Here is a 41,715-nt window from a genome sequence, read left to right as displayed (position 1 = left end):
TGGCGCGATCCACCGAGGTGTGCACCTCGGAAGAACAATAGATCCGCAGCGGTTTTTGCGCGAACAACCCCTCTTGGTTGCCGCGCCAGTTCAGCGCTTTTTCCCGCATGGTGAGGACGGCCGCCAGCGTGGCCGACGAGGCACTGTCCTGAATGACGCCCTGAAATTCTGCGGGTAAATCCAGCGCCTGACGCAGCCAGTCCATCATCCGGGTTTCCATCTCGGTCGCCGCCGGAGAGGTCTGCCACAGCATACATTGCGGCGCGATGGCCGAGGTGAGGAATTCCGCCAGCACCGAGGGCGCGGCGGCATTTGAGGAGAAATAGGCAAAGAAACGCGGGTGTTGCCAATGGGTGATCCCCGGCATCACGATCTCTTCAAAATCGGCAAAGATGGCCTCCATGCCCTCGCCGCCTTCGGGCGGGGTGGCGGGCAGCGCGTTCAGCACATCACCGGGTTCGGTGCGGGCGCGCACTGGCTTGTCTTTGACGGTCAGGTGATAGTCCTGCGCCCAATCCGCGATGCGACGGCCCCAGGTGCCAAATTCATCCCATTTCATCTGTTCTTCCCTTGTCGCAATAATATACCCAGTCGCAATAAATCCGGACAGCGCCCTCACCCCGAGAGAGGCTGCCCGCTGCGCTGCTATGGCGCAATGATTGGCTGCGCTGTCAACTCACTTGGCTTTGTTTCGACCCCTTCAAAGCTGGAGCCTTCCTCGAACCAGCTGCGCGGCGCGGGCGCCCCCCAAAGGGTCTGGCGCTGTGGGTCCGTAAGGGACCATTTGATCGCTTCCAGATCCGGGTCGACGGTTTGATAGTCCGAGCAATAGATCTCGATCCGGTGGCCGTCGGGGTCACGCACATAGAGGAAAAACGCGTTTGAAATACCGTGGCGACCGGGGCCACGCTCGATATTGCCGACATAGCCCGAGGTGGACATCAGATCGAGCAGGTCGATGATATTGAGCGGCGTTGGCACCCAAAAGGCCGAGTGATGCAGCCGGGGGCCGGTGCCATTGGTAAAGGCCATGTCATGCACGCCGCCCTTGCGGTGCATCCAGGCGGCCCAGACCTTGCCGCTTTCGTCGTCCTCGGTGTATTCGGTCACCCGAAAACCGATCTCGTTGTAAAAGGCAACCGAGGCATCGACATCGGCGCTGAACAGGTTGAAATGATCAATACGCAGCGGCTTTACCCCATTATAGAGCCTGTATTTCTGATGAATGGGCTCCAGCCGGTCCATCTTGACGTAGAACTCCAGCGGCACACCCCAGGGGTCGCGGGTGCGCAGAGTGCGTCCCATATGCGGCCGCTCCACCCAGTCCACCGGCAGGCCTTTGGCGGCGAAAAATTCGGCGGCCTTGTCCAGATCAGGTTCATCAAACAGCTTGAACCCCAGCACGCCCACCTCCGCCCTGTCGGCCTGAACCAGCACAATACAGTGATGGCCACGCTCTTCCATGGCGCGCAGATAGACGCGGCCCTCATCCTCTTGGGTGACCTGCAGGCCAAGCATCTCGACGTAGAATTTGCGCGAGGCGGCCAGATCCGTGACGCGGTATTCCACATGCGACAGCCGGAGGATATTGAAAGGCGGATAGAGTACGGGTGCGGGAACGGGCATGAGGGCCTCCTGTTTGCAACGGGCTCCGGTCCAGCCGGACCAGGGGGGTTTTAGGGCTCTGGCTGCTGCCAGAAACGGGGCACAAGGCGCTGCGACAAAAGCGTGGTGTCAGGCGCCGAGGCGCATGATCTTATGCGCGCCGGTGGCAAAGCCGATGTGCTTTTGCTCCATATAGAATTCAAAGGACCAATCGCCGCCATCGCGGCCAATGCCAGAGGCTTTGACGCCGCCAAAGGGGGTTGGCAGGTGGCGCACATTTTCCGAATTCACCCAGATCATGCCGGCCTCAAGCTGGTCCGAGAAGCGCAGCGCGCGGGTCACATCATTGGTCCAGACATAGCCGGTGAGGCCGTATTGCGTGTCATTGGCCATCTGCAGCGCCTCTTCTTCGGTTGAAAACGGGATCGAGGTCAGGACCGGGCCAAAGATCTCTTCTTGCGCGATACGCATCTGGTTGGTTGCATCCGTAAACAGCGTTGGGCGCACGAAATAGCCCGCGTCGCCCAGCGTCACACCGCCAGCCGCCACCGTGGCGCCGTCCTCGCGGGCGATATCGAAATAGCTGGTCACCTTGTCAAAATGCTCTTTGGCGATCAGCGGGCCGATCTCGCTTGCGGGGTCGAGCGGGTGGCCGACCTTGATGTTGTTGACGCGTGCGACCAGCTTGGCCTCGAATTCGGCGCGAATGCTGTCCTGGATCAACAGGCGGGAGGAGGAGGTGCAGCGTTCGCCCTTGATCGAATAGATCATGAAGATGACCGCATCCAGCGCCCGGTCCAGATCGGCGTCCTCAAAGACCACGACGGGGTTCTTGCCGCCCAGTTCCAGATGCATCCGCTTTAGGGTGTCGGCGCCCTGTTTGGTGATCAGACTGCCGGTGCGGCTCTCGCCGACAAAGGCGATGGCCTTGATCGCGGGGTGTTCGGTCAGGCGTTTACCGGCCTCTTCGCCAAAGCCGTTCACCAGGTTCCACACGCCCGCAGGCAGGCCTGCCTCATGGGCGATCTCGGCCAAAATCCGGGCGGTGAGCGGGCTGAACTCGGCCGGTTTATGCACCACGGTACAGCCCGCGGCCAGCGCCGGTGCGATCTTCCAGGTCGACAGCATGAACGGCGTGTTCCAGGGGGTGATGACGCCAACCGGGCCAATCGGCCCCCGGGTTGTGATGTTCATCAGGGTTGGCGACTGCAGGTGCTTGCCATCGCGCGCCGCCGTGACCTGATCGGCAAAGTAACGGAAATTCTCGGCGCCCGCAAAGCCGCCTTGGACATAAAGCGCAGGGTCTGGCCGGTGTCCCAGCATTCGCAAAAGGCGATCTCTTCGGCGCGGGCCTCAATCCCTTCGGCGATTTTTATCAGGATCTTTTTACGCGCGGCGGCGGCCATATCGCGCCAGGCCGGACAGGCAGCTTTGGCGGCCTCAGCTGCGGCATCGACATCCGCCGCCCCGCCCTGCGCCACCGGACAGATGACGCTTTTGTCCACCGGTGAGCAGGTCTCAAACGTGGCACCAGAGGCGGCGGGCAGGCTTTTGCCGTTGATCAGGTTCTGGTGCCGCTTTTGCGAAAACGCGCCAGATACTGGTCCAGTTTTTCGATATTGCTGTTCAGGATAGACACTATTTTTCCTCCAGATGATCACGGATGGTGCCGCATTTTGGCGAAAGCTCCGGGTCGATGTTGCGCATCTCAAACGACAGCGCGAGCGAGCGTTTTGCCATGCAGGGGGCCAGATAGGCACGGGCCGCGTCAAAAATCGCTGGGGTGCAGCCTGGCGGGTCGCAAGATCACGCCCCTCCCGCAGCCGCACCGAGATATCGATATAGCCGTGCTGAGCGTCGCCATCGGCAATCGAGACATGCGTGGCCGCAAAGGCCCGCACGCGAATGCCGGCCATGGGAAAAACACCGGTTTCAATCGCAGCCAGGCGCAGGCAGCTGCACAGATCCGCGATATCAACCGCGTCTTCCAGGTTGGCAGAGTAGTCCAGCATGACGTGAGGCATGGAGTGGTTTCCTCGGAAGGGGTGGTAAGTGAAATATTGTTAACATGTTTATCATCTTGCGGGGGTGCTGTCAAATAGAGCAAGAGACCTGCGGGCAATTGCCTTTCGTGATGAATTGATGTGATAAATGCTCATGACACCCAGATTGCCCTCAACCTCCCGCTCGCTGCCAATTGCTCTGCTCCGTGCCCGTGAGCGCGTTATGGAGCCGATCCGAAACCTGTTGAGCGACAGTGACCTCACCGAGCAGCAATGGCGTGTTTTGCGGGTGGTGCAGGAAAGCGGAGCGATTGACCCGACGCAGATTTCCGATCAGGCCTGTCTTTTGCTGCCCAGCCTGACGCGCAGAATGCAAAAGCTGGATGAAAAGGGTCTTATCAGCCGCACCCGTGATCAGGTCGACCGGCGGCGTCAGGTGATCCGTATCACCGCAGCCGGTGAAAAAATAATCGACGCCAATATGGCGGCCAGCCTCGCCATCGTGACCCGCACGCGGGAAAAAATGGGCGAGGAGCGCTAGGAGGCGCTGCTGGATCTGTTGAACGAGCTGGATGGTATCGAGATTTAAGGCGCTTTAGCTCACGCCTGCGTAATCCCTGCCTGCTTAATCTGTGGCGGCGCGGCGCAAGAACACCTGAACATCGGCTACATTTGTCCCAGTGCCCCCCGTCAGCAACAAGGCATCGGCGGCTTTGAGGGCGGCGTAGCTGTCATTGTTGGCAAGCAGGGCTGCGCCATCCGCTCCGGCCGCGGCAATGGCGGCCCAGGTGCCCGGTGTGCCACACCGCCTGCGGCCTCCGTTGGGCCATCGCGCCCATCGGTGCCTCCCGACAAAAACAGCCAGTTGCCAGTCAGCTCTTGGGCGCCGCGCTGGGCCAGACGCAGGGCCATCTCCTGATTGCGCCCGCCGCGCCCGTCGCCCACAAGGCGCACGGTGGTCTCGCCGCCAAATATCAGCGCAATATCGCGGTCTTTAGGGGCCGCCTGTGCCGCCCGCAGGATCTCGTCGACCGCCTCGGAGACATCGCCGGTCAAATGGTCGCTGACCAGCTGCGCCTGCCATCCCAAAGGCTGCGCCGCCTGCATCATGGCCGCAAGGCTGTGGCGATTAGAGCCGATCAGATTGTTTTGCGCCTCGGGCAGCGGGATGACTGCGGGCTCTGTTGTCAGATGGGTTTTGACCGCCTCTGGCAGGCGGTCCCAGATTCCGGCCCGTTTCACTGTGGCACAGGCGGCGGCGCGATCTCCCAGCGGGCTCACCGTTGGCCCCGACGCAATGGCGCGCAGATCATCGCCAATGACATCCGACAGAATATAGCTCGTCACGGGCGCAGGTGCTGCGTGCCGCAACAGCCCGCCGCCTTTCAGCTCGGACAGCTGCTGGCGCACAAGGTTCATCTCGGTGATCTCCAGCCCCGAGGCCAGCAGCGCCTGATTGACCGCGGCTTTGTCCGCCAGAGTCAGCCCGGCGGCCGGGGCCACCATCAGGGCAGAGCCGCCGCCAGAGACCAGCACGATGACGCGGTCCTGCGCCGTTGTTTGCGACAAAAAGCGCAGCACGCTGGCCCCGGCCTCGGCGCTGGCCTGATCCGGCACCGGGTGTGAGCCGGCCAGGACCTGCGCGCCGGGAACATCCCGCTGGTTCTCGGGGTTGGTCACCACCATGGCCTGGCGCGGCTCGGGGATATGGGACAGCGCCTCTTGCATCATCGGCACTGCCGCCTTGCCAAGGGCCAGAATGTAGCTTTGGCCACCAGCGGCCAGTGGCGGCAGGGGCGAGGCCTGCAGGGCCTGGCGCAGAGCCAATGCCGGGTTCGCGCGGGTCACGGCGGCGTCAAACAGGGTTCTGGCGTCTTGGGCAAGAGAGGTCATGTAGGCTCCGTAGAATGGGGTTTCGCGGATCTGATCTCGCCGTGTTACCGCTAAACTTGCCGCCCGTTTTGCCCAAAGGTGCCGCCGGGGTCAACCACCGTCGCCCGCACCGTCGCCCGTGCTGCCGGGGCGCTGGCGGCTTTTGTGGCGCGGGCCATCCGCGGTGAGCGAGTGCAGCGACAGCGTATGATCCATATTGCGCATCCGGTGCCGCAGCATCTGCCGGGTCAGCCGTGCCAGATCCGCCTGCAGCTCGGGCCGCTGGGCGACATCCTCCAGCTCGCCCGCTCCGTGGTGATCAAACAGCAGCGGCGGCAGATCGGCGGCAAATTCCACCAGCGTAAACCGGTGGTCACGCAGAATGGCTAGGCTCGACTCAGCGATCGAGGTGCCAAGGCTGCGTTGCCACAGGGTGGCGGCTTCGGGGTCACCAAAGTCCAGCTCGGAGAAGGAATACTGCCGCCAGTCGGCTGGGGTTTCGCCGCGCAGCAAAGGCAGCAACGAGGCGCCATCAATGGCATTGGGGATCTCTTGCCCCACCCAGTCCAGAATGGTGGGAGTGAGGTCGATGGATTCGGTTATGTCCTGCCGCCGACTGCCCGCCTGGGCGGCATTGCCGGGCATGCGGATAATCAGCGGTGTTTTGGAAAGCGGCATCAAAGACCGTGAATTTCCCCCAGCTGTGGCGGTCTCCCAGCATCTCGCCATGATCCGCGCTGAGCACCACCAGAGTATTTTCGTCCTGACCGCTGTCTTTCAGGAACTGCAGCACCTGGCCGATATGGGCATCAACCTCGCTGGCCAATCCCAGATAAAGCGCCCGCAGGATCTGGATGTTCTCGTCCGTTGGCTCAAGATCCGCAAACCCCAGAACCGTTGAGGCCGCAGTGTAGGCCTGGGTGGTGGGCGTAAAAAACGGGTGCAGCGCGCATTCATCCGCCACCGATCCGCGCCGCTGCGGCAGCGGCAGGCTGGCAGGGTCCACCAGGGTATTGTAGGGCGCGGGTGCGACCAGCGCGGGGTGGGGGCGAATATAGGTCAGATGCGCAAACCAGCTTTGATCGCTGTAGGCGGGCATGGTGGCCAGAAACCGGTCTGTCAAAAAGGCGGTATCGCTGTCTTCGGCCCGGTAGAGCGCGGGATCATTCAGCCGTGGCGCGCCCCCTGTCGCAGAGGTGGGCCTGTGCAGATCCCAGTAATTGTCAAATGTGTAGCCCTTGCGCCGCAGGTCGGCGCGCCAGGGGTAGGACATCTCCAGCCGCATCTCGAGCATTTCGCGAAACTCCGCCATGTGCTGCTCATAGGTGCGGATGGCCGGATCATTGGGGTGGTGCACGCGGGGATCGCGCGCTGTGTCTGTATAGCCGAACAACATGGGCTCATAGCCGGCCTTGCGCATCTCGCCGGGCAGGGTTGGCGTGTCATGGCGCAGCGGCGTGCCATTGCGCACCGAGCGGTGGTTCATCGCATATTGCCCGGTCAGGATCGAGGCGCGCGACGGCCCGCAGGGGTTCACCACCGTGTAGTTCTGCTCGAAGGTCACCGCCTCGGCCATCAGAGCCCGCAGGTTTGGCAGCGCCACATGCGCCGCCAGCGCCCCTGTTAGGCAGTCGGCGCGCAGCTGGTCAATCAGAATGAACAGCACATTCTGTTTCTCCTGCTTATTCGCAGGCTCTGGGGCTGGCGCAGTGGGGCTCATGGCTCAGGTCCTCTGGCAGGGGTGGTGGTCAGTCTTTGCCAGATAATCCGTCGCATTGTGATTTGGGAAGGGTTTTTCTGTTTCTTTTGGGTGAGAGTTGACCGTTTTGGTGGGGTTTTGTGGGTTATGGCTTGCGAATTGGCGGCTCTGATGGCAGTTTCTTTGGGTCTTGTTGCCGAAATAAGGATTCTGCCTGATGGCCGCCGCCAGTACTCTCTCCCACCGCGAAATGGGGCTTTTGCAGGCGCTGCGGCACTTGGGTGGCTCCGGGCGCAGCGCGGAGTTGGCAACAATGCTGGACGTCTCGGAAGAAACCGTGCGCCGCACCATCAAGGCCCTGGCCACGGCGGGCGCGCTGGAACGGGTACACGGCGGCGCCTATCTTGTGGGGGCAGGCAATGACGCCTCGGGCCCCAGTTTTTTTCGCCGCATGGGCGAGAACCCGCAGGAGAAAAAGCGCATAGCCGAAGCCGTTCTTCCCAGGATCACTGATGGCATGACGGTGTTTCTGGATGTGGGCTCTACCACCTCCTTTGTGGCCGAGGCGCTGCGCCGGCGTCACAATCTGACGGTGGTGACCAATTCCATTGGGGTGGCGCAGCTTCTGTCCAATCACAATGGCAATCGGCTGCACCTGCTCGGCGGTGAGATGCGCGGCGATGATCGCGGCACCTTTGGGCCGGTGAGCGAACAACAGGCGGCACGCTTTGCCTTTGATGTCGCGATTTTGTCAGCGGATGAGCTGTCGGCAAAACACGGGCTGTTGTTTCACAATGCCAGCGAGGCCGAACTGGCCTCTGTGGTGGCCGCGGCGGCAGAGAAGATCTTTGTGGTGACCACCGCGTCAAAATTCTCCGAGACAGCACCCCATTGCGGCCCGGCGCCGCAACTGTTGCATGGGCTGGTTAGTGAACGGGAGCCGGGAAAGAAACTGGCGCGGGCGCTGCAGGGCTGGGGCGTGACGTTTGAGCTGGCACTGGCGACGGAGCAGTCGCCCACAAAAGCACCGGGACACGCCGCTGGAGAGGCGTCAGGCGGGAAGCCCTGAGATGGCGCTGCAGACCAGAGCGCAGGCGCTGCAATGCCCCTGCGGATGCCGAAGAATGAGCACAAACGGAGCCCTCAGATGGCGATTTTGACCTTCCTTAACAGCCTTGCCGGCGCCACCATGTTTTTGCTGTTTGCCGTGCGGATGGTGCGCACGGGCATCGAGCGCAGCTATGGGGCTTCGTTCCAGCGGCTGTTGACCGGCACCGGCAACCGGGTGCAGGCGGGCGGCGTTGGCGTCGGGCTGGCGCTGGTTTTGCAAAGCTCAGCTGCGGTGACGCTGCTGGTCACCGGCTTTGCCTCCGGAGGCTACCTCGGCTTTCCCACCGGGCTGGCCATTGTGCTGGGCGGCGACCTTGGCTCGGCGCTGATCATTCAGATCCTGTCGTTCGAGCTGGACTGGCTGGTGCCGGCGCTTTTGGCCGTGGGGGGCTATCTGTTTGTCAAAACCGATGGCAAGAAGGCGCGCCAGACCGGGCGTATCCTGTTGGGGGTCGCCTTTATCCTGATTTCGCTGCGCTTTTTGCGCGAGGCAATGGATCCTATTCGCGACAGCGCCTTTTTGCCCGCAGTGGCCGGCTATCTGGCGCGGGACTATATCACCGCCTTTCTGGTTGGCGGCGCGCTGGCCTTTGTGATGCATTCCTCGGTGGCGGCCATCCTGATGTGCGTTACCCTGGTCGAGATCGGAGCCATCCCCTTTGCCGCTGGCCTGTCGCTGGTGCTGGGGGCCAATTTCGGCTCTGGCTTCATTCCCGTCTGGCTGAGCCGCGGTATGAGCCAAAGCGCGCGGCGCATTCCCTATGCCAATCTGGCTCTGCGCGGCAGTTGTGCGGTGCTTTGTCTCTTTGCGGTGAATTCCGTGCTCGGGGCGGGTTTTCTGGGGGCCTCGCAGGGCGGGCAGATGCTGGTCTATGCGCATCTGGCCTTTAACGGCTCTTTGCTGCTGCTGGCGCTGCCGATCTGCGCCCGGATTGAGCCTGTCATGCGGCGATTGATGCCAGAACCTGCCGCACCAGAGGCAGGCCTCACAGGCCGACCTGTGAGCGCGCTGGAGCCTGGAACCTATGGGCCACCTGCCCAGGTTCTGGCCAATCTCAAGCGCGAATTGCTGCGGATGACAGATCTCGTGGAAACCATGTTCCGCCCGCTGGCGGATCTATATAAATCCGGCGACAAAGAGCAGATCAAAGCGCTGCAGGCGCTGGACCCTGAGGTCGATGCCTGCCTCTCTGGCATCCGCAGCTATGTCGCGGATATCCCGGATGCGGATTTCAGCCATGCCGAGCTGAAGCAGGCCCGCGAGATGGTGGAATATGCCATCCGGCTCGAGTCAGCCGGGGATGTGGCAGCCCGCAGACTGGCGGTGCTGGCAGGGGGTCTCAACAAAAAAAAACTGCGGGTCTCCTCCGAAGGCTGGGGAGAGATCCTGCGGATGCATGAGGCGATCATGGCCAACCTGCGTCTGGCCTCAAACGTGCTGATCTCTAGCGATCTGGAAAGCGCACGTCTGCTGAACCTGGAAAAAACCGAGCTGAAACGGATGGAGCGGGACAGTCGCAAGCGCCACCTGAAGCGGCTGCAGCGCGGCGAGGACTATAGTTTTGATACCTCGGATATTCACCTGGAAACCCTGCGGGCGCTGCGGGAGTTCAACAGCCATGTGGCGGCGGTGTCTTATCCGGTGCTGTATCAGAATGGCCAGTTGCTCGAGACCCGCCTGATCGAAGAGATGACCGCCTCGCAGACCGGAACCTGAGAGCGGTTTGCAGGGTGCCATGACACTGTGGTTGATCACACCGAACTGGCTGATCACGATACAAATGACCCTAATATGGGCGATGTGGCCTATTTTGAAACCGCTGCCCGAAAAAGGTGCATAGCCCATGACGCCCTTTGTTGTGTCCATCATCCTGTCAGCCGCGATACTGCACGCCGTCTGGAATGCGATTGTAAAAACGGCTGCGGATCGCACCACTATGCTGGGGCTGGTGGCGCTGGGCCATGTGATCCCCGGTGCTGTCATGGTGGTGTTGCTGCCGCTGCCAGAGCTGGAAAGCCTGTTCTATGTGGCGCTGTCGACTGTGATCCATTTTGGCTATTTCTACATGCTGGGGCAGGCCTATAAACATGGCGACCTCAGCGTGGTCTACCCGATTGCCCGTGGCATTGTGCCGGCGCTGGTGGCGCTATGGGCGATGATTTTTGCCGGTGAAGTCCTGCCGCTGCAGGCCTGGGGCGGTATTGCTCTGATTGGTCTGGGCATTCAGCTCAGCAGTTGGCAGGCGCTGAGATCAGGCGTCGGGCGCGCGGCGCTGTTTTATGCGCTGGGCACCGGTTTTTGCATCTCGTTATACTCGCTGGTTGACGGCCTGGGCGTGCGATTGTCTGGCAATACCCTCAGCTATTGGGCCTGGGGGGCCTTTGGGCATGTGTTCCTGGCGGGTTTCATCGGGCTGCGCAGGCGTCGGACACTTGCACAGATATCTTTGCGCAGCTGGTGTATCGGCATCTGTGGCGGGTTTGTTTCGATGACGGCCTACGGGCTGGTGCTTTATGCCAAAAACTTTGCCCCGCTGGGGGCTGTGTCGGCGCTGCGCGAAACCTCGGTGATTTTTGCGGCCCTGATTGGCTTTTTTGTCCTGAAAGAGGGCAACTGGATTCGCCGCCTTGGCGCGGCTGTGCTGATGGCCATTGGTGTGGGGCTGATTGGAATGTCTGTTTGACAGGCATATTGCCCGGCTCGGCCCCCTCGCGCCTGCCAGCATCGTTGACGCACGCGGCTGAGACGCGCAAACTACTGTTACAACACCGTCTTACATTGCCCATGTTTTTGGGGAATCGAGCGGCGTTGTTCGGAAACTGGAACCATGGTCCGGCTAAGCTGCGGCATTTTGGCCTTATCGGTTTTTGAAACTGTCACTGTTTGTTGGGCGCAATGCCCCGCACTCTTTTGAAGACCAAAAACAATAATAAACGAAATCAACAACCCACTAGGGAGTAATTTGAATATGACTACCAAATCTAGCGTCACTCGCCGGACCCTGCTGAAAAGCGCCGGTGCGGCTGCTCTTGCAGCGCCGCTCTATTCCAAAAGCGCGCTGGCGTCGTCAGGTGAAGTAAACATCCTGATGTGGTCGGACTACCTGCCACCTTCCTTCATTGAGGGCTTTGAGGCCAAGACAGGCATCAAGGTGAACTACACCGGTATTGGGTCGAACGAGGAAATCATCAACAAGATGAAGGCCACCAAGGGTCAGGGCTTTGACATTGTCTCGCCCACCAACAACCGGTCGCTGCAGTGGGGGCCGCTGGAGCTGCTGAAGCCTTTCGACATGAGCAAGGTCAACATTGACGCGGTGAACCCTGCGATGGCCAAAATCGGCACAGACGCATGGAACTTTGAAGGCGCCGGCGTGCATTGGCTGCCACATATCTGGGGCACCGAGGGCATTGCTTATCGCACCGACAAATGGCTGCCTGCGGGTGATGCGCCGTCTTATGGCGATGTCTGGGCCGAAGAAAACGCTGGCAAAACAATGGGCCGTGCTCATTCGATGATGCTGGGTGCGGGCCTTTATATGGAAGCCTCGGGCGAGATGGATCCTGGCTCTGTCTGGGCCGCCTACAGCAGCGAAGATAAAATGCGCGAAGTCTGGGGCAAGATCACCGACTGGTGCATGGCGCGCAAATCCCGCATCAAACTGATCTGGAATGATGCGGATACCCAGAAAAACGGACTGCTGAACGAAGGCGTTGTGGTTGGTCAAACCTGGGACGGGCCCCCTCTGGCGCTGAAAGCTGCTGGTGAGCCCGTGCATTATCAAGCCCCAGTTGAGGGTGCGACGGCCTGGGTTGACGGTATGTCCATGCCGGTTGGCGCCAAGAACGAAGAGCAGGTCTATGCCTTTATCGACTATGCCTTTGGTCAGGAAGCCGCAGGCGTGGCGATCGACAGCCATGGCTATAACTCGCCGGTTCTGGGCGCGGACACCTATTCGGGTGACGTCTACAAAAAGAACTTTGCCGAAGCCTATCCTGGCGACAGCCTGGCTAACCTGAACCCATGGCCTGCCGAAGCCCCCTGGTATGCCGAAGTGCGCACAGAGTTCGTCAACAAGTTCAAAAGCGCCTGATCCGCTATTGACCAAAACTGGCTCCCGGACAGTCCGGGGGCCAGCCGCGCGCCTTTGTGGCGTATGAAACCAACCTGAACAAACAGAGCAGCCAAATTGAGCTGGGGCAGAGTCTCCGGACAAGAGAGCTGCGAGCTGGGGAGAGACCACATGAGTGCTGGGGTCGGCGTAGATCTTGAGAAACTCTGGATCCGCTTTGGAGATTTTGTCGCCGTGCGCGACGCAAATGTGCATATCAACGGAGGCGATTTCTTTTCCTTCCTCGGCCCCTCAGGCTGCGGCAAGACGACGATTTTGCGCGCTGTTTCGGGGTTTCTTGAGCCCAGCGAAGGTCAGGTTCTGATCGGCGGCAACAATATGAAGGGCATCGGGCCCAACAAACGTCCCACGGCCCTGATCTTTCAGAACCTGGCGCTGTTTCCTTTGATGAAAGTTTGGGAAAACATCACCTTCTCAATGGAAGTCAAGGGCGCCTCGGCCAAAGAGCGCCGCAAACGTGCCGATGAGCTGCTCGATATGATTGCGCTGCCGGATCAGGGCGACAAGCTGCCGTGGGAACTCTCCGGCGGTCAGCGTCAGCGGGTCGCCATTGCGCGGGCGCTCTGTGCTGAACCGGATGTTTTGCTGCTGGATGAGCCGCTTTCGGCGCTGGATCTGAAGCTGCGGCAGCACATGCGCACCGAGCTGCGCGAAATTCAAAAACGGGTTGGCATCACCTTTATCTACATCACCCATGACCAGGGTGAGGCGCTGACCATGTCGGACAATATCGCCGTGATGCGCGCCGGTGTGATCGACCAGATTGGCGACGGCAAGACCATCTACAACGACCCTGCCACCGCCTTTGCGGCCTCCTTTGTTGGCGAGAACAACGTCTTTCGCGGCACCGTGAAACAGGTGCAGAGTGACACAGCACTGATCTCGACAAACCGCTCGGGCGATCTGCTGGCGCGGGTGTCCAGCGCCAATCAGGGCAAGATGAAAGCTGGCGATGACGCGATGATGTTCATCCGTCCCGAGGCCTTTGCCCTGGCGCCCGTCGGCGCCCAGGGCGACCATTTTGTCACCGCAACTGTCACCAATGAGGAATTTGAGGGCAATGCTTTCAACATCTTCATGGAAGGCGAGGGCGGCAAGGAAATGAAGGTCTCGTTGCCTAACCTTGGCCAGTCCTTTGACAGCCACAAGGGCCAGCCGATGACCCTGCAATATGATGTCCAGAACGCTGTGGCCATGCCCGCAGGCGATCTGGCCACCGAATAGGGAGGCTGGCAATGCCCCGTTTCCTAAAAGAATTCTTTGACCGCAATGGCCTGGGTCTTGGCTCTGTGATGCTGGGTCTGGTGCTGTTCTGGACCATTGGCCTGATCATCCTGCCGCAGCTGTCGATGCTGGACTTTTCGTTCCGTCCGAACCTGCCGCCGCCCGAAATTGGCGGGCCAAAAGACCTCTATACGATGGAGAACTACAAATATCTGGTCTTTGGCCCCGAAGGCGGCAGCCAGGATTATAATGCGGTCGATCTGAAGGTGTTTTACCGCACCCTGGTGGCGGCGATCTTTGTCACCATCTTTAACCTGATCCTGTGCTACCCGATTGCCTATTATCTGGCGCAGACCAAGGGCAACCACATCCGCATTTTTGCGCTGATGCTGATCATTCCCTATTGGATCAACGAGATCCTGCGGGCCTTTGCGCTGCGCATCATCTTTGGCGAAACAGGCGTGCTGAACAACCTGCTGGTGGCCGCCGGGATCTTTGACACCCCCTTTGACTTTGTGCGCAACGATATCGCGCTCTATGCTGCTCTGGGCTATGCCTATATCCTGTTGATGATCTTTCCGATCTACAACGTGATCGAAAGCCTGGATCGCAACCAGATCGAGGCGGCGCGTGACATGGGCGCCAGCTGGCCGATGATCCACCGTCGGGTGGTTATTCCCTATGCCAAACCTGGCATCAGCTCGGGCTGTACCATGGTGTTCATGCTCTCGGCCGGGGCGCTTGCGGCGCCGCAAATCCTGGGCGGGCCATCGTCGCTCTGGTTCACGCAGCTGATCTATCAGCAATTCAACGACAACTCTGACTGGCCCCAGGGCGCGGCCTATGCCGTGGTGCTGCTGGTCACCTGTATCCTCTTGGTGCTTGCGCTGATGCGTCTCTTCAAGGTGAACATGGGGGATATCGGCAAATGAAGAACCTCTCTCTTATGCGCCTCAGCATCTGGGCCTATCTGGCGATTTTCTTTGCCTATCTGCTTGGGCCGCTGGTGATCATGTCGATCGCCGCATTCAACTCACCCGAGTTTCCGCGCGCAACCCCCTGGGAGTGCCTGACGTTTGAGTGGTTCTCGGCTCTGTTTCAGGACGAGCGGATCCTCAATGGCATCAAGAACTCCATTCTGGTCGGATTTGGCACCGTGGTGCTTTCGGTGGCCATGGGGCTGGCTGGCGCTTTGATGCTGACCCAGCTCGGGCCAAAACTGCGGGCGACCTACTACACCATCATCATCGCGCCCATTCTGGTGCCCGGTGTGGTGATTGGTATCTCGACGCTGGTGTTCTGGGACCGGATCAACCGTATGCTGGGGCTGGATGCCGACAGCTTTTTGTCCAACGGGTTGTTCCTGACGGTGATCGGCCAGTCCACCTTTATCGCCAGCTATTGCATGCTGGTGCTGGTGGCACGTCTGCAGCGCTATGACACAGCCCTGACCGAGGCAGCGCTGGATCTTGGCGCCACCCATGCGCAGGCCTTCCGCAAGGTTCTGTTGCCCTTCATGAAGCCCGCCATTGCAAGTGCTGCAGTGCTGGCCTTTCTGGCGAGCTTTGAGAACTACAACACCACCACCTTTACCTTTGGCGAATATCCAACGCTGACCATCGAGCTGGCACAAAAGGTCCGCTATGGCATCACTCCGGCGATCTCGGCGCTGGCCTTTATCAGTGTGTTGCTGACGGTCTTTGCCGCCCTGTTCAACGAGGCCAATATCCGCCGCAAAGAACTGGTGGCCTTGGCGCGCAAGCAAGCCACGGTGGAAGAGCTGAGCCGTGGCAGCTTTAAGATGCCGGGTTTCCTCAGCTCCAATTGGGCGGCGGTGGCGCTGGTGATTGTGGCCTGTGCGACCGTGGTCGTGGTGGGGACTGCGACGGTCTATAGCCCGCAGCAGTGTATCGCCGATGTGCAGGAGCAAAAGCGCCTGGAGACCGAGCTGCGCATTCAGGAGTTGCAGCGCCAGCGTGAGCTGCGTCGCCAGCAGCAAGAGGCTGAACAGGGCAGTACTGCACCGGCTCAGTCCAAACCTGCGGGCAACAATTCCGGCTTTGGCGGTGTCTTTGCCCCAAGCACCCTGTCGGGTGAGGACAGTAGCAGTGCTGTGGAACCAGAGGCCAAGGCTTCCGGTTTTGGCGGCGCTTTTGCCCCCAGTGCCCTGAGCGGCGAAGAGACCAGTGAGGGGTCCGGCAACTGACCCTTCAGCTGCCATGTTGCTTTGAAAACAAACCCCGCCCGGCTGTACCGTCGGGCGGGGTTTAGTGTTCTTAGATCCGCGCTGGGATGGTCAGGCGTTGTTCGGCAACGGTTTGCTGAACAACGCGCCCGGCGCATCCGGTGCCACGGCGGCACCCGACAGCCGCGCCATATGCCAGCCAAGCGCCTGATTGCTGCTCACCACCGGTTTGCCAAGGCGCTGTTCCAGATCCTCGATAATGTCCAGAGTGCGCAGATTGGTGCAGCTGAGGAAAACCGCCTCGACATGGGCATTGCCGCCAACCTCAAGGGCCGCGGCATGGATCGACGCGGGGTCGATGCGGGCGACATTTTCCTCGCGCTCTTCTCCAAAGGACACCATGGTGGGCACCCGGATGCCGGCGCGCTCAAAGGTCTGGCGCATGGGGCCTGCAACAGAGTCTATATAGGGCGAAACCAGCCCGATAGAGGCGACATCAAGGGCAGCAAAGCCCATGAGTGTTGCCGTCAGAGGTTGCGCCACATGGCGGGTTTGTACCGCGCCGCTGACCAGCTCTGCCACCCGCTGCGGGCCTATCAAGGTGGTGCCCGAGGTGCAGCCATAGGCGACGGCATCGAACCTGGCGGCTTGCGGCAAAAGGGCGGCGGCTGCGGGCAGGTGGCGCTCCATCTGCGCAATGGTATCCGGTGTCAGCTCTGCCCCCGAGGGCAGCCGACTGACGTAGAGCGCCACATCCCGCGCCACAAACAGGCGGCGAAAATCCTGCTCGATGGTCTCATCAACCTGCAGGGTGATCAGGCCAAGCGTGGCGCTTGATCAAATAGGGCCGGTGAGGCGATAGGGAAAATTGCGCATGCCAGAGGCTCCTGCAGGGGGGGCGGTTGTGACAAGAGTTTTGCCGACACAGCCCCTCTCCGCAAGCGGCAAGACGGATCGGCCTCGACTTGCTACGATCCTGCACTTGAGATCCTGCGCTGCCGGCCCCCCGGCGCTCTTTCGCCCAGCTTTTGCCGCGGTTGAGTCGAATCGTTAACGTTATTGCGTGCAACAGTTAAGGGATTGAAATTGAATTTTCCGGATGACTCATCAGGAGGTTTTCCGGCTGAAAGCCTTCATATGAAGGACTGGGTCTGAATGGCTGTTTTGGACAATGCAATTTGGTTGACCGGGGTCAATAGCAGTGCCGAAAGCGGCACCACGACTGTTTCGGAAGGGGGCAATAGCACCACCGTCACCGGAACCTTTACGGCGGCGTCCTGGGATGCCACGCAATCAGGCCAGAATGTCTCAGAGTTTGGGGCCTTTGAGGTGAGCGAGCCCATCACGGCCCTCTATGAATTTTCCAACCCCGTGCGGGATCTCAGTTTTGATCTGCAGCACGTCAACTCCTCCGGCACCACCCATGATGACAAATTCACCCTGCGCATTCTGGATGCCTCAGGGGCGCTGATCCCGGCGGATGAGGTGATTGCGGCACTGACAGGCGTGACGCATCAAAGTGTGACCACCAATGCAGACGGCACCGTCTCTATTGAGGGCGACGGCAGCGCCGCCAATGATATTCGCGTTGCTCTGGATGGGCCGATCTCGTCGCTGCAGGTCACATATGACAATGGCGAGGACGCAGCCCTGTCTGGCGGCGGCGGCATCTCTGACCTTAGCTTTAGCATTCCTGTGGCGCCCGACTACATCGTTGAAGGCACCGATGGCGATGATCTGATCGACGCAGATTACATTGGTGATCCCGAAGGCGACCGGGTGGACAACGCAGACGCGGCGGATGGTTCGCAAGATGACTTTATCGACGCCGGGGATGGGGACGACACCGTTCTGGCGGGTGAAGGCCACGACTCCATCGATGCGGGCTACGGCAATGACTATGTCGAGGGCGGCACGGGCGACGACACCCTGCGGGGTGGCTGGGGCGATGACACGCTGATGGGCGGCGATGGCGACGACCGGCTCGAAGGGCTCTATGGCAACGACCTGATCTATGCCGGCGCTGGAGATGACCATGTCTTTGGCCGCGATCAGGATGATCTGATCTATGGCGAAGAGGGCAATGACACGCTGATCGGCAGCCAGGGCACCGACACTGTCTGGGGCGGCGATGGCAATGACACCCTGGCGGGCAGTCAGGGCAATGACGAGATGCACGGCGGCGACGGCAATGATCTGGTCTTTATCGGGGGGAACGAAGACTCGGACCGGATCTTCCTGGATGAGGGCAAAGATACCCTGGATGGCGGCTCGGCCGACTCCTCGTTTTACGGCGAGGGCGGCGGCGGCAATGACCGCATGTACGCAGGCCTTGGTGACGACACGATGTTTGGCGGCACCGGCAATGATCGCATGCATGGCGGCGAAGGCAACAATTCCCTTGTCGGAGAGGCTGGTGACGACAGCATCCGGGGCGAAGAGGGCGACGATACGCTGATCGGCGGCGAGGGGGCGGATACGCTCTCGGGCGAAGACGACCGCGACGTGATCCACGGCGGCGCGGGGGATGTTGTCGACGGCGGCGAGGGCGGCGACGATTGTGATGTGCTTGATCTGCGCGGCCAGGGTCAGACCAATGTTACCTATGACGCCGACAACGCCGAGGCCGGGACGGTCGATTTTATTGGCACGGACGGCAAGGTCACAGGCACGCTCACCTTCACCAATATTGAGAAGGTCATCGAGGAGGATGTGGTGCCCTGTTTCACCCCCGGCACGATGATCCTGACAAACGCGGGCGAAGTGGCGGTGGAAGAGATCAAGGTTGGCGACCGTATTCAGACCTTGGATCATGGCACTCAGGTGGTGCGCTGGATTGGCACCCGCCATCTTGATGTTATCGACCTGCAGGCGCGCCCGGCTTTTTATCCGGTTCGAATTCTGGCGGGCGCTCTGGGGCCGGATTTGCCGCGCTGTGATCTGCTGGTCTCTCCGCAGCACCGGATGCTGGTGAGCGGCGGCTATGCGGAAATGCTGTTTGGCGCGTCAGAGGTGCTGGTGGCTGCGATCTATCTGGTGAACGACCGGACTGTGCAGCGGGTCCAGCCCACAGGCATGACAGGCATCACCTATATTCATCTGATGTTTGACCGCCACGAGATCATCTGTGCCAATGGCGCCTGGACCGAAAGCTTCCAACCCGGCGACCTCACCCTTGCGGGCATGGGTGAGGCGCCGCGTGCCGAGCTGCTGGCCCTGTTCCCCGAAGCTGAGCTGCTGGGCGAGAGTTTTGCCGCAGCACGGCCCTCGCTGAAATCGTTTGAGGCTGAAATCCTGCGGGATTTTGCGGATCTTTCTGGCCTGATGTAACGCCCTGTTGGCAGGATCTGAGCAGAAGATGATCAGGAGATGAGCAGGCTATGCGCAGGAAACGGGTCGCATTGCAGCCGCGTTTTTGTCTAGGGTGCGGTGTATTCTTGCAAGGACCCTGTGATGGCTGCGGCACCCTCCCCTTCGACCTCCATTGATCTCACGGCTGCCCTGTTACTGGCGGCACCGGCCCTGGTCTGGGGTGGGTCGTTTTTCTTTGCCGAGCTGGCCTTGCGCGCCCTGCCACCGCTGAGCGTGACCCTGTTTCGCGTCGCACTGGCGCTGCCGGTGCTCTATCTGGTGGTGCGCGCCAAAGGGATTGCGCTGCCCAGGGGCCTCAGGATCTGGGCGGCGTATTTTGGCATGGGGGCGCTGAACAACGCCATTCCTTTCTCATTGATCTTTTGGGGCCAGACCCAGATCGAAAGCGGACTTGCCTCGATCCTCAATGGCACCACGGCGATGTTTGGCGCGGTGGTGGCAGGTGTGTTGCTGAAGGATGAGCCGCTGACGCGGCAAAAACTGGTGGGCGCGCTGCTGGGGTTTTTGGGCGTCGCCATCATTATGGGACCGGCCGCGCTGAGCAGCCTTGATCCGCGCAATCTGGCACAGCTGGCGGCTCTGGCGGCGGCCTTTTCCTATGCGCTGGCTAGCGTCTGGGGCAAAACCTTTCTGGCATCGCAGCCGCCCATTATGAACGCGCTGGGGATGCTGGTGGGCAGTACGGTTTTGATGCTGCCAGTGGCGCTCTATAGCGACGGCATGCCGCGCTTTGATTTGCCGCTCGCAACCTTGAGCGCGCTGCTGGCGCTGGCGGTGCTGTCCACGGCGCTGGCTTATCTTATGTATTTCGAGATCCTGCGCCGCGCCGGCTCTGCCAACCTGATTCTGGTCACCCTGCTGATCCCGCCGGTGGCGGTCAGCCTTGGTGCCGGGTTTCTTGGTGAGCAACTGGGCCGGGAGGCCTTGTTTGGCTTTCTGGTGATCGGCTTTGGCCTTTTGGTCACCGATGGCCGGGTGTTTAGGGGGGATGCTTGACCGTTTTCGGTCGTTGCCACCCCCCCCTGACTGAGGGCCCCCTGGCTTAGGCGCAGCACAAGATCTGCGTGCTCTAGCCGGTCGCGTTGACCGCATCCGGGTGCGCCCTGGCAAAGGCGGGATGGGCGGCGCAGGTTTCCTCGATGGCCACAAGACGCGGCATATCCGAGAAATCAGCCCCCCAGCGCCGGGCATTATAGAGCTGCGGCATCAGGCAAATATCGGCCAGCCCAGCTGTGGCGCCAGTACAGAACGGGGTCGGCTCATAGGCCGCCAGCAGGGCGTCAAAAGCCTGCAGCCCCGGGCGGATGAAATGCAGCATCCAGTCGCCGGGCATGCCCTCAGCACCTCCGGAAAGCTGGGTTGCGTGTTTTGCCACCTGCAGATTGCAGACCGGATGCAGGTCTACCGCAATGGACTGCGCCAGCGCCTGTGCCTGCGCGCGCGCCGCCGGATCCTTTGGCAACAGCCCAAGGTCGCGGGTCTGGTCAAGGTAGTCCAGAATGGCCAGCGATTGCGTCAGCCGCAGCCCGTCGGTCTCCAGCACCGGCACAAAGCCCTGCGGATTGCGCGCCAGATGGGCGGGGCTTTTGTGTTCGCCTTTGACCAGATCGACCGTGACCATGCGATACTCAATACCGGCAAGATTGAGGGCAATGCGCAAACGGTAGCTGGCGGAGGAGCGCCAGTAGTCAAATAGGACAGTGCCGGACATCACGGGGTCTCATTTTTGTTGAGCGCGGCTGCTGGCAGCGCCTGTTTCAGCACCGCGCGGTCGCCAATGTGGTTGGCCAGCACCAGCACCAGCCGCGCATTGAAGGCGTCGCTGTCGGCTTTGTCGCGGCCCTCGTGGGCGGTCAGAAGATCCGCATAGAAATCATCAGCACCGTTGATATTCGGCGCCAAAACCAGGGCATCAGGCGTCAGGGTCTTGGACATCAGGCTCACTCCTTGCCAACAGCGCGGCGAATGGCGGCGCGGAACTGGTTGTCGTCATATGTGGGGCGACGGGCGGCGACATGCTGATCCGGGCGGATCAGGTAGACGCCGCTGGCGTTGTCGCCCAGATAGCGGTCCTTCAGGGCCAGGGTTCTGTCATCCTTGATCGACAGCGCCAGGCGTTCGACGGTGATGCCTGCCTCCTCGATCACATCCGGAGCCTCGGCATCAATGGTCAGCAGGATGAAGCGACTGCCCAGTTTTGGCAGCAGGTAGTCATCTCCCAATGGCGCATCCGGACAAGACGAGCCAGGCCGGGTGCGGCCGGGCCCGTCCTGCAGCGCATCTGCCGAATTCAGCGGCGAGCCATCATAGGTGCAGGGCACCGACAGGCGGCCAGAGTTGACCAGCGGGCGGGCAAATTCGTGCTGCTCGCTCAGATCCAGAACGGCGTCGCGCAGCAGGCGGCTCATCTCGGACTTTGGCGTGATGAAATCGGTAGAGCGGCTGGAGTTGAGGATGTTTTCCTCAGCGCCCTGCACCCGCTCTGTGTCATAGCTGTCCAGCAGGCTCTCAGGCGCGCTGCCCTCTATCACCAGTTTCAGCTTCCAGCACAGATTGTCAGTGTCCTGCACGCCGGAATTGGCACCACGGGCCCCAAACGGCGAGACCTGATGCGCGGCGTCGCCAGCAAAAAGCACACGCCCATGGCGGAATTTCTCCATGCGGCGGCACTGGAAGGTATAGATCGACACCCACTCCAGCTCAAACTCAACATCGTCGCCCAGCATGGCCTTGAGGCGCGGGATAACGTTTTCAGGACGTTTCTCGCGCTCTTTGTCGATATCCCAGCCCAGCTGCAGATCAATGCGCCAGACCCCATCGGGCTGCTTGTGCAGCAGGGCAGACTGGCCCTTGTTGAAGGGTGGGTCAAACCAGAACCAGCGCTCGGTCGGGAAATCCGCCTCCATCACCACATCGGCAATCAGGAAATTGTCTTCAAACACGCGGCCAACAAAATCGAGCCCCAACATCCGGCGGGTGGGAGAGCCTGCCCCGTCGCAGGCGACCAGCCAGTCCGCCTCAAGGTTATACGAGCCCTCGGGCGTGTCGATCTCCAGGGTGACGTGATCGGGGTGGGTGCCAATGGCCGAAACCTTGTTGCGGCCCCGGATCTCGATCGGCGCCCCCTGTTCCTGCAACGCGCGCACCCGGTTCACCAGATATTCTTCGAAATAGTACTGCTGCAGATTGATAAAGGCCGGGCGCTGATGCCCCTCTTCTGGCTGCAGGTTGAAATCATAGACCTGGCGGTCGTCAAAGAACACCTTGCCCTTGTTCCATAGCACCCCCTTGTCGACCATGGGCTGACCACAGCCAAGCCGGTCGAGGATTTCCAGCGGGCGTTTGGCAAAACAGATGGCGCGGGAGCCAAAGCTCACCTTGTCGTTCTCATCGAGGATCACCACCTCGACGCCGTCCTGTGCCAGCTCGATCCCGGCGGCCAGACCAATGGGACCGGCGCCAATCACCACCGGCTTGCGGCGCACGGGACTGATGGCGTCCTGATCCGCGTGATGCGCATAGGGGTACATCGGGACTTCAAAGATCTTGTTCATCTGGTCTCCTCCCAAAGGGGGTGCCAAATCGGGTTTTCTGATCGGCACAGCTTCTCTGCTTCCCGGCAAGTCAGGCCTGCCGGGAGGATGGTATGATCGTCTCACATGTTGGTGCGGGGCGGCACGATCTGGATCAAGGCGCCCTACGATTGGCCGTCTGGTTGGGCAGAAGCAGGCTTTGCCCTTCAAACCGGGCACCAGCTGCTCGCGCCTGCCCCCTCTCACAGAGAGGAGGTGAGACGGGCCTTATCCCTGCAATGCGGCCCACATTTCCAGATCGCGCTCGGCTGTCCAGATGCGGGGCGTGTCGATGCCGCGGGCCTCATCAAAGGCGCGTGCCACGTTAAAGGGCAGGCAGTGCTCGTAGATGGCATAGTCTTTGAACTTGGGATCGCACTCGGCGCGCACCGCGTCCCAGGCCTCTTTCAGGGTGCCATTACGGGCGGCAACCCGCGCGGCGGGGCGATAGGTGCTTTCAACAAAATCGCGGGTGTTTTCAATGGCGTCATTGACCATTTCCTTGCCAATCAGCGCATCCCCGCGACCAGGCGCAATGGCGTCGACGTCAAAGGATTTGATGGCGACCAGTGTCTCGCCCCAATCGGCGAAATGACCGTCGCCGCAATAGCAGGCCGAGTGGTACTCGACAATGTCGCCGGTGAACATGACGTTTTCATCCGGCACATGAATGACGATGTCACCCGCGGTATGGGCGCGGCCCAGATGCATCAGATCAACGCGGCGGTTGCCAAGATAGACGGTCATGTCTTCGCTAAAGGTGGTGGTGGGATAGGTGAGGCCGGGGATGCTCTCGTGGCCTTAAAACAGGCGGGGAAAGCGCTGGAATTCGCTGTCCCAGTCTTCCTGGCCGCGCTCCACAACCATGGCCCGGGCCGTGTCGCCCATGATCACCTGACCGGCGCCAAAGGCCGAGGCGCCCAGCACGCGCACCGCGTGATAGTGGGGCCGCGCAACATGGCTGATCGGCTTATCTGTGACGGAACGCACGCATTCGATCACCTTGTTGGCAAGACGCGGTGTGGCCTGGGCCTCGATGATCATGACGCTCTCGTCGCCGATGAGGACGCCAGAGTTGGGATCGCCCTCGGCGGTGAAGGCATAGATGTCCTTGCCGATCTCGTCGAAAGTGATTTTCTTTTCGCTCATGTCCCCTTGGGACGCAAATGCCTTGGCCATGTCTCTATCCTTTTGTCCGGGGTCAGGGGCGAAGAGCTCCGCCGCTGACAATCTGTCTGTAAGGCTGCGCCGTCAGTTCGCTGCGGGCCAGGTCTTGGCGGGCAGGATCTTGCCGGAGCAGTCGCCAAAGCCGATGGTGAAGCCATCGCCACGGGCATTGCCACGCAGGGTCAGGGTGTCGCCATCCTCGATAAAGCCACGGCTCTCACCCGTGTCGAGCGTAAAGGGCTCACGCCCCGCCCAGCTCAGCTCCATGAGCGAGCCAAACTCAGAGCGGTCCGCGCCGGAAATGGTGCCCGAGCCCAACAAATCACCAGTGTTCATCTCGCAGCCGCCAATCGCATGGTGACACAGCTGTTCAGCAGCCGAGTAATACATCCGGCTGTAGTTGGTCTTTGACAGCGAGGTCGCGGTTGCAGCGCCTTCGGGCTGCATCAGCACTTCCAGCTCGATATTGTACAACCCGTCCTTGGTGCCATCGAGATAGGGCAGCAGCGCGCGCTCGCGCGCAGGCGTCGGGGCGCGAAAACCTTCCAGTGCGGCGGCGGTGACGATCCAGGGAGAGATCGAGGTGCCAAAGGCCTTGCCCTGAAACGGTCCCAACGGCTGGTATTCCCAGCCCTGAATGTCGCGGGCGGACCAGTCATTGAGCAGCACATAGCCAAAGATCATGGCGTCGGCTTCATCAACCGTGATGGGCTGACCAAACTCGGATCCGGTGCCAACGATGGCGCCCATTTCCAGCTCGATATCCAGCCGCTTGCTGGGGCCAAACGAGGGGGTGTTGGCGTCGGGCGCCTTGGTCTGGCCATTGGGGCGGTGGATTTCGGTGCCGGACACCACCACCGAGGAGGCACGACCATTATAGCCAATAGGGATATGCAGCCAGTTGGCGGGCAGATCGGGTGATCCGCGCAGAATTGCGCCCATGTTTTTGGCGTGCTGCATACCGGCATAAAAGTCGGTGTATTCCGCAACCGCCAGCGGCATGTGCAGCTCGGCATCCGCCTGCGGTGTCAGCAGCGCCTCAACCTTGGCCTGCTCGGCAGCCCCTTCGCTCAGCAACGCCGTAAGACGTGCGCGCAGCGCGGCCCAGACGGCAGGGCCTTCTTCCATCATCTCGTTCCAAAAGGGCATTTCAAACAGCGGATAGTCCACCAGCTGCAACAGGCCTGCTTCTTCGGCGGCCTGGCAATCCAGGATCATATCGCCAATCGCCACCCCACAGCGCGGATCGCTGTCGGCAGTGGAGAACACCCCATAGGGCAGGTTGTTCAGCGGAAAAGGCTGCGCGGCGTCATTTGCCGAGGCAACCCAGGATTTCAGAAGCGGCATAGAGCCTCCAGAGTGTTGCGAGATCCGCAGACCTCATTTCATCTTGCCGGAAATACCTCCGGGGTGAATGGGCCCATCTGGGCCCAGAGGGGGCAGCGCCCCCTGCCTAAACTCATTCAGGCCTTTAGCTCATTCAGGCCAGATCGCTCATGTGGGCCAGACCTGTTGTATCCTACGTCTATTTCATACCCGGCGTGCCGTCGAATTTCTTTTCCATGTCAGACCAGCAGTCGATGTAGTCGTCCTGCAAAGGCGCTTCCTTGGCGGCAAAGGCGGTCAGGTGCTGCGGAAAGCGTGTCTCAAACATAAAGGACATGGTATTTTCCAGCTTTTCGGGCCCGAGGTTGGAATTTGACGCCCCCTCAAAGGCGTTCTTGTCCGGGCCATGCGGGATCATCATGTTATGCAGAGACATACCACCGGGCACAAAACCCTTGGGTTTGGCGTCGTACTGACCGTAGATATTGCCCATCATCTCAGACATGATGTTCTTGTGATACCAGGGCGGCCGAAAGGTGTTTTCCGCCACCATCCAGCGATCGCGGAACAGCACAAAGTCGATATTGGCGGTGCCAGGCACCCCAGACGGCGCCGTCAGCACGGTAAAGATCGACGGATCCGGGTGGTCAAACAGAATAGCCCCTACCGGGCAGTAGGTCTTCAGGTCGTATTTATAGGGCGCGTAGTTGCCGTGCCAGGCAACCACATCCAGTGGTGAGTGATCAATCTGGGTCTCATGGAACTGGCCGCACCATTTCACGGTGACAGTTGACGGCACTTCGCGGTCCTCATAGGCGGCCACTGGTGCCTTAAAGTCACGCGGGTTGGCCATGCAGTTGGCGCCAATCGGGCCACGGCCCGGCAGCTCAAACTTTTGACCGTAGTTTTCGCAGACAAAACCACGGCAGGGGCCTTCCAGCACCTCAACCCGGTAAACCAGACCCCGCGGGATGATGGCGATCTCCTGTGGTTCCAGATCAATGATGCCCAGCTCGGTTGCAAAGCGCAGGCGACCCTCCTGCGGCACCACCAGCAGCTCGCTGTCGGCTGAAAAGAAATAGGCGTCCTGCATGCTTTCAGTCACCAGATAGACATGGCTGGCCATGCCGGCCTGGGTGTTCACATCCCCTGCAGTGGTCATGGTCTTCATACCCGTGAGCCAGGTGAGTGCTTCGCCGGAATGCGCCACCGGGTCCCAGCGATACTGGCCAAGGCTGGCCACATCGGGGTCAACATGCGGTGCGGATTTCCAATAGGGCAGGTCGATCTTGGTGTAGCGATGCGAATGCTTCACCGAAGGCCGGATGCGGTAGCACCAGGTACGCTCAGGCGGATCTGCGGTAAAGGCGGTGCCAGACAGCTGCTCACCATAGAGGCCGTAGTTGCATTTTTGCGGGCTGTTCATGCCCTGGGGCATGGCACCGGGCAGGGCCTCCGATTCAAAGTCATTGCCAAAGCCTGGCATATAGCCCTCATGCGGCCCGGCTAGAGAGGGGGCCTGGATCATCTCGTGGGGATCTGCAACTTTGTTCATGTGGCACGCTCCTTTTCTGCTTGCGGAATTAATAGTTGTTTTTGTAACTAACAAGCAAAAGGAGCACGCCATGACTGAAAAAGATGAGTTTTCGCTGCAGGATTTTCTGCCTTTTTTACTTAACCGTGCGGCCGAGGAGTCTTCGCTGGCGTTTCAAACCCACTATAAAAATCGCATGGTATGCTGCGCAATGAGTGGCGGGTGCTGTTTCATTTGGGGATTTTTGGCCAGATGACGGCAAAGGAGATTGGCGACCGGGCCAAGATCCACAAGACCAAGATCAGCCGGGCTGTTGCCAAACTGGCGGAGCGCCGATTCGTCTCCCGCAGTCGTGATGAAAAGGACCGGCGGGCGGAACATTTGCGGCTTACCCCGGCGGGCGAAGCGGCCTATCGTGACCTCAGAGCCCAGGCGCAGAGCTATGATGCGGAACTTGCAGAGCGTTTTACTGCTGAAGAGGTGGCTCTGCTGCGCCGTATGCTGCGGCACCTGGCGGGCATAGAAGAGCCTCAGGCTGCAAACGGCGGCCAGGGTTAGGGCTAGGGCTGGGTCGGCCTCGCGTGTTAGAGGAAGGGATGGGCGGACATGGATTTCCTGGATAAAAGAGCGGCCTCGCTGACGCATTGGTTGGTCAAACAGGGGCTGCGCAGCAGTGGCCGTCAGGACCTGCTCAACACCTTTTGCGAAAAACTGGTGGAGATGGGGGTGCCGCTGTGGCGGTTCCATCTGGCGCAGCGGGCCTTTCACCCCAAATTTGGCGGTATTGGCTACAACTGGACCCGTTCAGACGGCATTTCGCATGAGCACTATGAACGCCGTGAAGCTCCGCTTGATGCCTGGCTCAAAAGCCCCTTTTATCAGATGCTGGAACAGGATCTGGATGAGTTCCACTCTGATTTAACGGGGGAAAACCTCGTGCTGTTTCCGCTGCTGAAAGAGCTGAAAGACCAGGGTGCGTCCCAGTATTTTGCCCTCACGCTGCGCTTCACCGAGGATGACACTCCAACGGATCCCAATGCGCCGCCAGAGGGGGTGTTGGCCTCCTGGACCTCGGATAGTCCCGAGGGGTTCTCGCAGGAAGACAAGGAGCTTATTCAGGCGCTCTACCCGGTGCTGGGGCTTGCGCTAAAGTCGATGTCAAACCGTCAGATGGCCAGTGATCTGTTGCAGACCTATCTGGGACGTGATCCCGGTCAGCGGGTGCTGTCGGGAGAGTTCCAGCGCGGCTCTTCCAGCGAGATCAACGCGGTGATTGGCCTGTTTGATCTCAAAGGATTCACCAGCCTCGCCGGAGAGCTGCCGGGACCGGAGCTCATTGAGATGCTCAACGACTATTTTGGCATTGCGGTGGCGGCCGCCCAGGGGCGCGGCGGCAATATTCTCAAATTCCTTGGTGATGGCATGTTGATCATGTTCAATCTTGGCTCGATCGAAAAGGACGCCACTGCAGCGCTGGATGCGGCCGCAGATATGTGCCGCAACATTGGGCTGCGCAACGAAGAACGTATTGCTCTGGGGCTGCCGGTCACCGACTGGACGCTGGCGCTGCATGCGGGGCATATTCTGTATGGCAATATTGGCGCGGCAAACCGGCTCGATTTCACCGTGATTGGCCCGGCTGTGAACCAGACGGCGCGCATTGCGGATATGCATCGCTCTGTCGGGCAAAACCTGATTTTCTCGCAGGTTATGAAGGACGCTGTGGGCGGCGATGATCATGACATTGTCTCCCTCGGGCGCTACATGCTGCGGGGGGTCGCAGCGCCGATGGAGCTGTTTACGATCTACCGATCCCATGGCGTTGTGTCGTCAGAGCTGCAGCCCTACTCGTACGACGCCGCAAGATAGAGCGCCAAACAGAAAAACGCCCAGCGCCTGACACAGGGCTGGGCGGTTTTTGCTGTGACAGTCTGACAGTCAGGAGGTCTGGTCAGGCAGGTGGTTTCTCAGATGTCGATCTCGACGCCGGGCAGGTTCACCGCTTTCATCATATCGCGCAGCTCCTGACGGGCCGCGATGTTCGAGATGTTGAGCTGTTTGATGCCAATGTCCTTCAGATCCAAAAGCGTCAGGCCACGGGGAAACAGCTCACGGAAAATCACCCGCTCGGAAAAGCCGGGCCCGACGCGAAAGCCAATGCGTTTGGACAGCATATTGATGGCGCGTTCCATCTTTTCCTTGTTGACCATGCGCTGGGTGCCGACACGGTTGCGGATCACGATCCAGTCGATGGGTTTCAGACCCGCCTGGGCGCGCAACTGGCGGGCATTCCAGACCATCTCGGAATAGACCGAGGGGCCGGTGATCTTTTCGCCCTTCTGGTCCGTATGGGCCAAAAGGTCAAAATCAACAAAGCTGTCATTCAGGGGCGTGATGAGCGTGTCAGCCAGCGAATGCGCCACCTGGCTCAACCGGGTGTGCGATCCGGGGCAGTCGATCAGGATAAAGTCATTGTCAGGCTCAAGGCTGGAAACCGCAGCAGAGAGACGATGATCATAGATGTTCTCGCCCGGCTGCAGGGTTTCGGCATCGATCTCAGGCAGCTCGTGCAGCTCGACGCTGGGCAGATCAAGCGCCGCCTTCTGCATAAAGTCCTTGCGGTTTTCCAGATAACGCCCCAGCGAGCGCTGCCGCAGGTCCAGGTCAAGTGCTGCCACCTTATGGCCAAGGCGGGCCAGCGTGGTGGCGACATGCATCGAGACGGTGGATTTGCCGGCACCGCCCTTTTCGTTGCCGACGACTATGATATGCGCCATCTTTTGGTCCCTTTGGTTCGCAGCGCTGCACGCGCCTTCTGTTGTCGCGACTATAGAGTCGGGGCGAATCAATGGGAAGCGTACAAATCACCCTATTGGCCTGTGTTAGGCCCTGAATCAGATCGATTGCTTCGCAGTTTGGACCAGGGTTTTGATATGGAGTTTTGCAGCGGGGTTTTGCGATGGGGCTTTACGGCGGGGCTTTATGACGGGGCCTGGGGGCAGGGCGTGCGCTCACTGCTGCCGTCTCTCCTGTTTGCCCTCACCCTTCGCAGTGCGAGGGGCTGACAAAAAAGCCGCCCCAAAATGGAGCGGCTTTTCGAAACGCAAAAGGCAGGGTTCTTAGAAGCCCAGGCCTTCGTATTTCTTTTTGAACTTGGAGACGCGGCCGCCGGCATCCATCAGACGGGTGTTACCACCGGTCCAGGCAGGGTGCACTGTGGGGTCGATGTCCAGCGACATCTGGTCGCCTTCTTTGCCCCAGGTGGAGCGCATCTTCAGAACGGTGCCATCGGTCATTTTGACGTCGATGAAGTGGTAATCGGGGTGAATATCTTTTTTCATGATACCGCTCCTCAGGCTTTTTTGGCTTTGTAGGTTGCATCTTCGCGGATACGTGCGGACTTACCGCGCAGGGCGCGCAGGTAGTACAGCTTGGCGCGACGCACGCGGCCACGACGTACAACGGTGATGCTGTCGATATTGGTCGAATGCAGTGGGAACACACGTTCCACGCCTTCACCAAAGGAAATCTTGCGGACCGTGAAGGAACCGGCAATGCCTGAGCCGTTTTTACGGCTGATGCAAACGCCTTCGTAGTTCTGTACCCGCGAACGCGAGCCTTCGGTCACTTTGTAGCCGACACGGATGGTGTCACCGGCTTTGAAATCGGGGATGTCTTTCCCCAGGGCGGCAACTTGTTCCGCCTCCAGCTGTGCGATCAGGTTCATCGCTGTCTCCTAAATTGCTCGCGGTTTTTCCACGAAGTATTTGCGCGTCCTCAGAGCTCTTGGTCTTCACCGGGTCCCGCATGGTGCAGCCCGCCAGAGGTAAAGTCGTCCGTTCATTAATGTGTCGGTATGGGCCGCACTGCGATGGCCGAAGAAGGCCGGGCAGGTATGAGCGGTCCAATAACCAACGCCCCGGATCCGCAAAAGCGAATCCAGGTAGCCGGTCTGTAGGGTATATGCGGGCCCGGATCAATAGCCCGCAGGCCTCAGAGGCCTTTGTTTATTGCTTTTGCAGCAGGGCACCATAGAAATTGATGCCGACTTCCAGGTTCTCGATCGACAGCCGCTCATTGGTGCTGTGGAACCGCGCCAGATCCGAGCCTTCGATTTTGAACGGATTGATGCGGTAGGCGTTTTTGGCGGCCTTGCCGTAGTGCCGTGCATCGGTGGCGGCGATGGTCAGCCCGGGCACCGTGGCCAGGGGCCCGGGCATCCAGGATCGAGGATTTGATATCGCTATAGCCCGTCGCGTCCGAGGAGGACACCGGCGAGGCCGGGTTGGCGAGGCTCTCGTCATAGCGAATTTCGATTTCCGCATCATCAATGGTGCGGCGCACATGGGCCACGATATCGGCCACAGTATCGCGCGGATGGATGCGGAAATTGATCTTGGCAGAGGCCTCAGCAGCCAGCACATTGTCGTTGCTCGACCCTGTCAGCATTGTCGGCGCAGTGGTGCTGCGCAGCATGGCATCTGTGGTGGGAGAGCCGGAAAGGATGTTTTCCAGCAGCGGCCTGAACAGCCAGCGATTGGCGAAAACCACCCGTTGCTCAAAGGAAAAATGCCGCCCCAAGGTGTCAAAAAACTCTTCTGACAGGCCGCTGAGGCCTCCGGGCACCGGGGTGTCCTGCAACCGGCCACCCGCCTTGGCGATACGGCCCACGGCCGTCACACGCGGTGGCATCGAAGAATGCCCGCCTGCGGATTTGGCCACCAGTTCCAGGGTCACATAGCCTTTTTCCGACAGGTTGATGCTGGCGACGGGTTGATCCAGGCCGGGGATGACTTTGTCGAGCACAAAAGAGCCTTCATCCAGCATCCAGTCCAGCTCGATCCCCAGTTGGTTGAGGTGCACCGCAACCGCCATGGCGCCCAGCCCGCCAACCTCTTCATCACCGCCAAAGCTGAAATAGACGGTGCGCTTTGGGGTAAAGCCATCTTTGATCATCTTTTCGGCGGCTGTCAGCATGGCGATAACAGCGCCCTTGTCATCCAGGGTGCCACGCCCCCAGACAAATTCATCGTCGATTACACCAGAGTATGGCTCATGCTCCCACAAATCATGCGAGCCGGGCGCAATGGGCACAACGTCGTTGTAATGGCCGGCCAACAGGATCGGGGACAGATTAGGGTCGCTGCCTTGCCACATGTAAAGCGGGGTTTTGCGGGCCAGAACCTCGCGGCTCATAGTGCTGTGGACCAGTGGGTATCGGGTCTCAATAAAAGTCAGAAACGCAGCAAAATCCGGGTGTTTCAAATCAGTGGAATCAGTGCGAAATGTTACCGCGTCCGACAGATCCTTTGTGGCCTGTTCGATATCGGCCCCCAGATCATAGATCTCGCCACTGGCGACAGGAGCCTCTGGCGTATAGCGCAGCGTGTTGAACAGCAGCACGGCCAGCAGGACCACAATGACCAGAACAAGTCCTGCCAGCAGGCGTAGTAATACTCGAGCCATCACGTCTCTCCCCGGTCTGCGCAGCCGCAGCTATACTGTCAAATGATTGCAGACATGATGCATAGAAGGGGGGGCTGTGTCGTGGTTGACTAAGCGTCACTTCTTTTTGCGCTTGGGTTTTGCGGCCGGTCTGCTGGCCTCATAGGCCTGCCACAGATCCGGGCGGCGCGCCTTGGTGATCTCTTCCGACATCTCCTGACGCCACTCTGCCACCTTGCCGTGATGGCCCGACATCAGCACATCGGGGATTGTGCGGCCGCGCCATTCCGCCGGACGGGTATACTGCGGATGCTCCAGCAGGCCGGAAGAAAAGCTCTCTTCCTCGGTTGAGGCCTGATTGCCCAGCACACCGGGGATCAAGCGCACGGTGGCATCGATCAGGGCCTGTGCAGCCAGCTCGCCGCCGGTCATGACAAAATCGCCCAGCGAGACCTCTTGGATGTTGTAATGCTCCAGCACCCGCTCATCGACGCCCTCAAAGCGACCACAGAGCAGGGTTATGCCATCGCAGCGCGCCAGATCCTGCATCATCGCCTGATCCATGCGACGCCCGCGTGGGCTGAGGTAAATCAGCGGCCAGTTGCCGCCCTGCGGCGCCGTGGTGTCCTGCATCGCCTGATCTATGGCTGTGCCCAAAACATCGGCGCGCAGAACCATGCCGGCGCCGCCGCCTGCCGGGGTGTCATCGACATTGCGATGCTTGCCCACACCAAACTCGCGCAGATCCACGGTTTCCAGCTGCCAGAGCCCCTCTTGCAAGGCTTTGCCCGTGAGGCTTTCGCCCAAAACGCCGGGAAAGGCTGTCGGGAACAGGGTCAGGATCTTTGCCTTCCAGACCCCGGCCAGTTCGGGCGTGGGCGTCATCAGCTCACGCGGCTTAAAAGAGGCGCGGATGGCCTTGCGGCCGTGGGATTTGCTTGGAGGAGTTTTGCTGGGCGGTGTTTTGCTGGGGGTGCTCATGGACTGTTTCCAGAAAATTTCTGTTGAGGGCGCAACAGCGCAGGGCACTGCGGGGGCTAGAACAAGCCTTCAGGCGGGTCGGCGACAATACGGCGCTGCTCCAGATCCACCGTGGGCACCACATCCAGAGTAAAGGGCAGGAACACGGTGCCTTTGAGGCCTTCGCCCTGCAGTTCCAACAGATCGCTGGCGCCATGGTTCTGCACCGACTTTACCACACCCAGCAAGGCACCGCCGGTGTCATAGACCTGCACCCCGATCAGGTCGGCATGGTAATACTCGTCGCTGGGCAGCGAGGGCAGCCGGTCGCGCGAGGTGAACAGGCGCAAACCCTTCAGGGCATCGGCCTGTTCCTTGGTCTCGATGCCGTCGATATGACCGCTATAGCCGCCTTTGACCGCACGGTTCAGGGTCAGGCTGTAGCTTTGGCTGCCGTCTTCATTGGTGAGCGGGGAGTAGGCCTCGATCTCTTCGGGCTGGGCGCAAAAACTCTTGAGGCGGACTTCACCGCGTATGCCATAAGATCCGGCAATTGCTCCGACACAGATCAGATCATTCTCAGGGGGCGTCTGGGTGGGCACTCATGGGTTCACTCTCCGGCACAGAACCCGGCGCGCATCCATTGGCCGCCAGATAATGCGCATAGGTCCTTTTGATGGCTGCGCTCAAACAGAATGCCCGAGATAAGGCGATCCCAACAAAAAATACAAGACGGATCAAGCCCCCCATGTACCTAGCGTGTCTCTATCTTCAGGCTGTCCTGGCGATTTTCCCAGCCCTTGCGCTCCAGCTCGGGACTGTCCGAGAGCTCTTCGGGATGACCAATGCAGAAATAGCCGACCAAATGCCAGCCGGCAGGCACCTGCAAATCCCGGTTCAACTGCGCCGGGTCCAGCACCGAGACCCAGCCAAGACCCAGCCCCTCGGCCCGTAAGGCCAGCCAGAACAGGGTGACAGCAGAGACGACGGAGTAGCGCCGCATCTCGGGCATGGTGGCCGCGCCAAGCCCGTGGCCCTGGGCGGTTTCGTCATCGCAATAGATCGCCAGCTGCACCGGGGCGTCGCGCATGCCCGACAGCTTTAGGCCTGCGTAGAGACTGGCCTGCGCGCCAGAATACCCGGCCAGGGCCTCGGCATTGGCTTTTTCAAAATTCTTCAGGGCGGCCGCGCGGGCAGCATCGCTGGTGATGCGCAACAGGCGCCAGGGTTCGCTTAACCCCACCGAGGGGGCCAGCCGGATGGCCGTGAGGCAGCGCGCGAGCACTGCCTCATCAACCGGATCCCTGCGGAAGCGGCGCACATCGCGTCGCTGCCGCATGAGTTGGTTAAGCTGGGCGCGGAACGCGTCGGGAAAAGCGCCAGTACAGGCCTCTCCCTCGGGCCCCGTGAGGGGCAGGTCCCGCGACCCCATGCTCTTATTCCGCGTCGGCAGGTGCCGCAGCCTTGGCTGCTTTTTCTTCAGCGCGTGCCACGGCTTTTTTACCGGGAGTACCCTTTTTAGGGTTGGAGCGGTCGGTCTTTTCACGGACGCCTGCTGCTTCGAGCATACGGGCGATACGGTCGGTGACCTGTGCGCCCTGGCCGAGCCAGTACTGAACGCGCTCCATGTCCATTTTCACGCGCTCTTCGCTGTCTTTGGGCAGCAGCGGGTTGTAGGTGCCGAGCTTTTCAACAAAACGGCCGTCACGTGGCATGCGGCTGTCAGCAGCCACAATGCGGTAGAAGGGGCGTTTTTTCGAGCCGCCACGGGCCAGACGAAGTTTGATAGCCATGAGTGTAGTCTCCTTTGATGGCGTTTACAGGGATATCCCTGTTATTCCTGGTGTTTCTTATGGTGTCTGATGACTTCCTGAATGATGAAATTCAGGAAAGCCTTGGCAAAATCGGGGTCCAGGTTGGCCCGTTTCGCCAAATCTTCGAGCCGTGCGATCTGCGCGCCTTCCCGGGTTGGATCCGAGGGCGGCAGGTCATGTTCAGCTTTCAGCTGACCAACGGCCTGTGTGTGTTTAAAGCGCTCGCCTAAGGTATAGACGAGGATGGCGTCGAGCCGGTCGATGCTCTCGCGGTGACCCATCAGGATCTCTGCGGCGCGGGCCACATCGTCGAGGCCGTCCTTGGGTGGGTTTACGGTGTCAGTCAAGGGCCCATCCTTTTGGTTTGAACAGCGGATCAGCGTAGTGGCTGATTTCCATCTCGATGCCATGCGCGATCTGGCTGCCCCGCAGCGCCGCAGGCGAGGGGTGCCGGTAGACCGCGTCATTGCCATCAATGGTGGCAGCCTCGTGGTCCTTGGTGGCGCCAAGGCGTTCGGCCAGACGGATCGAATCAAGGTTCTTTGGGTCGAGATAGCTGACAGCCGTCTCCCAACCCGCGGTGTCATAGAAATAGCTGCGGGCAGCATTGGTGGCTTCCAGCGCGTAGCCCCGGCCTGCCGCGTCGGGCCAGATGATCCAGGCGATCTCACGCTCGGGCCAGCCTGCGGGCATCCAGCCGCCGGCCATGCCGTAGGTCTCATCCGTCACCTTGTCGTGGATCATCCACATGCCAAAGCCGTGGATCTGCCAGTGGCCGATTTCGGCCGCATAAAGCATCCAGGCCTCATAGGTGTTCAGCGGACCACCCATGAACCGCGCCCGGTACGAGGAGAACGTCGCCTCAAAATCGGGATAGTCCTTGGCTTCGGGGCCGCGCAGGATCAGGCGCTTGGTCTCGATGACAGGAATGCTCCGGCTCATGCTGAAACCTCCAGTTTCGGATGGCGCCAGATCTGGCAGGGCTTGCCCAACAGGTCCGAGTCGCGCTCAAAATGCGCCCCAAGCCGTGCGGCCAGTGCCAGCGAACGGGCGTTTTCGCAGGCGATATAACTGATCACGCCGTTCAGGTTCTGATGGCTGGCGGCATAGCGGCGCGCGGCAGTGGCGGCCTCAAAGGCGTAGCCCTTGCCCTCGGCATCCGCAAAGAGGCTCCAGCCCAGCTCCGGTTCCGACCAAGCGGGGGCAAAAATGACGCCGGTCCAGCCGATGAAGGCCCCCGAGGTCTTTTCGACGATATGCCACAGGCCATAGCCGTTCAGCACCCAATGCCCCAAACGCGAGACCAGCGAGGTGTAGCTGCCCATGGCATCGCGGGGGCCGCCAACGATGGGGCTGCGCTAGGTCTCGAAAAACGCACCCATGGCTTTGAGGTCGCCCAGCAGTGGTGCGCGCAGGGTCAGGCGGGGGGTGTCGAGCACCGGAATAGGCAGGGTCATCGCGCTCATGCGTAGCCCTCCAGTCCGCCGGATGTCAGATCATCCGCGCCGATATGACGCCAGATCTCCAAAGAACCGAGCCGGGGATGGGTAAAATCACCATCACGGGTGGCGCCAAGGCGCTGTGCCACGCTGCGCGAGGCGTGATTTTCAGGCGCGACCAGGCTGATCGCGGTTTTCCAGCCCAGGGCCTCATAGGCATAGGCGCGCGCCGCTGTTGCGGCCTCGGTGGCGTAGCCCTTGCCGCCAAACGCCTTAAAACAGGCCCCAGCCGATTTCCGGCTCGGGCCAGCCCTCGGGGTTCCACAAGCCAATGATGCCGGCTGCTTTGCCAGTTTCTTTTTCCTCAAGCGTCCAGCGTCCATAACCGAGCATCTGCCAATGGCCGATCTCAACCGCGAGATGCCGCCAGACCTGCTCGGGCTCCATTTTCCCGCCGACAAATTCAGCGCGCGCAGAGGCATAGAAGGCGCAGAGCGGCTCGAAATCTTCGAGCATAGGCGCGCGCATCACGAGGCGCTGCGTTTCTATGGTGGGGACCTGGGTCATGTTACTTCTTTTTGCCAAAACCAGAGAGGCCGCCGGGCAGACCCATGCCACCCATGCCGCCAAGACCGGGCAGACCGCCGGGCATGCCTTTGGCCTGGCCCATGGCCTTTGCGGCCGCTTCCAGCGCTTTGGGGTCCATCTGGCTGGGATCCATGCCCGCCATGTCTCCCATGCCGCCGCCTTTGCCAAGCATGCCTTTCATGGCTTCTTTCAGCATCTTGCCTTTGCCCATCTTGCCGATCTTCTTCATCATGTCCGACATCTGCCGGTGCATTTTCAAAAGCTTGTTCAGATCAGAGACCTGCATGCCGGCGCCGGCCACGATGCGTTTCTTGCGGCTGGCCTGCAGCAGGCCTGGGTTGGCGCGCTCTTTCTTGGTCATCGACTGGATCATGGCGATCTGGCGCTTGAGCACCTTGTCGTCCATGCCCGATTCCTGCACCTGTTTGGCCATTTTATTCATGCCGGGCATCATCGACATCATGCCTTCCATGCCGCCCATCTGCAGCATCTGCTCCAGCTGCAGTTTCAGGTCATTCATATTGAAATGACCCTTCATCATGCGCTTCATCATGCGCTCGGCCTGTTCGGCCTCGATGGTTTCCTGGGCCTTTTCTACCAGCGCAACAATGTCGCCCATGCCAAGGATGCGGCCTGCGACGCGCTCGGGCTCGAAGGTCTCGATGGCGTCCATCTTTTCGCCAAGACCAACAAAGCGGATCGGCTTGCCGGTGACGGCCCGCATGGACAGGGCTGCACCGCCACGGCCGTCGCCATCCATCCGGGTGAGCACCACGCCGGAGATGCCGATCTTGGCGTCAAATTCTTCGGCGACCTCAACCGCGACCTGACCGGTCAGGCCATCAACCACCAGCAGGGTTTCGCGGGGCGAGACCACATCGCGCACGTCTTCGACTTCCTGCATCAGGATTTCGTCGATCTGCAACCGGCCGGCGGTGTCGAGCATATAGACGTCATAGCCGCCAAGAGCAGCCTGCTGTTTGGCGCGTTTGGCGATATCCACGGGTTTCTGACCGGCAACAATCGGCAGGGTGTCGACGCCAATCTGGGCCCCAAGCACCGCCAGCTGCTCCATCGCCGCCGGGCGGTAGACGTCAAGCGAGGCCATCAGCACGCGTTTGCCGTCTTTTTCCTTCAGACGTTTCGCCAGCTTACCGGTTGTGGTGGTTTTACCAGAGCCCTGCAGACCCACCATCAGGATCGGGGCGGGCGGGCTGTCGATCTTCAGCGTGCCGAGGTCCTCATTGCCGCGCAGCACGTCCACCAGTGCGTCATGGACAATTTTGACAACCTGCTGGCCGGGTGTGACCGATTTGGTCACTGACTGACCGGTGGCCTGTTCCTGAACCTTTTTGACAAAATCGCGCGCCACCGGCAGCGAGACATCGGCCTCCAGCAGGGCAACACGCACTTCACGCAGGGCTGTTTTGACGTCTTCTTCAGAGAGCGCACCCTGTTTGGTCAGCCGGTCAAAGACTCCGGAAAGCCGTTCGGATAGATTTTCAAACATGGCTCACGGCCTCCTTCGCCGACTTCAAATTCAGACATCCCCAAACTGGTGAGCGGGACGCCCATGCGCAAGTGCCCTCGTGTCGTTGTGTCAGGCGCGAGGCAATCCATACAGAATTGCCCCCACGGGCGTAACACGCTGGTGGAGGGCGATCCCTGACAGGCCAGGGACCGGAAGACATAAGACGGCTTCCGGATGTTGGTGTTGCGTTACGCCGATTGGCCGGGGGAGTCAACGGTGGAAGGCGGCAAAGGCGCTATGCGGCGCGGGCTTTGCGTAATTATCGCGCCTTTGACGGGCGCTGGCCGCAGCGTCGCTTGACAGCAAATGGCGCGGATGGCGATGATCAGGCAGAGACTGGACGATCAGGCAGAGACTGGCGACTAAGCAGAGACTGGCCAGCGTCATAGGGGTCTCACGTCTTGAGGCACCTCTATAGATCAGGCCAGCTGCATAGAACAGGCCAGCTGCATCAGGACAGCTGCATCAGGCCAATCAGGGTTGCGCCGACGCGCCTGAACGCAGGCCGCACTGTTGCTATATCACCACGCGGCGTGGATCACACCTGCGCCGTCTACGGGTCGCCATTCTGCTGAGGGAGGATCATGAGATATGCGCGTATTTACAATTTTAGGACCGTCGCAATCCGGCAAAACGACCCTTGCAAGGGCTCTGGCAGGCCTCGACGGGTCCATGGGGCAACGGCAGGAGACGGCAGCGGTTGCAGCCCGCAGCCCTTTTCGTTTATGGGAGAGGACTGGGCCGCCATAGATGTCGCGGGCGGGGCGGAAAACCTGGCGCAGGCGGGGCCGGCGCTGGCGGCCAGCGATGCGGCGGTGCTTTGTGTGCCGGCCGATGCCGAGGCTGCCGTGCTGGCCGCGCCCTATCTGCGCACCCTTGAAGAGGCGGGTATACCTGTCATTCTTTTTATCAACCGGATTGATCAGGCCCGCGGCCGGGTCGCAGATATCGTCGCCGCGCTACAGACCTACGCCAACCACAGTCTCGTGCTGCGTCAGGTGCCGATCCGTGAGGAGGGGCAGATTGTCGGCGCGGTGGACCTGATTTCCGAGCGCGCCTGGAAATACATTGCCGGTCAGCCCTCGGCCCTGATTGAACTGCCGCCGCAGATGCAGGGGCGCGAGCAGCAAGCCCGTGCCGAGATGCTTGAGGCGCTGGCGGATTTTGACGACCATCTGCTGGAGGAGCTGATCACCGACCAGCAGGTTCTGGCCGCAGAGGCCTATGATATTGCCACGCGGGTGCTGCAGCATAATGATCTTTTTCCAACACTGTTGGGCGCCGCAGAACACAGCAACGGTATTTTGCGCCTGATGAAATCCCTGCGCCACGAGGTGCCTCAGGTCACGGCCACCCGCGAGCGGCTGTCAGAGCTGGGGGATGTGATCGCGGTGGGATGTCTGGCCGATCAGGTCAAACATCTGGGTAAAACGGTTCTGGTTCGGTTCTTTGACGCGGCGCTTGGCAACGGCAATCCGGTTGGGGGCAGCTCTCTTGGCGGCCTTGCCGGGGTTACCACGGGGACGGTGGCTGGCGCGACTGGTGCGGCTGGCGCCGACAGGGGCGGCGACCTTTTGCCCGGAGACATGGGCAAGGCGGTGAAATCTGATCACCTGAACCTGGGTTTTTGCTATTCGGCCGACGGCAGCACGGCGCTGCCAGACTGGGCGCAGCCGCGCCCGTCTACCTACCGGCGCCTGGTCATGCCGGTGCATGAGCGCGATGAGGCCAGACTTTCTGCCGCATTGGGACGACTGGTTGAAATCGACCCTGCGGTGCGTGTGGAACAGGATGCCATTTCCGGGCGGGCCTTGTTGCATTTGCAGGGGCCGCTGCATCTGCGCCGACTCCTGGCGACGCTTGAGACGGAATTTGGCGTTGAGGCCATTGGCGAAATCGTCCCGCCCGCCCTGTGTGAAACCATCACCAAACCCGTTGAGGTCCAGTACAGACATCGCAAACAATCGGGCGGCGCTGGTCAGTTTGCCGATGTGCGCCTTGAGATCAGTCCCCTGGCGCGGGGCGCGGGGGTGCAGTTCTGCGATCAGGTCAAGGGCGGTGCCGCGCCAAAGAACTCTATCCCCGCGGTCGAAGCCGGAGCGCGGGACGCTCCGGCAGAAGGCAACAATGGCCACCCGGTGGTGGATGTTGCGGTGACCCTGAAAGATGGCAAGCATCATGCGGTGGACAGTTCCGTTTTTGCCTTTCGGATGGCTGCAAAAAACGCTGTGCGCGAGGCCCTGGGTCAGGCTGGGCTGGTGATACTGCAACCAATCATGAAGGTGTCGATCCATGTGCCGTCGATCTTTTCCGGCGGGCTGGTGCCGGTGGTGAATGGCCTGAAGGGGCAGATTATCGGGTTTTCCGCCGAAGAGGGCGCTGCGGGCTGGGATGTCTTTGAAGCCCTGCTGCCGCTGGCTGTTCAGGACGAGCTGGGTCACAATCTGGCCAGGGCAACCCGGGGCACAGCCTGGTTTGAGACCCGCTTTGACCACTATGAGGAGGTGCGGCGCGGCGATTTTGTCCTGGCCTGAAAACTGGGCCTGAAAACTAGCCCTGTTACCCGGCTCTATACGGGGCTTTATAGCCGGCTTTGCCCCAGCAGCAGGGCGAGCGGGCGAATGTGACGCACTACTTGCGGTCAGGGGGTGGTTCGCCCCTTGCACCTTTTGGCTATTCGGCGTGATCTGCACAGGATGTGAAACAGCCCCTGCAGGAGATCTTAGATGGACGCCGCTACCAACCCGCATGACGCCCTGCCAATCAGCTCGGATAGGCTTTTGGCGCAGCTCACAGAGTGGGGGCTGCCCTATACATTGTTCACCCATGTGCCCCCTGCGCACGGTGGAAGAGGCCAAGCAGGTTGAGAGAGAGATGGCACAGCCGGATGTGACCTGCCTGAAGATCAAGAACCTCTATCTGCGGGATCGCAAAAAGCGCAACTACCTGATCACGGTTGAACAGGATCGTGACATCGACCTCAAGGCGCTAAGCAAAGAGATCGGGTCAGGCGGGCTCAGCTTTGGGTCCAGCGAGCGCCTGATGCAGCATCTGGGCATTCTGCCGGGCGCCGTCAGCCCGCTGGCTATGATCACCGGGGTCGCTCAGGGCGTAGCCTTTTACATGGATGCCGCGG

Annotated in this window: 33 protein-coding genes and 8 pseudogenes; 14 read left to right on the top strand and 27 right to left on the bottom strand. The window is 60.5% G+C overall.

The genetic code is table 11. The features are described from left to right. From B4968_RS15525 to B4968_RS15510, 4 genes and pseudogenes are all read right to left on the bottom strand, one after another. Positions 1-559: pyridoxal phosphate-dependent decarboxylase family protein (locus B4968_RS15525; protein WP_241525781.1), on the bottom strand; the 559-nt coding region annotated here is incomplete at its 3' end. A gap of 86 nt (positions 560-645) precedes the next feature. Beyond that, the gene (gene hpaD / locus B4968_RS15520) at positions 646-1,626 is read right to left on the bottom strand and encodes a 3,4-dihydroxyphenylacetate 2,3-dioxygenase (RefSeq protein ID WP_083100379.1); all 981 of its coding nucleotides are present in this window, start codon (positions 1,624-1,626) and stop codon (positions 646-648) included. A gap of 108 nt (positions 1,627-1,734) precedes the next feature. After that, positions 1,735-3,244, bottom strand: a pseudogene (gene hpaE, locus B4968_RS15515) (5-carboxymethyl-2-hydroxymuconate semialdehyde dehydrogenase). Continuing rightward, positions 3,244-3,629 (bottom strand): annotated as a pseudogene (locus B4968_RS15510) (5-carboxymethyl-2-hydroxymuconate Delta-isomerase). Before B4968_RS15510 ends, hpaE begins: the two co-directional pseudogenes overlap by 1 nt. 133 nt (positions 3,630-3,762) lie before the next feature. On the opposite strand from B4968_RS15510, the gene B4968_RS15505 reads away from it, so the two are divergent. Beyond that, positions 3,763-4,149: a MarR family transcriptional regulator gene (locus B4968_RS15505; protein ID WP_083100382.1), complete on the top strand. Its 387-nt coding sequence runs from the start codon at positions 3,763-3,765 to the stop codon at positions 4,147-4,149. 84 nt (positions 4,150-4,233) lie between these two features. Here B4968_RS15505 and B4968_RS15500 read toward each other — a convergent pair. Together B4968_RS15500 and B4968_RS15495 are read right to left on the bottom strand one after the other, a co-directional pair. After that, positions 4,234-5,435: pseudogene (locus B4968_RS15500) on the bottom strand (glycerate kinase type-2 family protein). 156 nt (positions 5,436-5,591) lie between these two features. Continuing rightward, positions 5,592-7,200 (bottom strand): annotated as a pseudogene (locus B4968_RS15495) (sulfatase-like hydrolase/transferase). A gap of 196 nt (positions 7,201-7,396) precedes the next feature. Between B4968_RS15495 and B4968_RS15490 the strand changes: the two are divergent. The 7 genes from B4968_RS15490 to B4968_RS15460 all read left to right on the top strand — a co-directional run bounded on the left by B4968_RS15490 (position 7,397) and on the right by B4968_RS15460 (position 15,852). Further along, a complete protein-coding gene (locus tag B4968_RS15490) occupies positions 7,397-8,248 on the top strand; it encodes a DeoR/GlpR family DNA-binding transcription regulator (RefSeq protein ID WP_083100378.1) in 852 nt (283 codons plus the stop codon). 78 nt (positions 8,249-8,326) lie between these two features. Further along, on the top strand, positions 8,327-10,006 hold the full coding sequence (locus B4968_RS15485; RefSeq protein WP_083100381.1) for a Na/Pi cotransporter family protein: 1,680 nt from the start codon (positions 8,327-8,329) through the stop codon (positions 10,004-10,006). A 127-nt stretch (positions 10,007-10,133) separates the two neighbouring features. Further along, positions 10,134-10,973, top strand: coding sequence for an EamA family transporter (locus tag B4968_RS15480; RefSeq protein WP_083100377.1), 840 nt, complete (start codon positions 10,134-10,136; stop codon positions 10,971-10,973). 285 nt (positions 10,974-11,258) lie between these two features. Beyond that, positions 11,259-12,383, top strand: coding sequence for an extracellular solute-binding protein (locus tag B4968_RS15475; protein WP_083100376.1), 1,125 nt, complete (start codon positions 11,259-11,261; stop codon positions 12,381-12,383). A 150-nt stretch (positions 12,384-12,533) separates the two neighbouring features. Next, positions 12,534-13,646: an ABC transporter ATP-binding protein gene (locus B4968_RS15470; RefSeq protein WP_083100375.1), complete on the top strand. Its 1,113-nt coding sequence runs from the start codon at positions 12,534-12,536 to the stop codon at positions 13,644-13,646. Between the two features lie 11 nt (positions 13,647-13,657). Then, positions 13,658-14,578 carry an ABC transporter permease gene (locus tag B4968_RS15465; protein ID WP_083100374.1) on the top strand — a complete coding sequence of 307 codons (921 nt, stop codon included), beginning with the start codon at positions 13,658-13,660 and terminating at the stop codon, positions 14,576-14,578. Continuing rightward, positions 14,575-15,852: an ABC transporter permease gene (locus B4968_RS15460; protein WP_083100373.1), complete on the top strand. Its 1,278-nt coding sequence runs from the start codon at positions 14,575-14,577 to the stop codon at positions 15,850-15,852. The genes B4968_RS15465 and B4968_RS15460 overlap by 4 nt, the downstream gene beginning before the upstream one ends. A gap of 90 nt (positions 15,853-15,942) precedes the next feature. On the opposite strand, the gene B4968_RS15455 is transcribed toward B4968_RS15460, so the two are convergent. Further along, entirely contained in the window at positions 15,943-16,650 is a 708-nt protein-coding gene (locus B4968_RS15455; RefSeq protein WP_241525783.1) for a maleate cis-trans isomerase family protein, read from the bottom strand. Positions 16,651-16,986: 336 nt separating this feature from the next. Between B4968_RS15455 and B4968_RS15450 the strand changes: the two genes are divergently transcribed. Both B4968_RS15450 and B4968_RS15445 read left to right on the top strand, forming a co-directional pair. Further along, positions 16,987-19,161 (top strand): Hint domain-containing protein, encoded by a 2,175-nt coding sequence (locus B4968_RS15450; RefSeq protein ID WP_083100372.1) that lies wholly within the window; start codon positions 16,987-16,989, stop codon positions 19,159-19,161. Positions 19,162-19,284: 123 nt separating this feature from the next. Beyond that, positions 19,285-20,199, top strand: a complete 915-nt coding sequence (locus B4968_RS15445; protein ID WP_083100371.1) for a DMT family transporter — start codon at positions 19,285-19,287, stop codon at positions 20,197-20,199. A 73-nt stretch (positions 20,200-20,272) separates the two neighbouring features. Here B4968_RS15445 and maiA read toward each other — a convergent pair whose 3' ends face one another. The 6 genes and pseudogenes from maiA to hmgA form a co-directional block, all read right to left on the bottom strand. Further along, positions 20,273-20,914 (bottom strand): maleylacetoacetate isomerase, encoded by a 642-nt coding sequence (maiA, locus tag B4968_RS15440; RefSeq protein WP_083100370.1) that lies wholly within the window; start codon positions 20,912-20,914, stop codon positions 20,273-20,275. Continuing rightward, positions 20,914-21,138 (bottom strand): DUF2783 domain-containing protein, encoded by a 225-nt coding sequence (locus B4968_RS15435; RefSeq protein WP_139792863.1) that lies wholly within the window; start codon positions 21,136-21,138, stop codon positions 20,914-20,916. Before B4968_RS15435 ends, maiA begins: the two co-directional genes overlap by 1 nt. Before the next feature lie 5 nt (positions 21,139-21,143). Then, entirely contained in the window at positions 21,144-22,757 is a 1,614-nt protein-coding gene (locus tag B4968_RS15430) for an FAD-dependent oxidoreductase (RefSeq protein WP_083100369.1), read from the bottom strand. Positions 22,758-23,003: 246 nt separating this feature from the next. Continuing rightward, a pseudogene (locus B4968_RS15425) lies at positions 23,004-23,954 on the bottom strand (MBL fold metallo-hydrolase). A 72-nt stretch (positions 23,955-24,026) separates the two neighbouring features. Further along, complete coding sequence (gene fahA / locus B4968_RS15420; protein WP_083100368.1) at positions 24,027-25,289, bottom strand: fumarylacetoacetase; 1,263 nt, start codon at positions 25,287-25,289, stop codon at positions 24,027-24,029. A 178-nt stretch (positions 25,290-25,467) separates the two neighbouring features. Next, entirely contained in the window at positions 25,468-26,823 is a 1,356-nt protein-coding gene (gene hmgA / locus B4968_RS15415; protein ID WP_083100367.1) for a homogentisate 1,2-dioxygenase, read from the bottom strand. A gap of 70 nt (positions 26,824-26,893) precedes the next feature. On the opposite strand from hmgA, the pseudogene B4968_RS15410 reads away from it, so the two are divergent. Together B4968_RS15410 and B4968_RS15405 are read left to right on the top strand one after the other, a co-directional pair. Beyond that, a pseudogene (locus tag B4968_RS15410) lies at positions 26,894-27,360 on the top strand (MarR family winged helix-turn-helix transcriptional regulator). 48 nt (positions 27,361-27,408) lie between these two features. Then, positions 27,409-28,671, top strand: coding sequence for an adenylate/guanylate cyclase domain-containing protein (locus B4968_RS15405; RefSeq protein WP_083100366.1), 1,263 nt, complete (start codon positions 27,409-27,411; stop codon positions 28,669-28,671). Positions 28,672-28,769: 98 nt separating this feature from the next. Here the strand turns inward: B4968_RS15405 and B4968_RS15400 are convergent, their stop codons facing one another. The 14 genes from B4968_RS15400 to ffh all read right to left on the bottom strand — a co-directional run bounded on the left by B4968_RS15400 (position 28,770) and on the right by ffh (position 38,558). After that, complete coding sequence (locus B4968_RS15400; protein ID WP_083100365.1) at positions 28,770-29,579, bottom strand: division plane positioning ATPase MipZ; 810 nt, start codon at positions 29,577-29,579, stop codon at positions 28,770-28,772. Between the two features lie 342 nt (positions 29,580-29,921). Further along, on the bottom strand, positions 29,922-30,143 hold the full coding sequence (rpmE, locus tag B4968_RS15395; RefSeq protein WP_083100364.1) for a 50S ribosomal protein L31: 222 nt from the start codon (positions 30,141-30,143) through the stop codon (positions 29,922-29,924). Positions 30,144-30,154: 11 nt separating this feature from the next. After that, a complete protein-coding gene (gene rplS / locus B4968_RS15390) occupies positions 30,155-30,529 on the bottom strand; it encodes a 50S ribosomal protein L19 (protein ID WP_083100363.1) in 375 nt (124 codons plus the stop codon). A gap of 347 nt (positions 30,530-30,876) precedes the next feature. Continuing rightward, positions 30,877-32,268, bottom strand: a complete 1,392-nt coding sequence (locus B4968_RS15385) for a M20/M25/M40 family metallo-hydrolase (RefSeq protein ID WP_241525780.1) — start codon at positions 32,266-32,268, stop codon at positions 30,877-30,879. A gap of 96 nt (positions 32,269-32,364) precedes the next feature. After that, positions 32,365-33,228 (bottom strand): tRNA (guanosine(37)-N1)-methyltransferase TrmD, encoded by an 864-nt coding sequence (trmD, locus tag B4968_RS15380; protein WP_083100362.1) that lies wholly within the window; start codon positions 33,226-33,228, stop codon positions 32,365-32,367. 56 nt (positions 33,229-33,284) lie between these two features. Further along, on the bottom strand, positions 33,285-33,809 hold the full coding sequence (rimM, locus tag B4968_RS15375; RefSeq protein WP_083100361.1) for a ribosome maturation factor RimM: 525 nt from the start codon (positions 33,807-33,809) through the stop codon (positions 33,285-33,287). A 152-nt stretch (positions 33,810-33,961) separates the two neighbouring features. Beyond that, the gene (gene bluB, locus B4968_RS15370) at positions 33,962-34,639 is read right to left on the bottom strand and encodes a 5,6-dimethylbenzimidazole synthase (RefSeq protein WP_083100360.1); all 678 of its coding nucleotides are present in this window, start codon (positions 34,637-34,639) and stop codon (positions 33,962-33,964) included. Positions 34,640-34,643: 4 nt separating this feature from the next. Next, complete coding sequence (gene rpsP, locus B4968_RS15365) at positions 34,644-35,000, bottom strand: 30S ribosomal protein S16 (RefSeq protein ID WP_083100359.1); 357 nt, start codon at positions 34,998-35,000, stop codon at positions 34,644-34,646. A gap of 41 nt (positions 35,001-35,041) precedes the next feature. After that, positions 35,042-35,368: a chorismate mutase gene (locus tag B4968_RS15360; protein ID WP_083100358.1), complete on the bottom strand. Its 327-nt coding sequence runs from the start codon at positions 35,366-35,368 to the stop codon at positions 35,042-35,044. Next, positions 35,361-35,963, bottom strand: coding sequence for a GNAT family N-acetyltransferase (locus tag B4968_RS15355; protein WP_083100357.1), 603 nt, complete (start codon positions 35,961-35,963; stop codon positions 35,361-35,363). The genes B4968_RS15360 and B4968_RS15355 overlap by 8 nt, the downstream gene beginning before the upstream one ends. After that, the gene (locus B4968_RS15350) at positions 35,960-36,346 is read right to left on the bottom strand and encodes a GNAT family N-acetyltransferase (RefSeq protein ID WP_338153282.1); all 387 of its coding nucleotides are present in this window, start codon (positions 36,344-36,346) and stop codon (positions 35,960-35,962) included. Before B4968_RS15350 ends, B4968_RS15355 begins: the two co-directional genes overlap by 4 nt. Positions 36,347-36,483: 137 nt before the next feature. After that, a complete protein-coding gene (locus B4968_RS25805; RefSeq protein WP_338153281.1) occupies positions 36,484-36,792 on the bottom strand; it encodes a GNAT family N-acetyltransferase in 309 nt (102 codons plus the stop codon). Next, on the bottom strand, positions 36,734-37,027 hold the full coding sequence (locus B4968_RS25800; protein WP_338153280.1) for a GNAT family N-acetyltransferase: 294 nt from the start codon (positions 37,025-37,027) through the stop codon (positions 36,734-36,736). Before B4968_RS25800 ends, B4968_RS25805 begins: the two co-directional genes overlap by 59 nt. A gap of 1 nt (position 37,028) precedes the next feature. Beyond that, positions 37,029-38,558: a signal recognition particle protein gene (gene ffh / locus B4968_RS15340; RefSeq protein WP_083100356.1), complete on the bottom strand. Its 1,530-nt coding sequence runs from the start codon at positions 38,556-38,558 to the stop codon at positions 37,029-37,031. 612 nt (positions 38,559-39,170) lie between these two features. Between ffh and B4968_RS15335 the strand changes: the two are divergent. After that, a pseudogene (locus tag B4968_RS15335) lies at positions 39,171-41,113 on the top strand (elongation factor G). A 192-nt stretch (positions 41,114-41,305) separates the two neighbouring features. Further along, positions 41,306-41,715, top strand: a pseudogene (locus tag B4968_RS15330) (YbaK/EbsC family protein); the annotation flags it as partial.

The organism is Pseudophaeobacter leonis (genome assembly GCF_002087335.1).
Taxonomy (GTDB): domain Bacteria; phylum Pseudomonadota; class Alphaproteobacteria; order Rhodobacterales; family Rhodobacteraceae; genus Pseudophaeobacter; species Pseudophaeobacter leonis.
The sequence above is the reverse complement of the archived record's forward strand: the minus strand, read 5'-3'. Positions and strand labels throughout refer to the sequence as shown.

Bases quoted from the DNA above. Each gene is read 5' to 3' on its own strand.
- hpaD (WP_083100379.1), bottom strand. From the start codon at position 1,626: ATGCCCGTTCCCGCACCCGTACTCTATCCGCCTTTCAATATCCTCCGG.
- B4968_RS15505 (WP_083100382.1), top strand. From the start codon at position 3,763: ATGACACCCAGATTGCCCTCAACCTCCCGCTCGCTGCCAATTGCTCTG.
- B4968_RS15490 (WP_083100378.1), top strand. From the start codon at position 7,397: ATGGCCGCCGCCAGTACTCTCTCCCACCGCGAAATGGGGCTTTTGCAG.
- B4968_RS15485 (WP_083100381.1), top strand. From the start codon at position 8,327: ATGGCGATTTTGACCTTCCTTAACAGCCTTGCCGGCGCCACCATGTTT.
- B4968_RS15480 (WP_083100377.1), top strand. From the start codon at position 10,134: ATGACGCCCTTTGTTGTGTCCATCATCCTGTCAGCCGCGATACTGCAC.
- B4968_RS15475 (WP_083100376.1), top strand. From the start codon at position 11,259: ATGACTACCAAATCTAGCGTCACTCGCCGGACCCTGCTGAAAAGCGCC.
- B4968_RS15470 (WP_083100375.1), top strand. From the start codon at position 12,534: ATGAGTGCTGGGGTCGGCGTAGATCTTGAGAAACTCTGGATCCGCTTT.
- B4968_RS15465 (WP_083100374.1), top strand. From the start codon at position 13,658: ATGCCCCGTTTCCTAAAAGAATTCTTTGACCGCAATGGCCTGGGTCTT.
- B4968_RS15460 (WP_083100373.1), top strand. From the start codon at position 14,575: ATGAAGAACCTCTCTCTTATGCGCCTCAGCATCTGGGCCTATCTGGCG.
- B4968_RS15450 (WP_083100372.1), top strand. From the start codon at position 16,987: ATGGCTGTTTTGGACAATGCAATTTGGTTGACCGGGGTCAATAGCAGT.
- B4968_RS15445 (WP_083100371.1), top strand. From the start codon at position 19,285: ATGGCTGCGGCACCCTCCCCTTCGACCTCCATTGATCTCACGGCTGCC.
- maiA (WP_083100370.1), bottom strand. From the start codon at position 20,914: ATGTCCGGCACTGTCCTATTTGACTACTGGCGCTCCTCCGCCAGCTAC.
- B4968_RS15435 (WP_139792863.1), bottom strand. From the start codon at position 21,138: ATGTCCAAGACCCTGACGCCTGATGCCCTGGTTTTGGCGCCGAATATC.
- B4968_RS15430 (WP_083100369.1), bottom strand. From the start codon at position 22,757: ATGAACAAGATCTTTGAAGTCCCGATGTACCCCTATGCGCATCACGCG.
- fahA (WP_083100368.1), bottom strand. From the start codon at position 25,289: ATGCCGCTTCTGAAATCCTGGGTTGCCTCGGCAAATGACGCCGCGCAG.
- hmgA (WP_083100367.1), bottom strand. From the start codon at position 26,823: ATGAACAAAGTTGCAGATCCCCACGAGATGATCCAGGCCCCCTCTCTA.
- B4968_RS15405 (WP_083100366.1), top strand. From the start codon at position 27,409: ATGGATTTCCTGGATAAAAGAGCGGCCTCGCTGACGCATTGGTTGGTC.
- B4968_RS15400 (WP_083100365.1), bottom strand. From the start codon at position 29,579: ATGGCGCATATCATAGTCGTCGGCAACGAAAAGGGCGGTGCCGGCAAA.
- rpmE (WP_083100364.1), bottom strand. From the start codon at position 30,143: ATGAAAAAAGATATTCACCCCGATTACCACTTCATCGACGTCAAAATG.
- rplS (WP_083100363.1), bottom strand. From the start codon at position 30,529: ATGAACCTGATCGCACAGCTGGAGGCGGAACAAGTTGCCGCCCTGGGG.
- B4968_RS15385 (WP_241525780.1), bottom strand. From the start codon at position 32,268: ATGGCTCGAGTATTACTACGCCTGCTGGCAGGACTTGTTCTGGTCATT.
- trmD (WP_083100362.1), bottom strand. From the start codon at position 33,228: ATGAGCACCCCCAGCAAAACACCGCCCAGCAAAACTCCTCCAAGCAAA.
- bluB (WP_083100360.1), bottom strand. From the start codon at position 34,639: ATGGGGTCGCGGGACCTGCCCCTCACGGGGCCCGAGGGAGAGGCCTGT.
- rpsP (WP_083100359.1), bottom strand. From the start codon at position 35,000: ATGGCTATCAAACTTCGTCTGGCCCGTGGCGGCTCGAAAAAACGCCCC.
- B4968_RS15355 (WP_083100357.1), bottom strand. From the start codon at position 35,963: ATGAGCCGGAGCATTCCTGTCATCGAGACCAAGCGCCTGATCCTGCGC.
- B4968_RS15350 (WP_338153282.1), bottom strand. From the start codon at position 36,346: ATGGGCAGCTACACCTCGCTGGTCTCGCGTTTGGGGCATTGGGTGCTG.
- B4968_RS25800 (WP_338153280.1), bottom strand. From the start codon at position 37,027: ATGACCCAGGTCCCCACCATAGAAACGCAGCGCCTCGTGATGCGCGCG.
- ffh (WP_083100356.1), bottom strand. From the start codon at position 38,558: ATGTTTGAAAATCTATCCGAACGGCTTTCCGGAGTCTTTGACCGGCTG.